Raw genomic sequence first — 44,400 nt, 5'->3', positions numbered from 1 at the left:
GTCGCCGAGGACCCGTCCGTGCTGACCCGCGAGACGGTCAAGGCGAATTCGGTCGCCATCGTCTCCGACGGCTCGGCGCTGCTCGGCCTCGGTGACCGGGGTCCGGCCGCGGCGCTGCCGGTGATGGAGGGCAAGGCGGCGCTGTTCAAGAAGTTCGCCGACGTCGACGCCTGGCCCGTCTGCCTCGACACGCAGGACACCGAAGAGATCATCCGGACCGTCCAGGTGCTGGCCCCGGTCTACGCCGGGATCAACCTCGAGGACATCGCCGCGCCGCGCTGCTTCGAGATCGAAGCGCGCCTGCGTGAGCTGCTGGACATCCCGGTGTTCCACGACGACCAGCACGGCACCGCGATCGTCGTCGTCGCCGCGCTCCGCAACGCCCTGCGCGTGGTCAGCAAGCCGATCGAAGACTGCAAGATCGTCATCAGCGGCGTCGGCGCGGCGGGGTCGGCGATCATCCGGCTGCTGCTGCGCAAGAACCCGGGTGACATCGTCGCCGCCGACATCGACGGCATCGTGCACGTCAACCGCGGCAACCTCGACGACAACCTCAAGTGGGTCGCCGAGAACACCAACAAGGAGAACCAGTCCGGCACGCTGCACGAGGCGCTCGTCGGGGCCGACGTGTTCATCGGCGTCTCCGCGCCGAACCTCTTCGGTGCCGCGCAGGTCGAGACCATGGCAAAGGACGCCGTCGTCTTCGCGCTGGCGAACCCGGACCCGGAGGTCGACCCGATGGAGGCGCAGAAGCACGCCGCCGTCGTCGCCACCGGCCGCAGCGACTTCCCGAATCAGATCAACAACGTGCTCGCGTTCCCCGGCGTCTTCCGCGGGCTGCTCGACGCGCACGCGCGCAACATCGACGACACCATGCTCCTCGCCGCGGCCGACGCCATCGCCGACGTCGTGGACGCGGGGCGGCTCAACGCGTCGTTCATCGTGCCGAGCGTGTTCGACAGCGCCGTCGCCCCGGCCGTCGCCGAGGCCGTGAAGCGGGCCGTCCGCGAAGAGCGCGCGTCCTCCGCCACGTCCACCGTCTAGTACGGCGAGCATCGCCATCTGTCGACAGATGGCGATCTCTTAGAAGCTAAGAGGTCACGTCATGTCGACCTCTCGCGAAGCTCGGGAGTGAACTCAGCCACCCGGCTGCAGTACCCGCGCCTGAACCTCGGGAAGTTCGTCGAATCGGGCGCGGGTGTCGGTCGTGAGCAGGAGACGTCCGGTGGCGCGGGCTGTCGCGGCGATGATCAGGTCACGCGCACCGCGTGGTTGCCCCGTGGCCCGGACGTGTGCCAGCAGTGCCGCATGGTGTTCGGCTACCGCGACGGTGTAGTCCTCGACCGGTGTGGCGTCGAGGATGCGGTCAAGGAAGCCACGTTGCGCTGCTTTGCGTGCGGGGTCACTGTCGATAAGGACACCGGCGAGGTACTCGGCCACCACCACCGCCGGAAGCGAGACGTCGTCTTCGTCGCTGATCGCGGCTGCGTCCAACTGGCCTCGAAAACCTCGCACCAGCACTCCGGTATCGAGGATCACTCGCGCCACGGATCGCCGTCCAGTTCAGCAGACGCCGAGTTCCGCACATCCGCGACCGGGTGGCGAAGTCGTCGTCGAGACCCGGAGTGTCCGCCCATTCGCTGAAAATCGAGCGAAGGGCTTTGCCGTTGGCTCGAGGTGCGGGAACGATAAGAGCTACTCGGCGGCCGTTACGCGTGATTCAGATAATCTGAGGCATGGGCCGGCCGTTCAGGAAGGAGTGCCATCTGTCGACAGGTGGCGGGGTGGCCCGCGTAGCCTTTGCGCGTGAGTGAACTCAGCCACCTCGACGAAGCGGGCGCGGCTCGTATGGTCGACGTTTCCGGTAAAACCGCCACCGTCCGCACAGCGTTCGCCACCGGGACGATGCAGACCACGACCGAGGTCCTCGGCCTGCTGGCGTCGAACGGCCTGCCGAAGGGCGACGCGCTGGCGACGGCGCGGATCGCGGGGATCATGGGGGCCAAACGCACCCCGGACCTCATCCCGTTGTGCCACCAGATCGCGTTGTCCGGGGTCGACATCGAGTTCGAGCTCGGCGAGTCGACGGTCCGGATCCGTGCGACGGCACGGACCACCGACCGCACCGGCGTCGAGATGGAAGCGCTGACCGCGGTCGCGGTGGCCGGGCTGACCTTGCACGACATGATCAAGGCGGTGGATCCGGCGGCGACGCTCAACGGCGTTCAGCTGGTCCGTAAAGAAGGTGGGAAGAGCGGCACATGGGAACGACCGTGAAGCGCACCGCGCGGGTGATCGTCGCGTCGAATCGCGCGGCGAAAGGCGTCTACGAGGACAAAACCGGGCCGGTCATCGTCAGTTGGCTCGCCGGGCGCGGGTACGAGGTGCCGGAGCCGCTGGTCGTCGAGGACGGCGAGCCGGTGGGGCAGGCGTTGCGCCAGTGTCTGGACGAAGAGGTGCAGGTCGTGATCACGACCGGAGGCACCGGGATCTCGCCGACGGATCGCACTCCCCAGGTCACCGCGGCCCTGCTCGACTACGAGCTGCCCGGCGTGGCCGACGCCATCCGGGCCGCGGGCCTGCCGTCCGTCCCGACGGCGGTGCTGTCGCGTGGGCTGGCCGGGGTCGCCGGGCGGACGCTGGTGGTCAACCTCCCCGGCTCCAGCGGCGGGGTGAAAGACGGCCTCGGCGTGCTGGAGGGCGTGCTCGACCACGCTGTCGACCAGCTGGCGGGCGCGGATCATCCGCGTCCCGCGGCCGCACCAAAAGTACCCGTTCGGGTGACTCTGGTGCAGGTGGTCGACGCGCCGCTTTCGGTCGAGGAGCACGCGCGGCTGGTCGACGACCAGGCCGCCGGCGCCGTGGTGACCTTCGGCGGGGTCGTCCGCGACCACGACGGCGGCCGCTCGGTCAACAATCTCTATTACGAGGGCCATCCCAGTGCCGGTGACGTGCTCGCGGAGGTCGTCGCCGACCTGACGGCGAAGTGGACTGGTGTGCGGGCGGTCGCTGTCAGTCACCGGATCGGCGCACTGGAAATCGGTGACGTCGCGCTGGCGTGTGCCGTTGCCGCCGAACACCGGGCTCAGGGCTTCGCTGCGTGCGCGGAACTTGTCGACGAGGTGAAGGCCCGGTTGCCGATTTGGAAGCACCAGCGCTTCACTGACGGCACGGACGAGTGGGTCAACTCTCCGTAACCGGTTGTGTACCTGAACTGCACTCGGGTGTGCCTGGATTGCACTTGAGCGTGCGTGGATTGCACTTGAACCCGAAAGAGCCCCAACGCTCGGGTGCGTTGGGGCTCTTTCGGTGTTCGCGTTCTTTACTTGGTGGCGATCTTCTGGCCCACCAGGATGAAGTCGGCGTTCGGGATGTACTGCGCGTTCAGCTTCTGGAGCTGCGCGTAGCCACCCTCGACGCTGAACTTGCTGGCGAGCTTCGACAGCGTGTCACCCGCGACGACAACGTAGTTGCCGGCCGGGTTGTCCGACGCGGTGCCGGCCACAGGCGCGGCGGCCGGGGCCGGGGTAGCGGCCTTCACGGACTTCTTGGGTGCGGCGGTGGTCTTCGGAGCCTTCTTGGCCGCGCCCTGGGTGTTGGAACCCTTCGCGACAGCGCCGGAGCCTGCCTTCTTGCCGCACACCGGCCAGGCGCCAATGCCCTGACCCTGCAAAACCTTCTCCGCCACGGCGATCTGCTGCTCGCGGGAAGCGCTGGACGCTGAGCCCTGGCCGCCGTAGGCCTTCCAGGTGCTCGCGGAGAACTGGAGTCCACCCTGGTAACCGTTACCAGTGTTGATGCCCCAGTTACCGCCACTCTCGCACTGGGCGATTGCGTCCCAGTTGGTACCTGCTGCCTGCGCGGGGGTCGCAGCGATTGCCAGCGGAGCGCCGACCGCGATTCCAGCGACCGCGACGCGGGCGATGTTGCGGGTGGCGGCGGACATCTTGCGGTGCTTGCCTCGGTAAGACATGACTTTTTGCTTCTCTCTCCTGCGCCGACGAGCTGTGGTGCCTGCGGGTCCGCCCAAGTGGGCATGGCCGGCCGGGAAGCCGGCTGACTTCGGGCTTCGCACGACGCGTCGCCTTGGGTCCCCTCGTCCCTGTCCAGAAGTGCTTTCGCTCGGGGTATGGTCCGGGACTCCGTTGGACAGGGCTTGGCGCTACGGATTCCCGGTGTTGCAGGTTGGTCGGGGCCAACCGAAAAGCGACGCTACGTAATTTCCGCCGTGATCGGAAATTAATCGCTATGTGACCTACATCACAGTAACGGGGCGCAACCTATAACGATTCGATCATTTCCGCAGGTCAGCGGGCCGTTATAGTACCGTTTTGTGCCCGAAGATTATTGCCGAATATGAGGCTTGGGTCACGTGGTTGGCGTGTCGCAGGCCCTTTCGCGGGGCTGTCTAAACGCCGAGGCGGTGCACCTTATTGATCTGTCGCGCACTTCGCCAGTCCAATCACGAACTGAACTACACGTATGTAGTTCAACAGAAAGGAATTGCCTCATTCCGCAGCGTGAGAACGGGTGAAAGGCAGAATTCAGCCGCCCGCGAACGGCGGGAGCACATCGATCCGGGCTCCGTCGGTGAGGACGCGAGCCCGGTCGCGGACGGCCACGCCGTCCAGCAGGAAGCTCGCGGCGTCCAGTACGCGGGGAAGGCTCTCAGGATGGGTCCGGCGCAGCTCGGCGACCAGATCGCCCACCGAAGGCCCGGCGTTCAGCTGCACCTTCTCCTCGTCGACGCCGCTCGCGGCCCGGGCCGAAGCGAAGTAGCGGACCAGTACGGTCACCGTGGTCACCTCAGCCCCCGATCGCACTCATTGGCCGGATTGGCTGCGCAAAGCCGGCTTCGTTGATTTCGTGCCCCGCCAGTTTGCCCCACATAGTGGTACGCCAGGCATCCGCAATCGCGTGGTCATCGGCACCCGCGCGCACGAGCGCGCGAAGGTCCGTCTCGTCGTTGCTGAACAGGCAGGAGCGGACGGCGCCGTCCGCGGTCAGCCGGGTGCGCTCGCAGGCGGCGCAGAACGGCCTGGTCACCGACGCGATGATGCCGACGTCGCCGGGCCCGCCGTCGACCAGCCAGCGCTCGGCGGGTGCCCCGCCGCGCTTCGCGGGGAACGGGGACAGGGAGAACTCCGCCTCCAGCATGCCGAGGATCTCCGCCGCGGTGATCATGTCGCCGCGGTTCCAGCCGTGCTGCGCGTCCAGCGGCATCTGCTCGATGAACCGCAGGTGGTAGCCCTCGTCGAGGCAGAACTGAAGCAGCGACGCCGCCTCGTGGTCGTTGATCCCGCGCATCAGCACCGCGTTGACCTTGACCGGGGACAGGCCCGCGTCCCTCGCGGCTGCCATGCCGTCGAGCACGTGCGAAAGCTTGTCCCGGCGGGTGATCGCCTTGAAGGTCTCGGGGTTGATCGTGTCGAGCGAGACGTTGATCCGGTCCAGCCCGGCCGCGGCCAGTTTCGGCGCGCGCTTGGCGAGGCCGATCCCGTTGGTGGTCATGGAAAGCCGTGGCTTGGGCTCGAGCCCGACGATCTCGGCGACCATGTCCTCGAGACCCGGGCGCAGCATCGGCTCGCCGCCGGTCAGCCTGATGTCGGTGACGCCGAGCTGCTCCACGGCGATCCGCATCAGCCGCATCAGTTCGATATGGTCGAGCTTCTGCTCGTCCGGCATCCAGTTCAGGCCCTCGGCCGGCATGCAGTAGGTGCAGCGCAGATTGCACCGATCCGTCAGGGAAACCCGCAGATCGGTGGCCACCCGGCCGAAGCTGTCGAGGAGCCCTGGATGATCGGGCCGGGGCGTGTTCGACCCCTCTCGTGTACCGGGGACGCGAGGAAACCCAAGATCTACCGAAGTCATTGGCACCAGCTTAACTCTGTGAGCGGGGAATAGCTGAATGGATAGAATGTTTCGCGGGGAAAGTGACTCAGTACGTGAAGTATCGGTGAAGGGATTCCGGGATGGCCGTCGAGGCAGCGAAGAAGTATCCGGTGTCCTCCGAGGAGTTGGCGCGCTTCGGGAATCTGGGGCGTGAGACCAGCACCCTCACCGTACTGCGGCACGCCCGAATTGCCGAGAAACTGGGACTTTCCGCGACCGATCACAAGGCGCTGGACCTCGTTGGCCAGACCGAAGGACCGCTGACGGCGGGCCGGATAGCCGAGCTCACCGGGCTTTCCACCGGCGCGGTGACCGGTGTGATCGACCGGCTGGAGAAGGCCGGGTTCGTCCGCCGGGTCCGTGACCTGCAAGATCGCCGCAAAGTGCTGGTGGAGATCGCCCCGCTCGACGCGGAACGGTTAGTGCCGCTGTTCCAATCCGCACTCGATTTCACCCGGGACGTGCTCGAGCGGTTCAGTTCCGAGGAGCGGAAAACCATCGAGCGTTTCCAGAACGAGATGCTCGACGAGTTGCGCAACGAAATACTCGGCGAATCGCGCTCTGGATAGCTTTTCCTCATCTGCGGCGATAATGTTCCGAGCATGCCGCAATTCCGGTTATCCGAAGCAGCTCAGCTGCTTGGCGTCAGTGATGACACCGTCCGCCGGTGGGTCCGGGCCGGTCAGCTGACCGCGTTCGACGACGCCGCGGGCCGCAAGGTCGTGGCGGGCGCCGAGCTCGCCGAGTTCGCCCGCGCCCAGGCCGTCGCCTCCGAAGACCCGTCCACCGTGGGCAGATCGGCTCGCAACCGGTTCGTCGGCCTGGTCACCGAGGTGACCATGGACAAGGTCATGGCTCAGGTGGAACTCCAGTGCGGCGGGCACCGGGTGGTGTCGCTGATGAGCAGCGAAGCGGTCCGCGAACTGGGGCTGAAGCCCGGTGTGCTCGCGGTCGCCGTCGTCAAGGCGACCACGGTTGTCGTCGAGACCCCGGAAGGAAAAGCATGAGGACCGGTGTCACGCCGTAACGCCAAAGCGGCCGTCCCGTGGGTCCTGTGGATCCCGGCCACGATCGCGCTCGCGCTGGTCGTCCTGCCGGTCGTCGGCCTGCTGACGCGCTCGGACCTGACGCGTTTCCCCAGTCTCGTCACCTCCGAAGCGTCGTTGCAGGCGTTGCGGCTTTCGCTGCTCACCGCGGCGATGTCGACGGTGATCTGTGTGCTCCTCGGCGTCCCGCTGGCGGTGGTTCTCGCGCGCTCACGGCTTCGGGGGATCCGCGTGCTGCGCGCTGTCGTGCTCCTGCCGCTCGTGCTGCCGCCGGTCGTCGGCGGGCTGGCACTGCTGTACCTGTTGGGGCGTAAGGGTTTCCTCGGCTATCTGCTCGACGTCGTCGCGGGGGTGCAGGTGCCGTTCACCACCGGGGCGGTCGTCATCGCGCAGACGTTCGTCGCGATGCCCTTCCTGGTCGTGAGCCTCGAAGGCGCGCTCCGGAACTCCGGCGACCGGTACGAGCAGGTCGCTTCGACGCTCGGAGCCCGGCCTTGGACGGTGTTCCGGCGCGTCACCGTGCCGTTGCTGCTGCCCGCGCTCGGCTCCGGTGTGGTGCTCAGTTTCGCCAGGGCGCTCGGTGAATTCGGCGCCACCATCACCTTCGCGGGCAGTCTGGAAGGCGTCACCAGAACCCTGCCGCTGGAGGTCTATCAGCAGGCCGAGGTCGATGTGGACAGTGCCGTCGCGCTCGCGTTGCTGCTGATCGTCGTGGCCGTGCTGGTGATCGCGCTGGCCCGGCCGCGGGCGCTGGAAGGGGTCCGGTCATGAGCCTCGCCGCCGAGATCGAGCTGGGCCGGGGCTCCTTCGAGCTGTCCGTGGAGTTCCACGTGCCCGCCGGGAGCGTGCTCGCGATCCTCGGGCCGAACGGCTCGGGCAAGTCGTCGATCCTCGGCAGCCTTTCGGGACTGCTGAGCCCGCGGCGCGCGCGGGTCAGGCTGGCGGGCCGGGTCCTGCACGACGACAGCGTCGACCTGCCGGCGCACGACCGCGCGATCGGCCTGCTGTCCCAGGACCCGCTGCTGTTCCCGCACCTGTCCGCTTTGGACAACGTCGGTTTCGCGCCACGCTCGCGGGGAGCCACTCGCCAACGGTCGCGGGAGATCGCCGTCAAGTGGCTGACCGAAGTGGACGCGCTGGAACTGGCCGATCGCAAGCCGTCACAACTGTCCGGCGGGCAGGCGCAACGGGTCGCGGTGGCGCGGGCGCTGGCGGGCGAACCGGACCTGCTGCTGCTCGACGAGCCGTTCGCGGCGCTCGACGTCGACTCCGCGCCCGCGATCCGCGGTCTGCTCCGGCGGGTACTGCGCGCGCAGAGCGAGCGATCGACCGTCCTCGTCACGCACGACCCGCTCGACGCGCTCGCGCTCGCTGATCACGTACTGGTGCTCGCCAACGGTCAGGTCGTGGAGTACGGACCGACACGAGAGGTCCTTTCGGCCCCCAGGACGGCGTTCACCGCGCGGATCGCCGGGCTGAACCTGATCACCGGAGTCGCCGCCGAAGCCGGCTTACGCACGCCGGACGGGCTGTTGATCGCCGGGATCCCCGCTGAAGACGTCGTCCTGGACGAAGCGGCTGTCGCCGTCTTCGCACCGAGCGCGGTGGCTGTCTATACGGAGGGTCACCCGGGCAGCCCGCGCAACACCGCCGACGCCGTCGTCAGCTCGCTCGAACCACACGGACCGGTGATTCGCCTTCGCGCTTCGGGTGAAGGCTGGGCAAATGGGCTAACCGCGGATCTGACCCCTGGCGCAGTCGCTGAGCTGGGCCTGGAGCCGGGCACACCGATAACTCTATCCATCAAGGCGACCAGCGTGGCGGTCCATCCGGCCGCTACTCTCGCCCCATGAGCGAGTCGAGCCCACCCCGTTGGACATACCTGACCGACATGGACGGCGTCCTCGTGCGCGAGGAACACCTGGTGCCGGGCGCCGACGAGTTCCTCGCCGAGCTGCGCGCCAACGACATCAAGTTCCTGGTGCTCACGAACAACTCGATCTACACCCCGCGTGACCTGCGCGCACGCCTCGAACAGACCGGCTTGGACATCCCGGAGGAGTCCATCTGGACCTCCGCGCTGGCCACCGCGCGGTTCCTCGCGTCGCAGCGGCCGAACGGGTCGGCATACGTCATCGGCGAGGCCGGGCTGACCACGGCGTTGCACGAAGTCGGCTACGTGCTGACGGAGCGTGACCCGGACTACGTCGTCCTCGGCGAGACGCGCACGTACAGCTTCAGCGCGATCACCCGCGCGATCCGGCTGATCGAGGCCGGCGCCAAGTTCATCGCCACCAACCCGGACGCGACCGGCCCGAGCCTCGAAGGTTCGATGCCCGCCACCGGCTCGGTCGCCGCGCTGATCGAGCGCGCCACCGGCCGTTCGCCGTATTACGTCGGCAAGCCGAACCCGCTGATGATGCGCGGTGCGCTGCGGGCGCTCGGTGCGCATTCCGAGACCACGCTGATGATCGGCGACCGCATGGACACCGACGTCCACTCGGGGATCGAAGCCGGGCTGCAGACCATTCTCGTGCTCACCGGCATCTCCACCAGGGAATCCGCGGAGCGCTACCCGTACCGCCCGACACTCGTGGTCGACTCGATCGCAGACCTGGTCGGGCGTACTCGTGATCCGTTCGGGACGGTCTGACCACCGGTGGCGACGGAGAAAGGCTTATCGTCGGGTCATGGGTGACGATCAGGTTCCGGCCGAGGAGACGGACGTCGAGGTGAAGAGTTCCACCTACGTCGTCGGCGATGTGCACGGGCATCGTGACGGACTGGCTGACGCCCTGCGCGCGCTGGGGATCGTCGACGACGAGGACAACTGGAGCGCGGACGACGACAACCTGTGGTTCCTCGGCGACTTCGTCGACCGCGGGCCCGACGGCATCGGCGTGATCGACCTCGTGATGCGCCTGGAGGAACAGGCTGCCGAAGCCGGCGGCGCGGTGCACACCCTGCTCGGCAACCACGAAATCCTGCTGCTGGGCATGTACCACTTCGGTGACGACGAGGTGCCGTCCGACTTCGGCCCGCGCAGCTTCGCGCGGAGCTGGGAGATCAACGGCGGCCTGCTGTCCGATCAGGACGGTCTCACCGACGCCCACATCAAGTGGCTGACCTCGCGTCCGCTGGTGGCGCTGGCGGCCGACCACCTGCTCATGCACTCCGACACCATGGAGTACCTCGACTACGGCTCGGACATCGACGAGATCAACGCGACGGTCCGCGGCGTGCTCGAGAGCGAGGACATCGCCGAGTGGTGGGAGGTCTGGCGCCGGATGACCACCCGGTACGCCTTCCGCGGCGCGGACGGCCCGGAGGTGGCGCAGCGCATGCTCGACCAGCTCGGCGGCGAGCGGATCGTGCACGGCCACAGCGTCATCGCCGACCAGCTCGGCATCCACCCGGTGCAGATCGAGGACCCGTACCTGTACGCGGGCGGAAAGGCCCTCGGCATCGACGGCGGCCTGTTCGTCGGCGGCCCGTGCCTGGTCGTCGAACTCCCCTGGACCCCCGAGCCGTAAGCCCAAGGCGGCATCAAGGGACCTTTACTACCGCCAAACGGCAGTAAAGGTCCCTTGATGCCGTCCTTTACGGGAGGGGGACGATCTCCTTGCCGAGCGGCATGAGCGAGACCGGGATCATCTTGAAGTTCGCGATGCCCAGCGGGATGCCGATGATCGTGATGCACAGCGCGATGCCGGTGAAGATGTGGCCGATCGAGAGCCAGATCCCCGCGAAGACGATCCAGATGACGTTGCCGATCACCGACGCCGCGCCCGCGTCACGCCGGTCGACGACAGTGCGGCCGAACGGCCAGAGCGCGTAGTTCGCGATCCGGAACGAAGCCAGCCCGAACGGGATGGTGATGATCAGGACGCAGCAGATGATGCCCGCGACGACGTAGCCGAGTGCCATCCAGAACCCGCACAGCACCAGCCAGATTATGTTCAGAATCGTGCGCATCAGACGTGCAACTCCCCGCTCGCGATGGTGACGGCCTGTCCGGAAAGCCGGACCCGGTCGCCGTTCAGGATCATCCGGACAATGCCACCTCGTTCGGAGGCCTGTTCACCCACCAGCTCGTGGCGGCCGAGCCGCGCCGCCCAGTAGGGCGCGAGGGTGCAGTGAGCGGAGCCTGTCACCGGGTCTTCGTCGACGCCGACCGCGGGACCGAACACCCGGCTGACGAAGTCGACGCCGTCGACGTCACCGGGTGCGGTGACGATCACGCAGCGGGTGTCCAGCTTGGCGAGGGTGGGCAGGTCGGGCTTGAAGCCGCGGACCGAGGCGGCGTCGCCGAGGACGACCAGGATGTCCGAAACCCCGCGGCCGACGAACACGGTGTCGTTGATTCCGGGGTCGTCATCGGACGCGACGGGCATGTCGGCGGGGAAGTCCATCGACACCCAACCGTCCTCCGCCCGGCAGGCGAGCTCTCCGCTGCGGGTGGAAAAGACCTGGCCCACCCGTCGCCCACCACCACCCTCAACGGAGACGCTTCGCGCCGCATCTAATTCTCCGAGCACGTGCGCGGTGGCCAGCGTCGCGTGCCCGCAGAGATCGACTTCGGCGGCCGGGGTGAACCAGCGCAGCGGCAACGGGCCTTCGCCGCCCGTCACGACGAACGCCGTCTCCGAGTGCTTGAACTCGGCGGCGACGGACTGCATCCAGGCCGGGTCGGCCGGAGCGTCGAGGAGCACGACCGCGGCCGTGTTCCCGGCGAAGGCCGACGGAGTGAACGCGTCTACAAGGAAGAACTGCATGCCTTCAACCTACTGAAAGTCCGGTTCGCAGGTGGCCTGCCACGGGACAACTCAGCCGGCCAACAAGATGTCCTTCTCGGTTAGTCGCTTGTGCAACACTCGGATGTCATCAAGGTCCTTGGGGTTCCGCAGTAGGTCCTCCTTGTAGCGGAGTACGTCCGTTAATTTCGCGAAGCGGAGGCCCTCAATGATCTCCGCGCCGTCGATTAGGTCATCCGTGTCCCACGCGGCGGATATCCAGCGTTCAGAGAAATGGATGCGGCCATCCAAGAAATGACGTACCGGATCGCCCGTGATCGAACCAGTCGCTGGCTTGCCTTCTGCCAACGCCCAATCCCACACCTCGCCCCGCGCCACCACATCCAGATCATAGATTTTCTCGCGAAGGCCATGCACGAGCAGCGGGGCGCTGCCAAAGATGACGAAATGGTCAAGGTCGAGGCAAGCGTCCTTGAGCCAGTGGATGAGTGGGTGGTCAGGCAAACAGGCTGTTCCCGGGGAAAGTGGCACGAGTCAGTCCTTTGCCGAAGGCGTGTTGTGTTTGACCTGGAACAGCCGGGCCAGTGACTTTGTTTGATCTTCCTCCGGCTGTCTGGGTGTCGGCAGTTCGGCGGATTTGGCGAGAACGCCAAACGCGCGGATAATCTTCGGCCATTCCGATGGGTTGCTGCCCTCCAGCATCTTTTCGGCTATGTTCTTCCCGGCCTTCACCTTCGCCAGGACCTTGAACAGAGAAGTCAGCGCCTTTGTGATGGTCGCCAGGGCTAACGCCACTACTGTGATGATCCAGCCGGTCTCGCTGAGAACTGTCGGTGACATGGCGCCTCACCGCGACACGGGGCGGTCACCACGGGCGATCGCTTTGAGGGCTTGCAGGTTTCTGAAGGTGACCGTTTCCCTGCCGATCTCGATGATCTTTTCGTCCTTGAACGGGCGGACGATCTTCCTGATCGAGGCGCTTGTCAAGCCGATGTAGCTGGCCAGGTCGTCCTGGCTGAGATGCCGGATCGTCATTCCGTCCGAGGTACGCCAGCCAAGGCCGATATCGGCGAGTTCCACGAGAGCCTTGGCCAGTTTTTGTCCCGCGGCGAGTTCTGAATAGTCGACGGTCCTTCGGGTCGCTTGGTCCAGACGCTCGTCAGTAGAGTAGAGCAAAGCATGCATCGCGCGGGGAGTGTCATAGAGGAAATCCAGCCACGCGCTGGCCGAAATGTGTAGAACCTCGACCTCGCCCCACGCGATGACGCTCGCCGAGCGGGGCTTCTTCCGAAGCGCCGCCATCTCGCCGACGATCTCGTTCGGTCCGCGTGCGAACTTCAGTCTGGGCGGCTCGCCGATGGCGACCTTCACAAACCCCTTTTTGATCAACAGCGCGAAGTCGGTTTCTTCGTCCTCGCGGAAGAAGACGTGCCCTGTCTGGCGGGAAAGAACCTGGCCGACCGATTCAAGGTGGACCAAGTCCGCCTCGGTGAACAGGCTATCGCCCTGTTGGTACCGTTCGTCGGCCATGTAGCTAAGTATAATAATATACATAGTTAGTCGTCAAGTCTTCCGTGTGAGATCAAAGTGCAGGTGGCAGGCGGGAGGCGCCGCTCCTAGACTCGGGTCGTCGTCAGAGCAGACGCAGTTGTAGGAGGCACGATGCCGGATTCACCCGCCGTTCCCAGCTACGCCTCGGGAATCTCCGACGTCCCGTTGCTCGGGGACACCATCGGCGACAACTTCGATCGCACCGCGCTGGCGTTCCCGGACAAGGACGCGCTCGTCGACAGGGCCGCGGGCAAGCGCTGGACGTACGGCGAGCTGGCGGCCGAGGTCAACGCGCTCGCGCTCGGCCTGCTCGCGCTCGGCATCACGAAGGGCGATCGCGTCGGCATCTGGGCGCCGAACTGCGCCGAGTGGACGTTCACGCAGTACGCGACGGCGAAGATCGGCGCGATCCTGGTCAACATCAACCCGGCCTACCGCTCGCACGAGCTCGAGTTCGTGCTGAACCAGGCCGGGATCAAGATGATGGTCGCGGCGGAGAAGTTCAAGACTTCCGACTACGCGGGCATGATCGAAGCCGCGAAACCGAAGTCACCGCAGCTGGAACACGTCGTCCTGATCGGTGGCGAACTCTGGAACTCGTTGCTGGACAAGGGAAGGCAGGGCTCGCCGGAGCTGCTCGCGCAAAAGCAGGCCGCGCTTTCGACGGATGACCCGATCAACATCCAGTACACCTCCGGCACCACGGGCTTCCCCAAGGGCGCGACGCTTTCGCACCACAACATCCTCAACAACGGGTTCTTCGTCGGGGAACTGTGCAACTACACCGAAAACGACCGGATCTGCATCCCGGTGCCGTTCTACCACTGCTTCGGCATGGTCATGGGCAACCTCGCGGCCACCACCCACGGCGCGTGCATGGTGATCCCGGCGCCGTCGTTCGAACCCAAGGCCACGCTTGAAGCCGTCGCCGCCGAGGCGTGCACTTCGCTGTACGGTGTGCCGACGATGTTCATCGCGGAGCTCGCCGACCCGAGCTTCGACAGCCATGACCTCTCGTCGCTGCGGACCGGGATCATGGCGGGCTCACCGTGTCCGGTCGAGGTGATGAAGCAGGTCATCGAGCGGATGGGCATGACGGAAGTGTCGATCTGCTACGGAATGACCGAGACGTCCCCGGTTTCGACACAGACCCGCGCCGACGACTCCGTGGACCGCCGGGTGTCGACGGTCGGCCGGGTCGGGCCGCATCTCGAGGTGAAGGTCGTCGACCCGGAAACGGGACTGACCATGCCGCGCGGCGAGCCGGGTGAGCTGTGCACGCGCGGCTATTCGGTGATGCTCGGGTACTGGGAGCAGCCGGAGAAGACGGCCGAAGCTATCGACGTCGCGCGCTGGATGCACACCGGCGACCTCGCGGTGATGGACGACGAGAGCTACGTCAACATCACCGGCCGGATCAAGGACATGGTCATCCGCGGCGGGGAAAACCTTTATCCGCGCGAAATCGAGGAGTTCCTGTACACGCACCCGGACGTCTTGGACGCACAGGTGATCGGCGTGCCGGACGCGAAGTACGGCGAAGAGTTGATGGCGTGGGTGCGCATGAAGGACGGCGTCGAGCCGCTGACCGCCGAGGCCGTGCGGGAGTTCTGCACGGGGAAGCTGGCGCACTACAAGATCCCGCGGTACGTCCATGTGGTGGACGAGTTCCCGATGACCGTCACGGGGAAGGTGCGCAAGATCGAGATGCGGGCGACCGCGGTCACTCTGCTCGGCCTTGAGGACGTCGCCGTCGCGAAACACGCTTAGCCGGGGGCACTTTGGCGCTGAAGTGCGCTCTCTCACTTCGTGAAAGAGCGCACTTCAGCGACAAAGTGCGTTCAGGCCTTGGCGCCGGCGGCTTCGGCGAAGGCTTTGGCGTCTTCCTCGCCGAAGGTTTCTTCGAGCACCTCAGGGGTGTAGTCCAGGTCGATCTGCTCGACCGGCATTCCCCGCGCGGACTCGATCGCGCCGAGGCGGCGTTGAGCACGGTCGGCCGCGTAGGTGACGAATTCTCCGGGCGCGATGCCGAACGGGTGTTCGTCGAACTGTTCGTTCACCCAGCCGATCATGTTGAGCGCTATCGGCAGTAGCTCGCCCATCCGTTCCCCGACGATCTGCCAGTTCGCGTCGTCGGCGGCGACGTGGCGGCGGCAGGTGAAGGTGCCCCAGGCCATGTGACGGCGTTCGTCGTCACCGATGCGCCGGACCAGTTCCTGCATACCCGGCAGGATGTTCCGTTCGGTGCAGATCTTCTGCCAGGCGTAGTAACCGGTCAGCGCCAGGCTGCCTTCGATGACGTGGTTGTACGTGACACTCGCGCGGATCTGGTTGGCGGGACTGGGATCCTCGGCCAGCACCCCGAGCGACTCGGGTAGCTCCTCGTAGAAAAGCTTGCGGTAGTACGGGTTTTCCGCGACATACGGGTGCAGGTCTTCGTTGAGGCCGACCGCGTCCATCCAGCGCCGGAACACCTCGGTGTGCTTGGCCTCTTCGAAACAGAACTGCGTCAGGTACATCTCGTCGCCGAAGCGGCCGGTGCTGGACATGGCCTTCATGAACGGCTGGATGTCCTCCGTCACCGCCTCCTCCCCGGCGATGAACTGCGCGCAGAGGTAAGTGGCTGAGCGCTGCTGATCGGGGTTGAGCGTCTGCCAATCGGCGGCGTCGCGGCTGAAGTCGATGTCGGCGGGGTTCCAGAACTTGGCGTTTCCCTTGACGAACAGGCGAAGCGGGAAGGAATCCCAGTTCAGCCCGCCCTTGCGCAGCGACTGGAAACCCGTGCGGTGCTGGGCGACGGTGCCGGTCATGTCCATCCCTCTCGTTTACTCCATTGTGGACGATTTAAAGCTTTCGATAGCCGGTGCGAGTACGGCGCACACGGAGTCGGCGGCCACGTCCGCTGGATGGGTACGCAGCACCAGGTGGCTCAACGAGAGCCGGACGACTGTTTCGGCGAGCAACGCGGCGGACGCCTCGCTCAGCCCGGGCTCGAACTCGCGGTAGTGCTCGGCGGCCAGTTCCGCGGCGGCGTGCAGGATCGGCGCGCCTTTGGTGGTCAGCAAGGGCAACAGGTCCTCGCCCGCGTCACTGCCCAGCGCGGCGGCGACGAGCCGGTTCTCCCGGCCGTGCTCGATGGTGAAGGTCACCCCTTGGCGAATACCCGCCAGCAGACTGTCCGCGCAGTCGAAGCGTTCTCTTATCCCGTCCAGGAACTCCGACGTGGTCCGCAGCGCGACCGCCTGCACGAGCGTGGCCTTGTTGCCGAACTCGTTGTAGACGGTTTGCCTGCTCACGCCCGCCTTCGCGGCGACATCGGCCATCCGCAGCGCGGCGTAGCCGTTTTCCGGGAGCAGGTCCGTGGCCGCGTCGAGGAGGGCCTCACGCAGGGAAGCCTTGGTCCGCTCGCTGAAACTGGTGATCTCGGCCACAGGGTCAGCTTGACAGATATTGCAAACGTGTCAAGGCGCTTTACCTGTTTGGCTGATCTGTACAACCACGGGTGGGTTACGGTGATCGCGTGGGGATAACCGTGGGTTTCGACCTGGACATGACATTGATCGACCCGCGGCCGGGGATGATCGCGGTGATGAAGGTGCTCAGTGAGCAGTCGGGCGTTCCGCTCGACGGCGAGTACTTCGCCGCTCATCTCGGCCCGCCGCTCGAGCAGGGCCTGGCCGCGTGTGGCGCGCCCGAGGACCGCATCGACGAGCTGATCACCCGGTATCGCGCGCTGTACCCGGAAATCGTGGTGGCGCAAACGGTTGCGCTGCCCGGTGCCGAGGCCGCGCTGCAGGCGGCACGCGCCGACGGTGGCCGGACGGTGGTCGTCACCGGCAAGTACGGCCCGAACGCCGCGCTGCACGTCCGCGAGCACGGGTTCGACGTCGACGTGCTGGTCGGCGAGCTCTGGGCCGCGGGCAAAGCGCAGACCCTGATCGACAACAACGCCGTCGCCTATGTGGGCGACCATGTCGGCGATGTCGTGGGCGCGCTGGCAGCCGGGGCGATCCCCGTCGGCGTGGTCACCGGGCCGTGCAGCCGTGAGGATCTACTGGCCGCGGGCGCGGCTGTGGTGTTCGACTCGTTGGAGGAGTTTCCCGCTTGGCTGGAAGCTAACTCTGGCGCGCTTCGCGAACGAGTGCGACCAGTGCCAGCCCCAGCCCCAACGGCGTGACGACACCCGCGAAGGCGCTCAGCCAAACGGGGAGATTCACCAGACCTGCGGCGAACATGATGAACACGGCCACGATGGCGAGCACGCCGACCGCGAACAGGCCGACGCCGGCCCGCATCAGGAAGGGCTTGCGCGGGGCGGCCTTGGGCGGGGCCTGGGCGGCTTCGGTCTCCATGTCCTGAGGGTAACCCCAGGTATCTGCTTCTCTCGACCATGTGTGGCGAGATAGGCTGAGCGGACGCGCGCCCTGGGTACGCCCCCGGGGCGCGTTAGTTGTGCACGACGCTTAGTTGTGAGCGGAACGACAGAGAGAACGGTGAGGGCAGTGCCGACCGGCAAGGTCAAGTGGTACGACGCGGAAAAGGGTTTCGGGTTCGTCACCCAGGATGAGGGCGAAGACGTCTACATCCGCAAAGCCGCGCTACCGCAAGGCGTGGAAGGGCTCAAAGCCGGTCAACGGCTGGAGTTCGGCGTCGCCGACGGCCGTCGTGGTCCCCAAGCGCTCTCCGTGCGTCTCGTCGACCCGCCGCCTTCGGTCGCCGAAGCCCGCCGCCGCCCCGCCGAGGAGCTGCACGGGCTGGTCGACGACATGATCAAGCTGCTCGAGATGAAGGTGCTGCCGGACCTGCGCCGCAACCGGTACCCGGACAAGAAGTACACGAAGCAGATCGCCGAGATCATGCGCGCCGTCGCCCGGGACATCGATCCCTGATTTCGGGGTCAAGGGACGTTTGGTTGCGTCAGGCGGCAGTAAAGGTCCCACGCTCCCGCCAGGCGGTAGTAAAGGTCCCTTGCTACTGCGCGGGGGCTCCGGAGGCGGGGTCTATCTGCAGCGACCAGATCGCGCGGACGACGAGCTGCGGGTTTCCGGCGTCGTCGACGATCGGCTGGCCCGTCTCGTCGGCGGCGTAAGCGGCGCCGAGCTGCTGGATCTCGACGACGAGCAGCTGGTCGTCGGCCGCCGGCGCGGTCGCGGTGTACGCGAGCCTGTTGCCACCGGTGAACGCCTCCTGCTTGACGGGCTGGAGCTCGCCCTTGGCGTTCGCGTACTGCACGTTGACGACCCACGGCGTTTGCGCGATCTCCGACGGGATCGAGATCTGCACCGGCTTGCCCGGCCGCACCTTGAGGCTCGACGCGCCTTCCGGGCTCTGCTCACACTTCCGCACGAGCTCGTCGCAGTGGATCAACGGCGCGCTGTCGACCGTGTGCCCGTCGGCGAAGAAAGTCACCTCCGGCGCTCCGGGGGTACCGCACGCCGTCAGCGCGAAAGCACTGCCCGCGAGAAGACTGAGAAGACCGAGACGCCGCATACGTGAAGGTTACGAGCCCGCCCGCCAGCGCGAACCGGCCGCCCCCTGTGCGGGGACCGGGCCACTGTCGGTGCGGACCGGCCGCAACGGCCTGTCACCGCCGAGGCCCGGGATGAGCGAACCGCCGCGGCGCACGAGGTAGGTCTGCACGAGCCCGATGGCAAGCAGCACCGACGCCACCAGGAAGCCGATCCAGTACGTCGGCGGCAGCAGCAGGCCGATGGCCCCGCCGAAGCACCAGGCCATCTGCAGCACGGTTTCCGAGCGGCCGAACGCCGACGCGCGCGACTCCTCGGGCACGTCGTCCTGGATCACCGCGTCGAGGCTGATCTTGGCGAGCGCACTCGCCGTCGCGCCGATCAGGCCGACGAGAGCTGCCGTCGCGAGGCCGGGCAACAGTGCGGCCAACACCGCCGCCAGCAGTGCGGCGGCCACGGAACCGAGCACGACCTCGTCGGGCTTCCCGAACTGCAGCCGCGACCCGAGCGCGTTGCCGACGAACCCGCCGACCCCGGCCGCGAGACCGATCACGCCCAGCAGCAGAAGCTGCCTGAACGGACTCTGCCCAGTCCCTTCCGTCTGCGCTTTGACCGCGAAGGCGGCGAACATCATCAGGAACCCGGTCAGCATGCGGATCGATCCGTTGCCCCACAGGGAAACCACGACCCGGCGCCCGAGCGGCTGCCGCTTCTTCTTCTCGGGGCGCGCCAACAGGGTCGTCGGCACTTCGCCCTCAGTGGACTCGACCCACGCCGGGATGCGCATCGACTGCACCGCGGCCGCGACACAGATCGCCGCGGTGAACCACAGCGCGCCCGAGGCGCCGAAGATCCCGTTGAACCCGCTGGCTATCGCGCCGAAGACACCGGCCGCGGCCAGTCCGAAGACGGTCAGCCGCGCGTTGGTCTTCGACAGCGTGATCTCCGGTGGCACCACTCTCGGTGTCACGGCTGCCTTGAGCACGGTGAACGACTTGGACAGCACCATCATGCCGAGCGCGGCCGGGTACAGGCCCCAGTTGTCGAAGTTCAGCGCCATCAGCACGGCCATCAGCGCCTGACCGGCCGAAGACACGCACATCGCGAGCCGCCGGCCGCGCTGGATCTTGTCCAGCGCCGGGCCGATGATCGGCGCGACCAGCGCGAACGGCGCGATGGTGATCAGCAGGTAGAGGGCGACTTTGCCCTTGCTCTCGCCGCTGGTCGCGGCGAAGAAGAGGGTGTTCGCGAGCGCGATGGCCATCGCGGCGTCGCTGGCGTAGTTGAGCATCACCGCGTAGGTGAGCGAAGTCAGGCCGGACTTCTCGGCCCCGTCGGCCTTCGTGGCGCGGTGGAACGCGTCGACGGCCTGCCCGGTCAGCTGGCGGCCGCGCAGTGCGGCGACCCTGGTGACGGTTATCTTCTTCGGCAGCCGCGGGATGCTGCCTGGTATCGGCCCGGCGGTGGCTTCGGTGCGGTTGGCCTGCGGTTCGCCGGACGCGTCGGCAGGCTCACCCGCGTAACCACCGGTGTCGTAGCGCTCGTAACTGTCGGACGGCGGCCGGTCGTGCCGGACGGGCTCGGTGCGCCGCTCCGACGCGGGGTACGGCCGCGCGCCGCGGTGAGGCGGCAGCGGCTGGCCCATCGGGATCGCGCCTGTCGGGGCTTCGTCGGCCGTCGGCACCGGCGGCGGGTTGTACCGCGGCGGTGGTGGGGGCGGCGGGTCGTCGTAGAACACGCTTCGGGGAGGCGGCGGCGGAGGCGGGGGCGGCTCGTACCGAGGCTGTTGCTTCTCCTTGGCGATCGGCTGCCACGGCCTCGCCTGGGCCGCGCCGGGTTCCGGTGTCCACCGGCGCCTGCGTTTTCGGCCCGCGCGTCCTTTGCCCGCGCCATCGGCGGGCTCGGAAGTGGTGCCGAAACGGTTCACGCTGTCAATCCTGCCTTACTTCGGTGCTACCTCGCCCGTTTAACGGGCAAGGTCAGGGACAAATCAGGGGGCCGGGACGAGTCTGACCTTGAACATCTTCGGCCACAGCTTCCCGGTGAGGAGCAACTGGTCGGTTCCGGGCACCGCGGCGATGCCGTTCAGCACGTCGGCCGAGCCCTTTTCGCTCGCGCTGAGCAGGCCGGCGGCGTCGACCGTCGCGGTGACCGAACCGGTGGCGGCGTCGATACGCAGGATCGTGTCGGTCTGCCAGACGTTCGCGTAGACCTCGTCGCCGACACACTCCAGCTCGTTCAGCTGGCCGAAGGTCTGGCCGCCGGAGTGGACGGTCACGCTGCCCGTCTCGGCGAAGGTGCGCGGATCGCGGAAGGTGAGCTTGTCCGACCCGTTGCTCATGACCAGTCTGTTGCTTCCCTGCTGGTGACAAAGGCCCCAGCCCTCACCGCTGTACGGCACGCGGCGCCGCTCGGCGAGCGTCGACGCGTCGCGTTCGATGGCGAAACCGTTCTGCCACGTGAGCTGCCAGAGCGTCGGCCCGACGACGGTCAGGCCCTCGCCGAACAGCTCCGGCGACAGCGCCGCACGTACCGACGGCGCCTGGCCGGGCGGCCCCGCCTGCACCACCGAGTGGCCGGTCAGCCCGGTGCCTTCGTACAGCGTGGCGCCCACGAACTCGAGCCCCTGGGTGAACGCGGCCGGATCGTGGGGGAGGACTTCGAGCACGTCGGGCTTCAGCCGTGGCAGTGAGGCGGGCGACTGTTCGACGGGCGTCGACGTCGCCGCGCAGCCCGCGAGGACGGCGACGAGAACGATCGACGAGGTGAGGAGCTTGCGCACGTGGCACAGCCTGACACGAGCAGCTGGAGCGCGTGCGGCACAATTGACTCTATGACCCTCCTGCTGACCCTCGACGACGGTTCGATCCACCGCAAACTCGTCGACGCCGTCGAGCTCGCTCGAGCGGCCGCGGCGGAAGAAGCCGAGGTCGAGCGGGTCGGAGCGTACGTCGGCGTGGAGGCCGAAGACGCTGTCGCGGTAAGTCACCTGTTCGAGGCAGGCGTACCGGGCTACCGCGGGTGGCGCTGGTCGGTCACCGTGGCGACCGCGGACGAGGAAGCACCCGTGACGGTCAGCGAGGTCGTGCTGATCCCGGGTCCCGACGCGCTGATCGCGCCGGCGTGGGTGCCGTGGGAGCGCCGCGTCCAGGCAGGCGACCTCGGCGTCGGCGACATCTTCCCGACCGAAAAGGACGACCCGCGGCTCGTTCCCGCGTACCTCGCGTCGGACGACCCCGCTGTCGAAGAGGTCGCGATCGAGGCCGGTCTCGGCCGCATCCAGGTCCTGTCGCGGTTCGGGCGTGAGGAAGCCGCCGCGCGCTGGCAGGCAGGGGAGTACGGCCCGCGGTCGGACATGGCGCGCAGCGCGCAGTTCAGCTGTGGCACCTGTGGGTTCTTCGTGCCGCTCGCGGGCTCCATGCGCGGCGCGTTCGGGGTCTGCACCAACGACATTTCGCCCGCCGACGGTCACGCCGTCAACGTCGAGTACGGCTGTGGCGCGCATTCCGAGATCGAGGTCGAGGTCACCTCGTCGATCCCGGTGGCCGAGCTGGTTTACGACGACTCGCTGATCGACCTGGTTTCGGTGGAGCGCACGCCGGTCTCGGAGTCGGCTGAGGCGGAGTCGATCGTGGCGGCGGTGGCTGAGTCGGTTGAGACTGCTGAAGCCGAGCCTGCTGAGGCTGTGGTGGTCGAAGCTGCCGAGGCGGAGCCGGTTGAGGTCGCTGTGGCCGAGCCTGCTGATGCTGCGGTAGCTGAGCCGGTTGTTGCTGAGCCGGTCGCGGCCGAGTCCGCTGAGGCGGAATCCATCGTGGCCGCGGTGGCTGAGTCGGTGGAAACCGCTGAGGCCGAGCCTGTGGAAGCCGTGGCGACTGAGGCCGAGCCCGTCGAGGCTGTGGCGACTGAAGTTGCCGAGCCGGTGGCCGCTGAAGCTGAGCCTGCGGAAGCTGTGACGGTCGAAGCTACGGTGGCACAGCCCACCGAGGCTGAGCCGGTTGAAGCTGTGGTGACTGAAGCTGTTGAGGCTGAGCCAGTTGAAGCTGCGGTGGCCGAGTCTGCTGAAGCTGAGCCGGTGGAAGCTGAGGCGCCGGTGGCCGAAACCGCTGAAGCTGAGCCGCTCGTCGCCGCTGTGGCCGAGTCCGCTGAAGCTGCAGCGCCCGAGGCTGAGCCGGTCGAAACTGCTGACGCTGAGCCGGTCGCGGCTATCGAAGCCGAGCCCGTGGAAGCCGAAGCCGCAGTGACCGAGCCGATCGAGGGCGAAGCCGTCGAGACCGAGTTCGCCGTGGTCGAGCCCGAAGTGATCGCCGAAGCCGAGGGTGAGTCCTCGGACGCCACCAAGCCCACCGTCTCCGAGTGAGCGCAGATCCGTTCGGGACCGAGGCACTCCGCGCCTCGGTCCTGCGGGCCTGGCGTGATTCGCCGACCCGGTTCACCGAGGACACCAACGCCGAGACCGATCTGAAGGTCGGCGGCTACCGGGACCGGCTCTTCGTGGAGCTGGCCCAGAACGCCGCCGACGCGGCACTGGCCGTCAAGGACCCCGGCCGCCTTCGAGTGTCCCTTGTGGACAATGAGCTGCGCGTCGCCAATACCGGTGCGCCCCTTGATGTTCCCGGAGTCGCGGCGCTCGCTTCGCTGCGTGCTTCGGCGAAGCAGGGTGACACGGTCGGTACCTTCGGAGTCGGTTTCGCCGCCGTTCTGGCGGTCACGACAGCGCCGCGTGTGGTGTCGACGTCCGGCGGTGTGGGGTTCTCCGCCGCCGAGACGCGCGTCGCCGCCGAGCGTGAAGGTGACGTGCCGGTCCTGCGCTTGCCGTGGCCGGTCGCCGACGACGAACCCGCTGTGCCGCAAGGCTTCGATACCGAAGTCCGGCTTCCGCTCGCGTCCGGTGTAGTCGGCGCCGAGCTGCTCGCAAGCCTCTCGGACGACGTCCCGGATCTGCTGCTCGCCCTGCCGTGGCTGTCCCGGATCGAGATCGAAGACGCGGTTTGGACGCGCTCGGCCGTCGAAGGCGACATCGTCGAGATCGTCTTCCCGTCGGGAACGGTCCAGCGCTGGCTGACCCACGCGACCGAATCCGTTTGGGCTGTCCCGGTCACCGAAGACGGTGTCCCGGTTCCGCTCGACGAGGACGTCCTGCACGCTCCGACGCCCACCGACGAACGACTTTCGCTTCCGGCGCGCCTGATCGCGTCGGTCCCGATCGAGCCTTCGCGTCGCCGTGTCCTGGCCGGTGACGAGACGCTTCCCGTTGCGCTGCAAGCAGCCGCGGCCGCGTACCCCGAACTGGTGCGCAAGCTCCCGGTCGAGCACCGGCTCGCTTTGGTTCCCGCCGCCCGATTCCCACTGTCCGAAGTAGACAGTTCTCTGCGGGATATGGTGATCGAGCAGCTGACCAGGAATGCCTGGCTTCCGCTCGCGGCCGGTGGTGAGTCGACGGGTTCGCGGGCACGGGTGCTCGACGTCGAGTCACCCGCGCTGGTGGAGCTGCTCGCCGAGGTGGTCCACGGGTTGATCGCGGCGCCGCTCACCGGACCGGCTGTCGTGCGCGCGCTCGCTTCTGTCGGTGCTGAAGCTGTCGGCGCGGCCGAGGTCGTCGAGAAGCTGACCGGAGTCGATCGTGAACCCGGTTGGTGGCACTCGCTTTACGACGCTTTGCTGCCGCTCCTGGAAGCGCACGAGATCATCGACGACGAGCTGGGCGGCCTGCCCGTTCCGCTCTCCGACGGCCGTACGCTTCCCGGCCCGCGTGGCTCGCTGCTCGTCAACGGCTCCGACGAACTGCTCGAACTTCTGTCCGATGTGGACATCGCCGGTCTCCGGCTGGTGCACCCGGACGCGGCGCACCCGTTGCTGGAACGCTTGGGCGCCAAGCATGCCGAGGCGCGAGACCTGCTCGAAGCGCCGGCGCTGCGTGAGGCCGTCGAGCGCAGTGTGGAAGACGCACTGTCCGGTATGGATGGTATGGAGCTTGCCGGTGCGGCGCTGCGACTGGTCGCGGAGTCCAACTCCGACGATTTCGCCTGGCTCGGCGCGCTGGCTCTGCCGTGTGCCGATGGCTGGCGCCGCGCGGACGAGCTCGTGCTGCCGACATCGCCGCTGCGGAAGATTTTCGACGCCGAAGTGTTCGCCGAAGACGGCCCGCTTTCGGTGCTGGACGAGGAATTCGCCGAGGACTGGCCGATCGAGACGCTGACCGCGATCGGCGTGCTCGACAAGTTCGCCGTGCTGTCCGACGAGGATCCGATCGAAGCCGATCACAGCCTGCCGGAAGAGCAGGAGTGGTGGGACTCGTTCGAGGAGCCGCCCACCCGGCTCGTGGCCGTGCGGGATCTGGATCTGGTCGCCGACGACGCCTGGCCCGCCGCGCTGCGGTTGCTGGCCAGTGAACCGTCGACGTGGGCTGCGCTGACCCACAGGGACGGTCATACACCTTGGTGGCTCGCGCGATTCGCGGTGCTGGCCGATCGGATTCCCGGCGAATGGCGGCTCCCGGACGCGAGTTCGCTGGCCGGTCTGTACGACCCGGTGCCCGATCTCGACCTGACCGTCGAGGTGCTCGCCGCCGCCGGAGTCCGGTCCAAGCTCGAAGTGTCCGATGTGGACGATGTCTCGGATCTGTTGGAGCGACTGGGAGATCCGGACCGGACCATCGCGCTCGGCCTGATCACGCGGACGCACACCGCGCTCGCCGAGACGCCGGTGAACCCGCACGACATCGCCGCTCCGGCGCGCGTCCGGACGGTGGACGGCACGGTCGCTGACGCCGAAACCGCCGTCGTGCTGGATGTTCCGTGGGCCGCGGCCGTGCTGTCGCCGCAACGGCTCGTCGCGTCGACGTCCGGTGCGGCCAAGCTCGCCGAGCTACTCGACCTGCCGCTGGCCGGTGGGCTCCCGGCCGAGGTCACCAGCGAGAGCGAGTACGTCCCGTGGACCGAACTCGCCGCCATCGGTGTCGTCGCGGAGCTGCTCGACCTGCCGCTTCCTCCGGGCGGGCCACTCCTCCATGAGCAGCTCACCGTGTCGGTCGACGGTACCGAGCACACCGCGCCCTGGTGGTCGGACGGCCGCCTGCACGCGTCGGACACCCCGGAAGGCCTGGCGAAAGCGTTTGCCTGGGCCGTCGACCGCTGGCCGGACCGCCACCTCATCGCCGCCCTGCTAGACGACCCGAGCCCCGCCGCCCTACTGGGCTGAAGGGGACTTTCACTGCCCAGAAGGCAGCGAAAGTCCCCTGCAGCTCCGCGCCCGAGTTAGCCTGCGGTGTTCGGATTGTCGTATTTGTAGGTTTGGCAGGCGTCGGTGCCGGTCGGCAGATCGGTGCAGACGATCAGCGACGTCGCGACGATCCCGGAGTCGTCCTTGCCCGCGATCCCGGACCACTCGACGGTGTTGTGGCAGCCCTCGTCGTTGAAGCGGCGCTTGCCCTCCCAGTGCTGGCCGACGCCGGGCGTGACGAGGAACGAGAAGTAGGCTTGCTTGTCGTCGCACAGGCGGTCTTCGAGCTTGACCGACGCGGTGAACCTGGTGCGGTCCTGCCAGATCAGGGTGCCCGTGAACCCGGCGCCGAGATCCGCCGAGGTGCCCTTGATGGAGATCGCTGTCGATGCCATGGCCGGTGTCGCTGTGACCAGCGCCAATCCGGTACAGGCGAGGGAAACGGTGGCCAGGATTCGTGCGAGACGGCTCATTGCTCTCTTTCGTCGGCGGAGACAACGCCATCCAGTAGAGCGTGAGAACCGTCCGGCGAGGAACGTGATTCACCGGTTCGTGGGAAGTTAGATCCCGCGCTGGGCACCCTTCGAGCCGCGGCGGGACGCGGTGCGCTGCCACGCGACGATCCCCAGTCCGATGAAGCCGAGCGCGATGCCCGCGACCGCCGTCCACAGCCAGGTGGTGGGCGCGTCGTCCGAACTGAGATAAATCACGAAAAGCACCACGAGCGCGACAGTCCAGACACCGGTGCCTACTATCACCACCGGCGTCAGGTCGGTCAGCTTCTTCGGCAGCTCCGGCGTAGGCCGCAACGAGCCTGTAACTTCCCCGGAATCGATCGCTTCGGCCACGTCGGGAAGGGTACCCGGCAGCACCACGCGCGCGAAGGTAGGCAACTGATGGCGGACACCGCAGTAGAGACCGAGCAGGCACCGGCTTCCCGGCTGGACCGGTTCTTCAAGATCACCGAACGCGGCTCGACGACCGGGCGGGAGATCCGCGGCGGGGTCGTCACCTTCGTCGCGATGGCCTACATCGTGGTGCTGAACCCGCTGATCATCGGTAGTTTCTCCGCGACTGACGCCGGCGCGCACAAGGACCTGTTCGGCAACATCCTGCCGGTGTCGCAGGTCGCCGCGGTGACCGCGCTGGTCGCCGGGGTGATGACCATCCTGATGGGACTGGTCGCGAACTACCCGTTCGCGATGGCCACCGGGCTCGGCATCAACTCCATGGTCGCGGTGACGATGGCCCCGCAGATGAGCTGGCCTGCCGCGATGGGCCTGGTGATGCTCAACGGCATCGTCATCCTCGTGCTGGTGCTCACCGGGATCCGCACGATGGTGTTCAGAGCCGTCCCGGCCTCGTTGAAGTCCGCGATCGCCGTCGGGATCGGCGCGTTCATCTGCCTCATCGGGCTGGTCGACGCCGGCTTCGTGCGACGGCTGCCGGACGCGGCGAACACGACCGTGCCGGTCGGACTCGGCATCGGCGGCTCGATCGCGTCGTGGCCGACCCTGGTGTTCGTGGTCGGCCTGCTGATCACCGGTGTGCTGGTCGCGCGGAACGTCCGCGGCGCGATCCTGATCGGGGTGCTGATCACCACGGTTTTCGCGATCGTCCTCGAAGCCATCGTGCACGCGGGTCCGTCCAACGGCACCAACCCCAAGGGCTGGAACCTCGGCTACCCGGCGCTGCCCGACGACATCGCCGGCCTGCCGGATCTCTCGCTTCTCGGTCAGGTGAACTTCGACGCCTGGGTACAGGTCCCGGCGATCACCGCCGCGCTGCTGGTGTTCACCCTGGTGCTCACCGACTTCTTCGACACCATCGGCACGATGACCGGCCTCGGCAAGGAAGCGGACCTGATCGACAAGGACGGGCAGCTGCCCAACGTCGGCAAGGCGCTGTTCGTCGACAGCCTGGGCGCGGTGGCCGGTGGTGCGGGCTCGTCGAGCTCCAACACGGTCTACATCGAGTCGGCCGCCGGGATCGCGGAAGGCGCGCGGACCGGGCTGGCCAACGTCGTCACCGGGTTGCTCTTCATCGCGGCGATGTTCCTGACCCCGCTGTACGAGGTCGTGCCGGTCGAGGCCGCCGCGCCCGCGCTCGTCGTGGTCGGCGCGCTGATGATCCGCCAGATCTCGGAGATCGACTTCACCGACTTCTCCCTCGCACTGCCCGCGTTCCTCACGATCGTGGTCATGCCGTTCACGTACTCGATCACCAACGGTGTTGGCGTCGGGTTCATCACTTACGTGGTCATCCAGGTCGCGACCGGCAAGACCCGCCGGATCCACCCGCTGATGTGGGTGATCGCGGTGGCTTTCGTCGCGTATTTCGCCGTCGGGCCGCTGCGGGAGTTGATCGGCTAGTCGATTGACACCAAGGTCACCTTGATGGCTGTGCCTGGTCAAACGATCGTAAGGTATGCTAACGATTATGTCCGAAGGCGCACACGAACGCTCACTGGCGAGCAGGCTGCGGCTGTCGGTGGTCAGGCTCAACCGGAAACTTCGGGCGCAACGGGCGGGCGAAAGCATTTCGCTGACCCAGATCTCGGCCCTTTCCACGCTGCACAAGTGCGGCCCGCTGACCCCTGGCCAGCTCGCGGCGAAAGAAGGCGTGCAGCCGCCGTCGATGACGAGGGTCATCGCCGCGCTGGAAGAGCTCGGTCACGTGAAGCGCAAGCCGCACCCGACCGACGGCCGTCAGGCGATCGTCGAACTTTCCACGATCGGCCTGAGCTTTATCGAGGACACGATCTCGGCACGCGAAGCGTGGCTGGATCAGCAACTGGCGGGGTTGAGCGGTGAGGAGCGCGAAGTGCTCTCCGAGGCCGCCGAAATAATCGACAGGATGGCGGGGAACTAACAGCAGTGACGAACACGGGTAGCAAAGCAGAGTGTCATTCGACAACCACAGCTACCCGGGATTCGGCACCGCCGCCCCACCCTGAGTCGCAGAGCCCACCCACGCGCAAGCCGACGATGTTCTCGTCGCTGCGCGTGCGGAACTACCGGCTGTTCTTCAGTGGCCAGGTGATCTCCAATATCGGCACCTGGATGCAGCGCATCGCGCAGGACTGGTTGGTGTTCACCCTCAGCGGCAACAACCCGATCGCGCTGGGCATCGCGGTGGCACTGCAGTTCACCCCGACGCTGTTCCTCTCGCTCTGGGCCGGTGTGCTCGCCGACCGCGTCGACAAGCGGCGCCTGCTGATGATCATCCAGAGCCTCACCGGCGCGCAGGCCGTGCTCCTCGGCATGCTGAATCTGACCGGTTTGGTGACGTTGTGGCAGGTCTACCTTCTGTGCGTCACGCTCGGCTGTATGGGTGCGCTCGAAGTGCCGGCGCGACAGTCCTTTGTGGCCGAAATGGTCGGCCGTGACCAGATCACCAACGCCGTCGCGCTGAACTCGTCGATCTTCAACATGGCCCGGATCGTCGGGCCCGCCATCGCCGGGTTCACCATCACCTGGGTCGGCACCGGCTGGCTGTTCATCGCGAACGCCGTCACCACGCTCGCGGTCATCACCGGACTCGCGATGATGGACCCGGACAAGCTCTTCCGCGGCCCGACGATCCCGCGCGCGAAAGGCCAGCTCGTCGAGGGCCTGCGGTACGTCCGCGGCCGCGCGGACCTGGTCACCGTGATGGTGCTGGTGTTCTTCGTCAGCACGTTCGGTATCACCTACTTCACCTCGCTGGCGATCATCGCGGCGAACGTCTTCGGTACCCAGGCGGACGGTTACGGCCTGCTGTCGACGTTGATCGCGGTCGGGACGTTCACCGGCGCGCTGATGGCCGCCAGGCGCGGGGCTCGCGGCGGGCCGAACGTGCGGTTGCTCATCATCTCCGCGTTCAGCCTGGGGGCGCTGGAGTTCGTCGCCGGGGCCATGCCGACGTACCTCTCGTTCGGGATCGCGCTGATCCCGCTCGGGTACGCCACGATCACCTTCCTGAACACGGCCAACTCGCTCGTGCAGACCGCGGTCAGCCCGGAGATGCGCGGCCGGGTGATGGGGATCTACGTGCTCGTGCTGATCGGCGGCAACCCGATCGGCGCACCGATGACCGGCTGGCTGGCCGACGCCTTCGGTGGGCGCTCGCCGTTCTTCGTCGGTGGAGCCGTCTCCGCGGTGGCCGCGGTGGCGTGCGCGGCGATCCTGATCCGCCGCGGCGGCGTCCGGTCGGAAAGCCGCTTCAGTGGTCTGCGGGTGCTGGCGCGGCGGTGAACCGGCTGGCCACGGGCCGGCTTCTCGTCCGCTGCCGGGCCACAGATAGGGACTTGCGCACCTAGGTGAGGGTAGGCTAACCTCACAGGTGTCCGCTTCGTGGTGGGAGCGGCAGTCAGTTCGGGAACGGGCGAAGCCCCGCAGCCGGGAACCCCGGCGGCGGGGCTTCGTTCATTATGGGCACGAGATGTCGACATCACGTGATCTCTCACGAACTGAGATACCGCCATCTGTCGACAGATGGCGATGGTCCCGGCACAAAACCGGGGCCCTTCCAAGTGCGGAAGAGCCCCGATGGTGTGAACCTGGAAAATCAGCCCAGCAGGAGGCCGTTGCCACCGGCGACGGCGTTGTCGAAACGCTTGCTGATCTCGGCCCAGTTGAAGATGTTCCAAAGCGCCTCGACGTACTTCGGCTTCACGTTCTTGTAGTCGAGGTAGAACGCGTGCTCCCAGACGTCGACCAGGAGGATCGGCGTGGTCGGGAGGACCAGGTTGTTGTGGTGGTCACGCAGCTGCTGGGTGATCAGCGTCTTGCCGATCGGGTCCCAGGAGAGCGCACCCCAGCCGTTGCCCTGGATGGTCGTCGACACGGCGGTGAACTGCGCCTTGAACTTGTCGAACGAACCGAAGGCCTCGTCGATCGCGGCCGCGAGCTCGCCGGTCGGCTTGTCGCCGCCTTCCGGGGAAAGGATCTTCCACCACACGACGTGGTTGGCGTGGCCGGCCAGGTGGAAGGCCAGCGTGGTCGACAAGCCGACGATGTCACCGAAGTTGCCGGCGTCGCGGGCTTCGGCGATCTTGTCGAGGGTGTCGTTCGCGCCCTTGACGTAGGTCGCGTGATGCTTGCTGTGGTGCAGCTCGTTGATCTCGGCCGAGATGTGCGGCGCGAGCGCGCTGTAGTCGTAGTCGAGTTCGGGGAGTTCATACCGGGCCATGTGGCCCTCCTTTTTTTCATCGACTTTTGCGGTGACGCAAGTTCAGTATCGAACCTAGTAGCTCTCACCCGTTCCCGGCGACCGGGGCCGCGGTATCTCCACAGGTGGAACGCACTTGGTTGTACTTCCAAGCAGTACCCGAGGGCCTGTTGCCTGAAACCGAGCCTGCTACCTCCAGTTAAGTGGAGGTCAAGCCGATGTGACGCCGCTTACGACTCACCTAGCTGCGCGGGAGATGATCGCGCAGGTCACGGGCGGGCGTGGGCTAGTCGATCCGGTATTGGTCCATGTCTTCGGCGAGGGCGGCGAAGACGGCGACGTTGCACTCGAACGCTACGAGCGTCTCGTCGATGACGCGGGATTGCTCGGCTTCGTCCCAGGGGGCGCTGTCGAGCTTGGCGCGGTAGCGGTCGCGGAACGCGGGCGCGCTGCCGATCTCCTCGAAGTGGTAGAAGAGCGCTCCGGCGTCTTTGAGCTGGTAGTTCTTCTCCAGGAGACGGCGGATGACCTGGCCACCGGCGATGTCGCCGAGGTAGCGGGTGTAGTGGTGCGCGACGTAGCCACCGGCCCACTCGGCGGCGGTGGCGCGGATGCGCTCGAGGTACGCCTCGGTGGCGGGGATGGGCCGGATGGTGTCCTCCCAGTCCGGGCCGACTAGGTACGCCATGTCGCGGCGCAGTTTCGGCATCCGGCGGAGCTCGTCGAAGACGAAGCCGCGGCCGACCGGGTCGGCGGCCATCTTGTCAGTGGCCTGCTCGAGAGCCTGGTAGATGAAGTAGTACTGGACGGCCAGTTGTGTGTACCCGGCCTGGTTGAGCTCGCCGCCGAGCAGCGCGTTCATGTAGCCGGAGTGGTTGGCCTTTTCGTGGACGATCTTGGTGGATGCGCGCAGTGTCCGCGAAAACGGAGTCTGCTCCAGCTCCGTCACCATGGGTACCGACATCTTGGCGCCTCCTGCAGTAGCCATCGAGATGACAACCTGTCAGAAAGAGCCTAAACGAAGAAGCTCACTTAGGCTACCCTAATTCCGGCGTTCACTCCGTAACTTTTGCCGCCCCCACCGCCCGCAGGACGAACCGCACCGCCGTGTCGACGGCGTGTTCCAGCTGCTCAGGGGGGACGTCGACGAGCTGGCGGTTGGCCAATGCCGAGGTGATCATCGGGATCAGGACGTCCGGGTCCTCGGCGGGCAACCGGCCCGCGTTCATCCCTTCGGTGAGAATCTCGCGCAGCTTGTCGGTGATCGGGTCGGCGTGCGCGGTGATCCTCCGGTACGCGGCGGGCGCGAGCGTCGAGGCCAGCGCGGCACCCGGCGGGACGTGGTACTCCGCGAGGACCCGCAGCTGCAGCCGGACGAAGGTCGCGAGCTTCTCGATCGGGTCCTTCACCGCGCCGACGGCCTCGCTCAGCTGCCGCACGTACCGGGTCGCCTCGTCCTCGACGAACGCGACGAGCAGGCTTTCCTTGTCCGGGAAGTGGTTGTACATCGCCGTGCGGCCGAGCTTGGCCTCGGCGGCGACGCTGGCCAGCGTGATGGCGTCGAACCCACGCTCGTAGAGCTGGTTGCGCAAGACGTCGAACACTCGAGCGCGGACCTGCTCCCGGTGCTCGCCGAGCGAACTACCGATGATCTTGGGCACGGCCCACCTCCTCAGGGCCTCAATAGTGCCCCTTCAGCTATCCAACGACCACAGGTGGACGGGCTCACCTTCCGCGGACAGCTCGAGGTACCGCGACAGCATCCGGCTCAGCGCCTCGTCGCGCTCCAGGCCCTTGTCCTGCGCGCGCAGGACGAAGTCGCGCTGCCACGACGAGCCGGTCTTCCTCGCGAGACACCGCTGCTCGATGACACCGAGGTAGCGCTCGCGGGCCTCGTCGGAGACCTCTGACCGCTTGAGGCCTTCGTGTGCCAGCGGCAGCAGCACCCGCAGCGCGAGCTCGTCCGGCGGCACCCAGCCGATGCCCGGCCAGTAGAGCTGCGCGTTGAAGCCCTGGCGGGCGCCCGCGTACAGGTTCTCTTCGGCTGCCTGGAACGACATCTGGGTCCAGATCGGCCGCTCCTGCTCGGCGAGCGCGCGCTGGGCGCCGTAGAAGAAGGCCGCGTTCGCGACGACGTCGAGCACGGTCGGGCCGGCGGGCAGCACCCTGTTCTCCACCCGCAGGTGCGGTACGCCTTCGACGACGTCGTACACCGGCCTGTTCCATCTCCAGACCGTGCCGTTGTGCAGGCGGAGTTCGGTCAGCTTCGGCGCCTGCCCGGATTCGAGCGCTTCGATCGGGTCTTCGGAGTCGGTCTCCGGTAGCAGGCCAGGGAAGTAGCGGACGTTCTCTTCGAACAGGTCGAAGATGGAGGTGATCCACCGCTCGCCGAACCACACCCGCGGCCGGACGCCCTGGTTCTTGAGCTCCTCGGGCCGGGTGTCGGTGGCCTGAAGGAAAAGTGGGATCCGCGTCTCGTGCCAGAGGGCCTTGCCCAGCAGGAACGGCGAGTTCGCGCCGAGCGCGACCTGAACCCCGGCAAGGCACTGCGCGGCATTCCAATGTGCGGCGAACTCCTCCGGCGCCACCTGCAGATGGAGCTGCACCGAGGTGCAGGCCGCTTCCGGCAGGATCGACTCGGCGTAGCTGCGCAGCCGCTCGGGTTTGCGGCCCTCCAGCGCGGAGCCCTCCATGGCGAGCACGGTGTGCTCCCCGCGGGCGGCGAAGATCTGGTCGTTGAGCAGCGAATAACGGGCCCTGTTCGTCAGCCATTTCTGGTCGAAGTGATCATGGGTCAACGTCGGCAGGATGCCGATCATCGCCAGCGTCGCCCCGGCGCCCTGCGCCTTCAACCCGGCTTTCGAGAGATACGCGCGCAGGTCTTCCTCGAGTTCGAGCGCGTTGTCCCCGGCCAGTGGGCGCGGTGGCACGTTCAGCTCGATGTTGTGCTGGCCGAGCTCGGTGGTGAACGACGGGTCGTCCAGCGCATCGAGTACAGCGATGTTGGACATCGACGGGAGCATGTCGCCGTCGACGAGGTTCAGCTCGACTTCCAGCCCGATGTTCTTGCGGGCGAAGGAAAAACTGCCATCGGAAAGCATCCGCGCGAGAGTATCCAGACACCGTTGGACTTTGCGGCGGTATCGCCCGCGGTCCCGCGGGTTGAAAGGGTCCGCCGACAGGTCCTTGCCCATACTTGTTTCCGCTCCTTGTCCGGTCAGGGCTTCGCGAGGGCTTGGCGAAGTTACCCGTCCCGTTCGCCACCGTTCCACGGTGAGACAGCTGGGTATAGCGCCAATCTGGTGCTGTCCGTCACCGCGGGTTAACTGTGAGCAAAACTCGTCCGTTCGTACCCTTCGCCGGTTCGGCGTTCGGAGCAGTCGTGCCTATATTTCCCGGATGGCACACTCGTCTCCGTGGCGCGAGTGATCTTCACCGAAGACAAGAATGAGCCGGGACTCGACGATTTCCGTGATTTGTCCACTGCGGACCGTCGGCCGGACCGCCCCGGCGGGCGAGGGCTGGTCATCGCGGAGGGAACCGTCGTCGTCGAGCGGCTGCTTCGGTCGCCGTACCCGGTGCGGGCGCTGCTGGGCGTCGAGCGCCGCATCCGGGATCTGGCCGACGACCTGGCCGGGCTCGACGTCCCGGCGTACGTGACTTCGGCGGAGACGATGGCGGACGTCGTCGGCTTCCATCTCAACCGAGGGGTCCTCGCGGTGGCGGACCGGCCGGCGCCGCCGTCCGTCGAGGGCATCGTCGACAACGCGCGCGTGCTCGCGGTGCTGGAGGGCGTCGGTGATCACGAGAACCTCGGCGCGTTGTTCCGCAACGCGGCCGCACTCGGTGTCGACGGTGTGCTGCTCGGGGCGGGTTGTTCGGATCCGCTGTACCGGCGAAGCGTGCGCGTCTCCATGGGACACGTGCTCCGGGTGCCGTTCGCGACCTTCGACGACTGGCCCGGCGGGCTCGGACTGTTGCGGCAGCGCGGATTCACCGTGGCGGCGCTCACGCCTCGCGCCGATTCCGTGTCTCTGCGGTCCCTTCGTGCCCTTCGGTCCCTTCGCGACACCGCCACTGGGCGCGTCGCGCTCCTGTTCGGCTCGGAAGGGCCAGGATTGAGCGAGGAGGCACTGGCCGCCGCGGATCTCACCGTCCGTATCCCGATGGCCGACGGAGTGGATTCGCTGAACGTGGCCACCGCCGCGGCTGTCGCGTTCTACGAGGTCTCCGACCGTGACTAGGGTTATCGACAACTTGAGGACTGGAGGCGCTGGGGTGGAGCTGCGGATCCGCGGTGAACGCGCGGTGCTGGCCGGGCCGGGCGGCCCGGGCGCGCGGGAAGTCGATCCGCATGATCTGGCCATCGGTGCCGAACTCGCCGACGCGCTGCACGAGTGGGCGCGGGTCGCGTCCGCGGTACGCCGTGCGGGCGACGACGAAGCCTCTGGCGAGCAAGAAGCGACGGCCGTGGTGTCGCAGCGTGGCAGGCAACTGGCCGCCCGGGTCGCCGCGGTCATGGGGACGACCGTGCACTACCTCGACCCGGTCACCCAGGCCGAGGTGCTGATCACGCCCCCGAACCAGCCGACCCCGGAAGCCGAGCCCGCCGCCCCATCGCTGCTGGAGCGGCTCTTCGGCGTGCCCGACCCCGAAGGCGAGCCGACGCCGTGGCTCACCGGGCTGACCGTGGCCGGGTTCGCGGCGGCGGTGGTCGTCATCGCGATGCTCGCACTGGCCGGGACCCTCGCCAGGGAAACCAGCGGCTGGCTGGCCTTGCTCGCTTCCGTCGTCGTGACGGGCGGGCTCGCGCCTTCGCTCTGGCTGGCGCGGAAGATGCCGATCCTGCGTTGGGCCGCACTGGGCGCCGCTGCCGGCGTGCTGGTTTCGTGGGTCGGCGTGCTCGTCGAATCCCTTTAGCGCCGGCTTGGGTGGGTGGCTCGTGAGTGGCAACAAGTGTTCTAACACTCGTAAACACTCACGACTTCGCGCGATAATGGGGCTATGGCTGACGACCCGCTCGAGTCACTGAGACGGCTATGCCTGGCGCTTCCGGAGACGTCGGAACGCAACAGCCACGGCGAGCCGACGTGGTTCGTCCGCGGCAAGAAGACGTTCGTCACCTACGCGGACCATCACCACGGCGACCTGCTCGGGTTCTGGTGCGCGGCGCCGCCCGGGGTGCAGGAAGAACTCGTCGCCGAGGAGCCGGAGCGGTTCTTCCGGCCGCCGTACGTCGGGCATCGTGGCTGGCTCGGGGTCCGCCTCGACGTCGACGTGGACTGGGCCGAGATCGAACGGATCGTCGCCGACGCCTATCGCATGATCGCGCCGAAGTCGTTGATCGCCCAGCTCGAAAGCTAGCCCCGCTGCGAGCGGACGCCCAGCAGGACGTCTTCCCAAGAAGGCACGATCGGGTGGTTCTTCCGGCCCCTCGGGCGCGGGGTTTGCTTCTTCGCCTCGTCGGGCTCCTCCGCGGGGATCCGCGGGATCTCCCGGGTGTCGTCGTCATCGTCGGGTTCGACGACGGGAGCGGAGGCGGCGGGCAACTGTTCCACGGAATCCAAGGTCGGCTGCTCGTCCTCGACGGGTTCGGCTTCGACCGCGCGCAGGGTTCGCGGCGCGCGGTAGGCGGTCGGGTCCAGCAGGTCTTCGGCGTTCTCGTCGAGCGCGGTCACGGTGCCACCGTGCGCGCCGGGGGAGAACGACCAGTGCGCGCGGTTGTCCGAGCGGCCCGCCTGCCAGCGGAGCTCGATGATCCACTTGCCGTCCTCGCCGCGCCAGGAATCCCACTTCGTGTGGGCGTAGTCGTGGCCGCGGACGCCGAACGAATGCGCGATCACCTCGCCGAGGGTCTGCACGTCCGGGCCGTCTTCGCGGATCGGGTGCGCGGCCTGGGCCAGTTGGGTGGTGCGGGAACGCTCGAGCAGCACCGGGTACGCGAAGCGCTCGACGCGCTGTACCGGGACACCGGCTGTCGCGGCCACCTGTTCGACCGACTCACCCGCTCGGATGCGGGCCTGGATCTCGCGTGGTCGCATTTGACTCTCCAACTCGATTTCGATCTGGCCGAGCCGAGTGACGTCCCCCCTGGCAGCCGCGCGAAGTCTTTCATCGGCCGGGAGAATAAAGCGTTCACCGCGCGCCACGTCTTCGCACACGATGGACTTGCCGTCCTCGTGCAACCCGACAACCCGTAGCGCTCGCATGCTCGCCCTCCCGAGACTTCACCTTTGTGGGTGTTGACGTTACTTCGGCGCGTCGCCTTGACGTGCGAGGCGCGCCGAGTGTTCACTCTCCCGCTTTCGATCTTGCTCGCTCGATCTTGAGACACTTCACCGGGCGGATCGGGGAGAACGCGCCGAGGCGGTCGACCTCAAGGTGGGTAATTGTTCGATCACTGAGTGTTAGGTAACCACACGCCCACTACGAGCCCGCCGGATCCCCCCGCTTGCGCGTAAACACTGCCTTCGTGCGCCTGTGCGACCGAGCGGACGATCGACAATCCCAGCCCCGCGCCCTTGGTGTGACTGGTCCGGTCGCGGTCGAGCCGCCGGAACGGCTCGAACAGCGCGGGGATGGCGTCGGTCCGCACGAACGGGCCGGTGTTCTGCACGATCAACGCCGGATTCGGGCCGACCCGCACGTGGACGGTGCCGCCCGCATCGTTGTAGACGATGGCGTTGTGGACCAGGTTCGTGACGAGCCGTTCGAGCAGCACCGGGTCGCCGGCGACGGTCCGCGGCTGCATTTCGGCTTGGAGGGTGACGTCGTGTTCGGTGGCCAGATCCGCCGACGCGCGCAGCACCGACGCCGCCACCTCGTCGAGGCGCACCGGGATCCGGCTGGTCAGGCCGCGGTTGCTGCGGGCGAGGACCAGCAGCCCTTCGATCATCTGCTCGCTGCGCTCGTTGGTGTGCAGCAGGTGCTCACCGAGTCGCCGCAGCTCCGGCGGCGCGTCCGGATCGGCCATCGCCACCTCGATCAGCGTGCGCTGCACGGCCAGCGGCGTGCGGAGCTCGTGCGAGGCGTTGGCGACGAAGTGGCGCTGGCTGTCGAACGATTCCGCGAGCCGGTCGAGCATGCCGTCGAAGGTGTCGGCGAGCTCCTTGAGCTCGTCGGGCGGCCCTTCGAGGTTGATCCGGCGGTCCATGCTCTCGGCGCCGAGCTTCCGCGCGGTGGCGGTCATCTCGTGCAGCGGCCGCAGCACGCGGCTCGCCATCACCCAGCCGAGGAACACCGCGAGCGCCGCCATGATGACCAGTGCGATCGCGGACTGAACGAGCAATGTGGACAGTGTGGACGACTGGTAGTCGGCGAGTGAGCCGGAAACCACCCCGGTCGCGCCCTTCGGCACCGCCACTATTCCCCGCGCCGGCGTGGCAGGGGCGAAATCGGTGGCGATGTCAAGCCGTTGCACGATGGTGGCCGCATACGCGGTGGTATCCGGTAGCGAAGTCCTCACCAGCAGGTAGTTGATCAGGAGCAGGGCGATCCCGGCGAGCAGGAACAACCCGCCGTAGAGCGCGGTCAGCTTGGTCCGCACCGACAGGCGCACGCTGTTCATGTGTCGAACCGGTAGCCGGCGCCGGGCACTGTCTCGATCAGCGCGGGAAGCCCGAGCTTGCGGCGCAGCGTCATCACCGCGACCCGGACGGCGTTGGTGAACGGGTCGGCGTGCTCGTCCCACGCCTTTTCCAGCAGGTCTTCGGCGCTGACCACGGTCCCTTCCGCTCGCATGAGGACTTCCAGCACGGCGAACTCCTTCGGGGACAGTGGCAGGAAACGGCCGTCGCGCGCCGCCTGGTGCCTGGGGACGTCGAGTACGACACCGGCGCGGGTCAGCACCGGCGGCAGCGCCGGTCGCGCTCGCCGGGACAGCGCTTGCACCCTGGCGACCAGCTCGGCGAACGCGAAGGGCTTGGTGAGGTAATCGTCGGCGCCGAGCCCGAGCCCGGCCACCCGGTCGTCGATGTCCGCGGCGGCGGTGAGCATCAGTACCCGGGCTTCACTCTCGGATTTCAGCGCCGCCCGGCACACCTCGTCGCCGTGCACCACCGGCAGGTCGCGGTCGAGCACGACGACGTCGTAGTCGTGAACTCCTATGTGCTCCAACGCTTCTCCGCCGTCGTAACAGACGTCGACGGCCATGGACAGCCGTCGCAATCCTTCCGCGATGGTGTCCGCCAGCAGCCGTTCGTCCTCAACGACGAGTACGCGCAAAGACGCCTCCCTCAGTGTCGACACCCATTGTCGCCGATCAGGGGATAAGCGCGAGATAAACAACTTCGCTTAACGGCACGAAACCGGCTCCTCCGTAGACCTGTCCCCCAAGCGGGTCCGGTCGTCGGGGGCGGACCCGCCCCATCCACTGATCCATCGCAAGAAGGAGAGGGCGAATGAGGAAACGACACGGTTTCGTACTTGTCGCGGGCGTCTTATTGGCGCTGGTGACCGGTTGCGCGAGCAATGACGGCGGTGACGGCAAGATCGCTTCGATCAATTCCCCGGAGAAGTCCGGGGAGCCCGGCGCCGATCCGGCCGCCGACCAGGGCACCGACGAGGACAAGATGCGGGCCTTCGCGAAATGCATGCGAGAGCACGGCGTCGACATGCCCGATCCGCAGGCGGGCCCGGACGGCAAGGGCATGATCGCTGTCCAGGGCGCCGAAGACGGCAAGAACGTCGACATGGCCAAGATGGAGGCCGCGCACGAGGCCTGCCGGAAACTACTGCCCAACGGCGGTGAAATGAAGCCGCTGGACCCGGCGCAGCTGGACAAGATGCGCCAGGACGCCAAGTGCATGCGGGAGCACGGTATCGACATGCCCGATCCCGAGCAGGGCGGCAAGACCACGATGAAGCTCGACCGCGCCCAGGTCGACGAGGGCAAGTTGGAAGCCGCGATGAAGGCCTGTGGCATGGGTGACGGGATGCGCGCGGTGCCCGCGGTGCCGGCGAAATGAGCGAACACGAAGGGCCGGGCGCGGTTCGCCGCGGGCGCCGGGCACGCTGGTTCGTCGCGGCCGCGATCGTCGTGGTGGTGCTGGGTGCGGCTTCGGTCGTGGTGCTGACCAGGGTTTCCGCCGACGCCTCGCAGGAGCAGAAACCGGCACCAGTTGTCGAGCTGGCCACGGTGAAGAAGACCGACCTGAGCGAAGAGGAATCCGCCAGCGGCGAGCTCGGTTACGGCGACGAGCGTGAGCTCTCCGGTCGCAAGCCGGGCACGCTGACGTCGTTCCCTCAGCTCGGCGCGGTCATCGAACGCGGCGAGGCCGTGTACGGGCTGGACGCCAAAGCGGTGCCGCTGTTCTACGGCACGCTCCCGTTCTACCGCGCCCTCGCCGAGGGCGCCGATGACGGACCGGATGTGAAGGAGCTCGAAGAAAACCTGAAGGCACTGGGGTTCGGCACGTTCAAGCCGGACAACAAGTTCACCGCGGCGACGGCCACCGCGCTCAAGAAGTGGCAGAAGTCGTTGGGGCTGACCGAAACCGGCACCTTCGCGCCGGGCGACGTCGTCCTCGCGCCGGGACCGGTCCGGGTGTCCACCCTCAGCGGCCAGCTCGGCGGGGAGGGAACCGGGCCGCTGATGAAGGTCACCGGCACGGAGAAGGTCGTCACCGCGCAACTCGACGCGACCAAGCAGAGCCTCGCGAAACAGGGCGGGAAGGTCGAGCTGGACATCTCCGGTGGCAAGTCCACCACCGGCACCATCACCGAGGTGGGCAACACCGCGGCCGTCGAGGACCAGAGCAACGGCGGTGACGGCAAGGCGAAGATCACCGTGACGATCAAGCTCGACGATCCGTCGGCCGCCGGCACGCTCGACGCCACCACCGCGACCGTCCGGTTCGTCAAGGGAGAACGCAAAGGCGTGTTCGCGGTTCCCGTCGGCACGTTGCTCGCGCTCGCCGAGGGCGGGTACGCGGTCGAGGTCGACGAGGCCGGGAAGCGGCGGCTCATCGCCGTGGAGACCGGGTTGTTCAGCGACGGCCAGGTCGAGATCAGCGGTCCGGAAGTACGTGAGGGCCTGCGGGTGGTGACGACGTCGTGACCCCGGTATTGGCGGTGCGGGAGGCATCGCGGACCTATCCCGGTGACGTGCGGGCGTTACGGGACGTCTCACTGTCCATTTCGGACGCCGAGATGCTCGCGATCGTCGGCCCGTCCGGGTCCGGGAAGTCGACGCTGCTCCAGCTGATGGGCACGCTCGACCGGCCGACGAGCGGGCGGATCGAGCTGCGTGGCCACGACGTCGCCAAGCTGTCCGATCGGAGCCTGTCGGCGTTGCGGTCGCGGTGGATCGGGTTCGTGTTCCAGCAGTTCTTCCTCAGCGACGGCGTCAGCGCGGTCGACAACGTCGCGACCGGGCTGCTGTACGCGGGGGTGCCGCGAAGACTGCGGCGCACCAGGGCGTTGGCGGCGCTCGAACGGGTCGGGCTCGGGCACCGCGCCGGGCATTTCCCGGGGGAGCTGTCCGGCGGGGAACGACAGCGTGTCGCCATCGCGAGGGCGGTGGTGAACCGGCCGGCGATCCTGCTGGCCGACGAGCCGACCGGGAACCTCGACACCACGACCGGCGCGTCCATCCTGCGGCTGCTCGGCGAACTCAGCATGGACGGGACGACGATCGTGATCATCACGCACGACCGCGAAATCGCGGCCGGGGTGCCCAGGCGCATCGAGCTGCTGGACGGGACTTTGCGCCTGGACACCGGAACGCCGGTCGGGGTGGGCCGATGAGCGCGCCCGCGATCGCCCCGCCCGATCCCGCGCGGCTCGGACCGCAGGACGTCGTCACCCTCGGGGTGCACGGGATGCGCACCCGGCCGATGCGGGCCGTGCTTTCCGCGCTGGGGATCGGGATCGGGGTCGCCGCGATGGTCGCGGTGCTCGCCATCCCGGCGTCCGGCGCGCAGGCGCTGCACGACCAGCTCGCCGCGATGGGCACCAACCTGCTCTCGGCGGGACCAGGGCAGACGATGTTCGGCGAAGACGCCAAACTGCCGGACAGCGCGGTGCCGATGGCCAAGCGGATCGGCCCGGTGACCGCCGGTACGGCCACCGGGAAAACCGGGAAGTCCGTGCGGCGCAACGACAAGATCCCGGCGGAGGAGACCTCCGGGCTCAGCGTGTTCGCCGGTACGCCCGACCTGATGGACGTGCTCGGCGGCAAGATCACCAGCGGGGTTTTCCTCGGTCCCGCAACGCAGAGCTACCCGACCGTCGTGCTCGGCGCGGTCGCGGCGGCCCGGCTCGGCATCGACCACGTCGACCCGGCGAAGCCGACGCAGGTGTGGATCGGCGAGCAGTGGTTCACCGTGATCGGCGTGCTGAGCCCGATGCCGCTGGCGCCGGAGGTCGAGCGTTCGGTGATCGTCGGCTGGGCGGCGGCGCAGCAGTACCTCGGCTTCGACGGGCACCCGACCGCGGTGTACGTCCGCGCGGACGAGTCCGAAGTGGACAACGTGCGGCAGGTGCTCGGCCAGACGCTGAACCCGGCGGCGCCCAACGAGGTCGACGTCCGCAGGCCGTCGGAAGCGTTGGCGGCACAGAAGATCACTGATAACACCTACAGTGCGCTGTTCCTCGGGCTCGGCGCGGTGGCGCTGCTCGTCGGCGGCGTCGGGGTGGCGAACACGATGGTGATCTCGGTGCTGGAACGGCGCCGGGAGATCGGGCTGCGGCGCGCGCTCGGTGCGACGAAACGGCAGATCCGCGGGCAGTTCCTCGCCGAGTCGGTCCTGCTGTCCGGGCTCGGCGGGGCGGCCGGTGTGCTCGTCGGCGTTGTCGTGACCGCCGGGTATGCCCTGAGTCAGGGCTGGCCGGCGGTGCTCCCTATCGGCGCGCTCGTCGGTGGTGTCGGCGTCTCGGCCCTCATCGGTGCGATCGCCGGGGCCTACCCGGCCATGCGCGCCGCCCGGCTGGCCCCCACCCAAGCCCTCGCCTGACCGCTCCCGGGGAATACGTCGACACGTTCCCGCGCAACCACCCCGGGAACGTGTCGACATATTCCCTGGGGTCGGGGGACGTGAGAGGGGGGCGGTAGTCTCGCCGGAGCTGGGGGTGAGTAGCTAGGGGGAGTCCGTGGTACCGGTGGCGGGGATGTCTGTGCGCAGGCTCGGCTGGTTGTTCGCGGGACTCGAGTTGGTGGTACTGGTGACGGTGCTGGTCCTCAAACGGTTCGACGGGCTCGACCTCGAGGTCTACCTCGGCGGCGCCCGCGCCCTCGTCGAGCACGGCACGCCGTACGACGCCGGGATCCAGACGACTCACGGCATCCTGCTGCCCTTCACCTACACGCCGTTCGCCGCGGCCGTCTTCCTGCCGGGCACGTGGTTCTCGTTCGCGATGACGATGAAGCTGGTCAGCATCGCGTCGATCCTGGCGATCGGCGTCGTGGCGTACCTCTACGTCGCCCACCTCAACGGCGCGCTCCACGACCGCACCGACGTCCGCGGGCACATGATCGCGGCCTCGGTCGCCATCGGGGCCCAGCTCGCCAGCGCGCTGCTGGAACCGGTCCGGTCGACACTCGGCTTCGGCCAGATCAACGTGTTGCTGATGGTCGCCGTGGTGGTCGACGCTCTGCTGCCCGGCCGTCGCCGGACCAAAGGCCTGCTGATCGGGCTGGCCGCCGCGGTCAAACTCCTGCCCGCCGTGTTCGTGCTGTTCTTCGCCTTCCAGCGCGATTTCAAGTCGGCCGCTCGCGTGGTGCTCGGATTCGTGGCGGCGACCGCGGTCATGTGGCTCGCGGCACCCGCGGCGTCGACGAAGTACTGGACCGAGCTGGTCTTCGAGACCGGCCGGATCGGCGGGCGCGACTACGTGGGCAACCAGTCGCTGCGCGGCATGATCGCCAGGATGGGCTTCGCCGAATCGACGGAGAACCTCGTCTGGATCGTCGCTGTCCTCGCCGTGCTGGCGCTGACGGCGTTCGCGATGCTGCGCGCGCTGGAGCCGGTCGTCTCGCTCACCGCGTGTGCGCTGTGCGTCCTGCTCGTTTCGCCGGTTTCGTGGACGCACCACTGGACCTGGTGCGTGCCGATCCTGGTGCTGTTCGGCTACCTCTGCGTGCGGAACCGGCGTATCGACAGGGCGTTCTCGTACTGGCTCGGCGGGCTGACGGTGCTCTCCGCGGCGCTGTTCCTGATCGGCCCGATGTGGAACGCCGCGCGGCCCGCGAGCACGGTGTTCGACTGGCTGGAGACGGAGTCCTACGAACTGCTCGGGCTGGTTCTGCTGGTCGCGATCGCGACCTTCGCGGCCCGCGCGCCGCGGGAGACGCCCGAGCCGCTCACCACCGAGCGCGGGGTC

48 protein-coding genes and 1 pseudogene are annotated in these 44,400 nt (G+C 67.5%); 25 read left to right on the top strand and 24 right to left on the bottom strand.

Annotated features, from left to right (window positions below):
- On the top strand, positions 1-1,044 hold a 1,044-nt coding region (locus VGP60_RS28625), incomplete at its 5' end, for an NAD(P)-dependent malic enzyme (protein WP_327551227.1).
- 93 nt (positions 1,045-1,137) lie between these two features.
- On the opposite strand, the gene VGP60_RS28620 is transcribed toward VGP60_RS28625, so the two are convergent.
- The gene (locus VGP60_RS28620) at positions 1,138-1,494 is read right to left on the bottom strand and encodes a type II toxin-antitoxin system VapC family toxin (RefSeq protein WP_414640420.1); all 357 of its coding nucleotides are present in this window, start codon (positions 1,492-1,494) and stop codon (positions 1,138-1,140) included.
- A gap of 312 nt (positions 1,495-1,806) precedes the next feature.
- Here VGP60_RS28620 and moaC point away from each other — a divergent pair, with 312 nt between their 5' ends.
- A complete protein-coding gene (gene moaC, locus VGP60_RS28615; protein ID WP_327551226.1) occupies positions 1,807-2,277 on the top strand; it encodes a cyclic pyranopterin monophosphate synthase MoaC in 471 nt (156 codons plus the stop codon).
- Positions 2,274-3,197, top strand: a complete 924-nt coding sequence (locus VGP60_RS28610; RefSeq protein WP_327551230.1) for a molybdenum cofactor biosynthesis protein MoaE — start codon at positions 2,274-2,276, stop codon at positions 3,195-3,197. The genes moaC and VGP60_RS28610 overlap by 4 nt, the downstream gene beginning before the upstream one ends.
- A 125-nt stretch (positions 3,198-3,322) precedes the next feature.
- Here the strand turns inward: VGP60_RS28610 and VGP60_RS28605 are convergent, their stop codons facing one another.
- The 3 genes from VGP60_RS28605 to moaA all read right to left on the bottom strand — a co-directional run bounded on the left by VGP60_RS28605 (position 3,323) and on the right by moaA (position 5,871).
- On the bottom strand, positions 3,323-3,973 hold the full coding sequence (locus tag VGP60_RS28605) for a transglycosylase family protein (RefSeq protein WP_327551225.1): 651 nt from the start codon (positions 3,971-3,973) through the stop codon (positions 3,323-3,325).
- A gap of 571 nt (positions 3,974-4,544) precedes the next feature.
- Positions 4,545-4,796: a MoaD/ThiS family protein gene (locus VGP60_RS28600; RefSeq protein WP_327551224.1), complete on the bottom strand. Its 252-nt coding sequence runs from the start codon at positions 4,794-4,796 to the stop codon at positions 4,545-4,547.
- Positions 4,797-4,806: 10 nt separating this feature from the next.
- On the bottom strand, positions 4,807-5,871 hold the full coding sequence (gene moaA / locus VGP60_RS28595) for a GTP 3',8-cyclase MoaA (RefSeq protein ID WP_327551223.1): 1,065 nt from the start codon (positions 5,869-5,871) through the stop codon (positions 4,807-4,809).
- Between the two features lie 101 nt (positions 5,872-5,972).
- Between moaA and VGP60_RS28590 the strand changes: the two genes are divergently transcribed.
- The 6 genes from VGP60_RS28590 to VGP60_RS28565 are packed head-to-tail and all read left to right on the top strand — an operon-like array spanning position 5,973 to position 10,471.
- The gene (locus VGP60_RS28590) at positions 5,973-6,461 is read left to right on the top strand and encodes a MarR family transcriptional regulator (protein ID WP_327551222.1); all 489 of its coding nucleotides are present in this window, start codon (positions 5,973-5,975) and stop codon (positions 6,459-6,461) included.
- Positions 6,462-6,494: 33 nt separating this feature from the next.
- Positions 6,495-6,899, top strand: coding sequence for a helix-turn-helix transcriptional regulator (locus VGP60_RS28585; RefSeq protein WP_327551221.1), 405 nt, complete (start codon positions 6,495-6,497; stop codon positions 6,897-6,899).
- A gap of 6 nt (positions 6,900-6,905) precedes the next feature.
- Entirely contained in the window at positions 6,906-7,709 is an 804-nt protein-coding gene (locus VGP60_RS28580; protein ID WP_327551220.1) for an ABC transporter permease, read from the top strand.
- Positions 7,706-8,791 (top strand): sulfate/molybdate ABC transporter ATP-binding protein, encoded by a 1,086-nt coding sequence (locus tag VGP60_RS28575; RefSeq protein ID WP_327551219.1) that lies wholly within the window; start codon positions 7,706-7,708, stop codon positions 8,789-8,791. Before VGP60_RS28580 ends, VGP60_RS28575 begins: the two co-directional genes overlap by 4 nt.
- Positions 8,788-9,591, top strand: a complete 804-nt coding sequence (locus VGP60_RS28570; protein WP_327551218.1) for an HAD-IIA family hydrolase — start codon at positions 8,788-8,790, stop codon at positions 9,589-9,591. Before VGP60_RS28575 ends, VGP60_RS28570 begins: the two co-directional genes overlap by 4 nt.
- A gap of 37 nt (positions 9,592-9,628) precedes the next feature.
- A complete protein-coding gene (locus VGP60_RS28565; protein WP_327551217.1) occupies positions 9,629-10,471 on the top strand; it encodes a metallophosphoesterase family protein in 843 nt (280 codons plus the stop codon).
- Between the two features lie 67 nt (positions 10,472-10,538).
- Here VGP60_RS28565 and VGP60_RS28560 read toward each other — a convergent pair whose 3' ends face one another.
- Genes VGP60_RS28560 through VGP60_RS28540 form a run of 5 tightly spaced genes read right to left on the bottom strand, consistent with a single transcriptional unit; the run spans position 10,539 to position 13,222 of the window.
- Positions 10,539-10,913, bottom strand: a complete 375-nt coding sequence (locus VGP60_RS28560; RefSeq protein ID WP_327551216.1) for a YccF domain-containing protein — start codon at positions 10,911-10,913, stop codon at positions 10,539-10,541.
- The gene (locus tag VGP60_RS28555) at positions 10,913-11,713 is read right to left on the bottom strand and encodes a PhzF family phenazine biosynthesis protein (RefSeq protein ID WP_327551215.1); all 801 of its coding nucleotides are present in this window, start codon (positions 11,711-11,713) and stop codon (positions 10,913-10,915) included. The genes VGP60_RS28560 and VGP60_RS28555 overlap by 1 nt, the downstream gene beginning before the upstream one ends.
- A 51-nt stretch (positions 11,714-11,764) precedes the next feature.
- Positions 11,765-12,223 carry a hypothetical protein gene (locus VGP60_RS28550; protein WP_327551214.1) on the bottom strand — a complete coding sequence of 153 codons (459 nt, stop codon included), beginning with the start codon at positions 12,221-12,223 and terminating at the stop codon, positions 11,765-11,767.
- A gap of 3 nt (positions 12,224-12,226) precedes the next feature.
- Entirely contained in the window at positions 12,227-12,532 is a 306-nt protein-coding gene (locus VGP60_RS28545; protein WP_327551213.1) for a hypothetical protein, read from the bottom strand.
- Between the two features lie 6 nt (positions 12,533-12,538).
- On the bottom strand, positions 12,539-13,222 hold the full coding sequence (locus VGP60_RS28540; protein ID WP_327551212.1) for a Crp/Fnr family transcriptional regulator: 684 nt from the start codon (positions 13,220-13,222) through the stop codon (positions 12,539-12,541).
- A gap of 132 nt (positions 13,223-13,354) precedes the next feature.
- On the opposite strand from VGP60_RS28540, the gene VGP60_RS28535 reads away from it, so the two are divergent.
- On the top strand, positions 13,355-15,013 hold the full coding sequence (locus VGP60_RS28535; protein ID WP_327551211.1) for an AMP-binding protein: 1,659 nt from the start codon (positions 13,355-13,357) through the stop codon (positions 15,011-15,013).
- A 71-nt stretch (positions 15,014-15,084) separates the two neighbouring features.
- Here VGP60_RS28535 and VGP60_RS28530 read toward each other — a convergent pair whose 3' ends face one another.
- Together VGP60_RS28530 and VGP60_RS28525 are read right to left on the bottom strand one after the other, a co-directional pair.
- Positions 15,085-16,053 carry a R2-like ligand-binding oxidase gene (locus tag VGP60_RS28530; protein ID WP_327551210.1) on the bottom strand — a complete coding sequence of 323 codons (969 nt, stop codon included), beginning with the start codon at positions 16,051-16,053 and terminating at the stop codon, positions 15,085-15,087.
- A 15-nt stretch (positions 16,054-16,068) separates the two neighbouring features.
- Positions 16,069-16,665 carry a TetR/AcrR family transcriptional regulator gene (locus tag VGP60_RS28525; protein WP_414640421.1) on the bottom strand — a complete coding sequence of 199 codons (597 nt, stop codon included), beginning with the start codon at positions 16,663-16,665 and terminating at the stop codon, positions 16,069-16,071.
- A gap of 98 nt (positions 16,666-16,763) precedes the next feature.
- Between VGP60_RS28525 and VGP60_RS28520 the strand changes: the two genes are divergently transcribed.
- Positions 16,764-17,420: an HAD family hydrolase gene (locus tag VGP60_RS28520; RefSeq protein WP_327551208.1), complete on the top strand. Its 657-nt coding sequence runs from the start codon at positions 16,764-16,766 to the stop codon at positions 17,418-17,420.
- Here VGP60_RS28520 and VGP60_RS28515 read toward each other — a convergent pair.
- Entirely contained in the window at positions 17,359-17,595 is a 237-nt protein-coding gene (locus tag VGP60_RS28515; protein WP_327551207.1) for a hypothetical protein, read from the bottom strand. The genes VGP60_RS28520 and VGP60_RS28515 overlap by 62 nt on opposite strands.
- Before the next feature lie 150 nt (positions 17,596-17,745).
- Here VGP60_RS28515 and VGP60_RS28510 point away from each other — a divergent pair, with 150 nt between their 5' ends.
- On the top strand, positions 17,746-18,132 hold the full coding sequence (locus tag VGP60_RS28510; RefSeq protein WP_327551229.1) for a cold-shock protein: 387 nt from the start codon (positions 17,746-17,748) through the stop codon (positions 18,130-18,132).
- Positions 18,133-18,214: 82 nt separating this feature from the next.
- Here VGP60_RS28510 and VGP60_RS28505 read toward each other — a convergent pair whose 3' ends face one another.
- From VGP60_RS28505 to VGP60_RS28495, 3 genes are all read right to left on the bottom strand, one after another.
- Positions 18,215-18,733, bottom strand: a complete 519-nt coding sequence (locus tag VGP60_RS28505; RefSeq protein WP_327551206.1) for a DUF2771 family protein — start codon at positions 18,731-18,733, stop codon at positions 18,215-18,217.
- Positions 18,734-18,742: 9 nt separating this feature from the next.
- Positions 18,743-20,638, bottom strand: coding sequence for an MFS transporter (locus VGP60_RS28500; RefSeq protein ID WP_327551205.1), 1,896 nt, complete (start codon positions 20,636-20,638; stop codon positions 18,743-18,745).
- A 63-nt stretch (positions 20,639-20,701) separates the two neighbouring features.
- Entirely contained in the window at positions 20,702-21,493 is a 792-nt protein-coding gene (locus tag VGP60_RS28495) for a glutaminyl-peptide cyclotransferase (protein WP_327551204.1), read from the bottom strand.
- Between the two features lie 51 nt (positions 21,494-21,544).
- Between VGP60_RS28495 and VGP60_RS28490 the strand changes: the two are divergent.
- Both VGP60_RS28490 and VGP60_RS28485 read left to right on the top strand, forming a co-directional pair.
- Positions 21,545-22,292: pseudogene (locus tag VGP60_RS28490) on the top strand (DUF3027 domain-containing protein); the annotation flags it as partial.
- A 772-nt stretch (positions 22,293-23,064) separates the two neighbouring features.
- The gene (locus VGP60_RS28485) at positions 23,065-25,908 is read left to right on the top strand and encodes a sacsin N-terminal ATP-binding-like domain-containing protein (RefSeq protein WP_327551203.1); all 2,844 of its coding nucleotides are present in this window, start codon (positions 23,065-23,067) and stop codon (positions 25,906-25,908) included.
- A 56-nt stretch (positions 25,909-25,964) separates the two neighbouring features.
- Here VGP60_RS28485 and VGP60_RS28480 read toward each other — a convergent pair whose 3' ends face one another.
- Positions 25,965-26,402: a hypothetical protein gene (locus VGP60_RS28480; RefSeq protein WP_327551202.1), complete on the bottom strand. Its 438-nt coding sequence runs from the start codon at positions 26,400-26,402 to the stop codon at positions 25,965-25,967.
- A gap of 87 nt (positions 26,403-26,489) precedes the next feature.
- Positions 26,490-26,738, bottom strand: coding sequence for a DUF2530 domain-containing protein (locus VGP60_RS28475; protein ID WP_327551228.1), 249 nt, complete (start codon positions 26,736-26,738; stop codon positions 26,490-26,492).
- 87 nt (positions 26,739-26,825) lie between these two features.
- On the opposite strand from VGP60_RS28475, the gene VGP60_RS28470 reads away from it, so the two are divergent.
- From VGP60_RS28470 to VGP60_RS28460, 3 genes are all read left to right on the top strand, one after another.
- Complete coding sequence (locus VGP60_RS28470; protein WP_327551201.1) at positions 26,826-28,301, top strand: NCS2 family permease; 1,476 nt, start codon at positions 26,826-26,828, stop codon at positions 28,299-28,301.
- Between the two features lie 67 nt (positions 28,302-28,368).
- Positions 28,369-28,800, top strand: coding sequence for a MarR family transcriptional regulator (locus VGP60_RS28465; RefSeq protein WP_327551200.1), 432 nt, complete (start codon positions 28,369-28,371; stop codon positions 28,798-28,800).
- Between the two features lie 116 nt (positions 28,801-28,916).
- A complete protein-coding gene (locus VGP60_RS28460) occupies positions 28,917-30,164 on the top strand; it encodes an MFS transporter (protein ID WP_327551199.1) in 1,248 nt (415 codons plus the stop codon).
- A gap of 313 nt (positions 30,165-30,477) precedes the next feature.
- Here the strand turns inward: VGP60_RS28460 and VGP60_RS28455 are convergent, their stop codons facing one another.
- The 4 genes from VGP60_RS28455 to VGP60_RS28440 form a co-directional block, all read right to left on the bottom strand.
- Complete coding sequence (locus VGP60_RS28455; RefSeq protein ID WP_327551198.1) at positions 30,478-31,101, bottom strand: superoxide dismutase; 624 nt, start codon at positions 31,099-31,101, stop codon at positions 30,478-30,480.
- Positions 31,102-31,366: 265 nt separating this feature from the next.
- The gene (locus tag VGP60_RS28450; protein ID WP_327551197.1) at positions 31,367-32,044 is read right to left on the bottom strand and encodes a biliverdin-producing heme oxygenase; all 678 of its coding nucleotides are present in this window, start codon (positions 32,042-32,044) and stop codon (positions 31,367-31,369) included.
- Between the two features lie 91 nt (positions 32,045-32,135).
- A complete protein-coding gene (locus tag VGP60_RS28445) occupies positions 32,136-32,741 on the bottom strand; it encodes a TetR/AcrR family transcriptional regulator (protein WP_327551196.1) in 606 nt (201 codons plus the stop codon).
- Between the two features lie 33 nt (positions 32,742-32,774).
- A complete protein-coding gene (locus VGP60_RS28440; protein ID WP_327551195.1) occupies positions 32,775-34,274 on the bottom strand; it encodes a glutamate-cysteine ligase family protein in 1,500 nt (499 codons plus the stop codon).
- Positions 34,275-34,496: 222 nt separating this feature from the next.
- On the opposite strand from VGP60_RS28440, the gene VGP60_RS28435 reads away from it, so the two are divergent.
- The 3 genes from VGP60_RS28435 (at position 34,497) to VGP60_RS28425 (ending at position 36,444) form a co-directional block, all read left to right on the top strand.
- Complete coding sequence (locus VGP60_RS28435) at positions 34,497-35,324, top strand: RNA methyltransferase (RefSeq protein WP_327551194.1); 828 nt, start codon at positions 34,497-34,499, stop codon at positions 35,322-35,324.
- 34 nt (positions 35,325-35,358) lie between these two features.
- Positions 35,359-36,000: a DUF2537 domain-containing protein gene (locus tag VGP60_RS28430; protein ID WP_327551193.1), complete on the top strand. Its 642-nt coding sequence runs from the start codon at positions 35,359-35,361 to the stop codon at positions 35,998-36,000.
- A gap of 84 nt (positions 36,001-36,084) precedes the next feature.
- Complete coding sequence (locus tag VGP60_RS28425) at positions 36,085-36,444, top strand: MmcQ/YjbR family DNA-binding protein (protein WP_327551192.1); 360 nt, start codon at positions 36,085-36,087, stop codon at positions 36,442-36,444.
- On the opposite strand, the gene sepH is transcribed toward VGP60_RS28425, so the two are convergent.
- The 3 genes from sepH to VGP60_RS28410 all read right to left on the bottom strand — a co-directional run bounded on the left by sepH (position 36,441) and on the right by VGP60_RS28410 (position 39,303).
- Positions 36,441-37,289 (bottom strand): septation protein SepH, encoded by an 849-nt coding sequence (sepH, locus tag VGP60_RS28420; RefSeq protein ID WP_327551191.1) that lies wholly within the window; start codon positions 37,287-37,289, stop codon positions 36,441-36,443. The two genes, VGP60_RS28425 and sepH, sit on opposite strands and share 4 nt — an antisense overlap.
- Positions 37,290-37,477: 188 nt before the next feature.
- The gene (locus VGP60_RS28415; protein WP_327551190.1) at positions 37,478-38,647 is read right to left on the bottom strand and encodes a sensor histidine kinase; all 1,170 of its coding nucleotides are present in this window, start codon (positions 38,645-38,647) and stop codon (positions 37,478-37,480) included.
- Positions 38,644-39,303, bottom strand: coding sequence for a response regulator transcription factor (locus VGP60_RS28410; protein ID WP_327551189.1), 660 nt, complete (start codon positions 39,301-39,303; stop codon positions 38,644-38,646). The genes VGP60_RS28415 and VGP60_RS28410 overlap by 4 nt, the downstream gene beginning before the upstream one ends.
- Positions 39,304-39,479: 176 nt before the next feature.
- Here VGP60_RS28410 and VGP60_RS28405 point away from each other — a divergent pair, with 176 nt between their 5' ends.
- The 5 genes from VGP60_RS28405 to VGP60_RS28385 all read left to right on the top strand — a co-directional run.
- The gene (locus VGP60_RS28405; RefSeq protein WP_327551188.1) at positions 39,480-40,046 is read left to right on the top strand and encodes a hypothetical protein; all 567 of its coding nucleotides are present in this window, start codon (positions 39,480-39,482) and stop codon (positions 40,044-40,046) included.
- Positions 40,043-41,137, top strand: a complete 1,095-nt coding sequence (locus VGP60_RS28400; protein ID WP_327551187.1) for a peptidoglycan-binding protein — start codon at positions 40,043-40,045, stop codon at positions 41,135-41,137. The genes VGP60_RS28405 and VGP60_RS28400 overlap by 4 nt, the downstream gene beginning before the upstream one ends.
- The gene (locus VGP60_RS28395; RefSeq protein ID WP_327551186.1) at positions 41,134-41,826 is read left to right on the top strand and encodes an ABC transporter ATP-binding protein; all 693 of its coding nucleotides are present in this window, start codon (positions 41,134-41,136) and stop codon (positions 41,824-41,826) included. Before VGP60_RS28400 ends, VGP60_RS28395 begins: the two co-directional genes overlap by 4 nt.
- The gene (locus tag VGP60_RS28390; RefSeq protein WP_327551185.1) at positions 41,823-43,034 is read left to right on the top strand and encodes an ABC transporter permease; all 1,212 of its coding nucleotides are present in this window, start codon (positions 41,823-41,825) and stop codon (positions 43,032-43,034) included. The genes VGP60_RS28395 and VGP60_RS28390 overlap by 4 nt, the downstream gene beginning before the upstream one ends.
- Positions 43,035-43,188: 154 nt before the next feature.
- Positions 43,189-44,400, top strand: a 1,212-nt coding sequence (locus VGP60_RS28385) for a glycosyltransferase 87 family protein (RefSeq protein ID WP_327551184.1), incomplete at its 3' end; no start/stop codon positions are given.

Source organism: Amycolatopsis sp. (assembly GCF_036008905.1).
Taxonomy (GTDB): domain Bacteria; phylum Actinomycetota; class Actinomycetes; order Mycobacteriales; family Pseudonocardiaceae; genus Amycolatopsis.
Note: the sequence above shows the minus strand (reverse complement) of the source record. Positions and strands in the feature narration are given on the sequence as shown.

Coding starts and splice junctions, on each gene's coding strand:
- VGP60_RS28605 (WP_327551225.1), bottom strand. CDS start 3,973: ATGTCTTACCGAGGCAAGCACCGCAAGATGTCCGCCGCCACCCGCAAC.
- moaA (WP_327551223.1), bottom strand. CDS start 5,871: ATGACTTCGGTAGATCTTGGGTTTCCTCGCGTCCCCGGTACACGAGAG.
- VGP60_RS28590 (WP_327551222.1), top strand. CDS start 5,973: ATGGCCGTCGAGGCAGCGAAGAAGTATCCGGTGTCCTCCGAGGAGTTG.
- VGP60_RS28585 (WP_327551221.1), top strand. CDS start 6,495: ATGCCGCAATTCCGGTTATCCGAAGCAGCTCAGCTGCTTGGCGTCAGT.
- VGP60_RS28575 (WP_327551219.1), top strand. CDS start 7,706: ATGAGCCTCGCCGCCGAGATCGAGCTGGGCCGGGGCTCCTTCGAGCTG.
- VGP60_RS28570 (WP_327551218.1), top strand. CDS start 8,788: ATGAGCGAGTCGAGCCCACCCCGTTGGACATACCTGACCGACATGGAC.
- VGP60_RS28565 (WP_327551217.1), top strand. CDS start 9,629: ATGGGTGACGATCAGGTTCCGGCCGAGGAGACGGACGTCGAGGTGAAG.
- VGP60_RS28560 (WP_327551216.1), bottom strand. CDS start 10,913: ATGCGCACGATTCTGAACATAATCTGGCTGGTGCTGTGCGGGTTCTGG.
- VGP60_RS28555 (WP_327551215.1), bottom strand. CDS start 11,713: ATGCAGTTCTTCCTTGTAGACGCGTTCACTCCGTCGGCCTTCGCCGGG.
- VGP60_RS28545 (WP_327551213.1), bottom strand. CDS start 12,532: ATGTCACCGACAGTTCTCAGCGAGACCGGCTGGATCATCACAGTAGTG.
- VGP60_RS28540 (WP_327551212.1), bottom strand. CDS start 13,222: ATGGCCGACGAACGGTACCAACAGGGCGATAGCCTGTTCACCGAGGCG.
- VGP60_RS28535 (WP_327551211.1), top strand. CDS start 13,355: ATGCCGGATTCACCCGCCGTTCCCAGCTACGCCTCGGGAATCTCCGAC.
- VGP60_RS28530 (WP_327551210.1), bottom strand. CDS start 16,053: ATGACCGGCACCGTCGCCCAGCACCGCACGGGTTTCCAGTCGCTGCGC.
- VGP60_RS28515 (WP_327551207.1), bottom strand. CDS start 17,595: ATGGAGACCGAAGCCGCCCAGGCCCCGCCCAAGGCCGCCCCGCGCAAG.
- VGP60_RS28505 (WP_327551206.1), bottom strand. CDS start 18,733: ATGCGGCGTCTCGGTCTTCTCAGTCTTCTCGCGGGCAGTGCTTTCGCG.
- VGP60_RS28480 (WP_327551202.1), bottom strand. CDS start 26,402: ATGAGCCGTCTCGCACGAATCCTGGCCACCGTTTCCCTCGCCTGTACC.
- VGP60_RS28470 (WP_327551201.1), top strand. CDS start 26,826: ATGGCGGACACCGCAGTAGAGACCGAGCAGGCACCGGCTTCCCGGCTG.
- VGP60_RS28465 (WP_327551200.1), top strand. CDS start 28,369: ATGTCCGAAGGCGCACACGAACGCTCACTGGCGAGCAGGCTGCGGCTG.
- VGP60_RS28460 (WP_327551199.1), top strand. CDS start 28,917: ATGTTCTCGTCGCTGCGCGTGCGGAACTACCGGCTGTTCTTCAGTGGC.
- VGP60_RS28455 (WP_327551198.1), bottom strand. CDS start 31,101: ATGGCCCGGTATGAACTCCCCGAACTCGACTACGACTACAGCGCGCTC.
- VGP60_RS28450 (WP_327551197.1), bottom strand. CDS start 32,044: ATGTCGGTACCCATGGTGACGGAGCTGGAGCAGACTCCGTTTTCGCGG.
- VGP60_RS28440 (WP_327551195.1), bottom strand. CDS start 34,274: ATGGGCAAGGACCTGTCGGCGGACCCTTTCAACCCGCGGGACCGCGGG.
- VGP60_RS28425 (WP_327551192.1), top strand. CDS start 36,085: ATGGCTGACGACCCGCTCGAGTCACTGAGACGGCTATGCCTGGCGCTT.
- sepH (WP_327551191.1), bottom strand. CDS start 37,289: ATGCGAGCGCTACGGGTTGTCGGGTTGCACGAGGACGGCAAGTCCATC.
- VGP60_RS28415 (WP_327551190.1), bottom strand. CDS start 38,647: ATGAACAGCGTGCGCCTGTCGGTGCGGACCAAGCTGACCGCGCTCTAC.
- VGP60_RS28405 (WP_327551188.1), top strand. CDS start 39,480: ATGAGGAAACGACACGGTTTCGTACTTGTCGCGGGCGTCTTATTGGCG.
- VGP60_RS28400 (WP_327551187.1), top strand. CDS start 40,043: ATGAGCGAACACGAAGGGCCGGGCGCGGTTCGCCGCGGGCGCCGGGCA.
- VGP60_RS28390 (WP_327551185.1), top strand. CDS start 41,823: ATGAGCGCGCCCGCGATCGCCCCGCCCGATCCCGCGCGGCTCGGACCG.